The organism is Coleofasciculus sp. G3-WIS-01 (genome assembly GCF_040223135.1).
Lineage (GTDB): Bacteria > Cyanobacteriota > Cyanobacteriia > Cyanobacteriales > Coleofasciculaceae > Coleofasciculus.
In genome coordinates this window covers 1-57,671 of record NZ_JAVJZI010000184.1, presented here as the reverse complement: position 1 = coordinate 57,671, position 57,671 = coordinate 1, and the positions used below count along the sequence as shown (strand labels likewise).

Genomic DNA, 57,671 nt, shown 5'->3' with positions numbered 1-57,671 from the left:
GACATTCCACCCCCAGTCGAAACCCCAAATATGGGTTTATTACATCCCGATTATGACGGGTATTTTACCTCGCCACGGCAGTATCTGGAGTGGTATCGGCAGAATCAAAATAACTCTTCCTCTTCATCTCCCTTTGAATCCCCCTCCCGTCCCCCTTTGAAAGGGGGAAGCCAGCAGATGCTTCGCTTTTTTGGCACAGAAGGGGGAGCCTCAAAGCCTCTCTCCTTGCAGGAGAGAGGTTTGGAGAGAGGTTTCCCCGATCCCGTGAAAAGTAAGGGGGAAACTAGCGGAGGCTTCGCTTCGATTTCTCCTGGGAACTGGGGGGGATCTCTTCCCGTTGTCGGTATTCTCCTCTACCGCAAGCATGTTGTCTCTAAACAACCGTATATTCCTCAATTGATTCGCCAGTTTGAGAATGCTGGATTAATCCCCGTTCCTATCTTTATTAATGGTGTGGAAGGACATGTGGCGGTGCGAGACTGGCTGACATCAGTGGATGAAACTGCCCGACGAAAATTGGGTACAATTGACACACCTTCTTTATCCAAAGAAGCTGTAGAAGTTGACGCCATTGTTTCTACAATTGGCTTTCCATTAGTCGGAGGACCGGCCGGTTCTATGGAAGCAGGGCGTCAAGTGGAGGTGGCAAAACGCATCCTCACGGCGAAAAATGTTCCCTATATTGTCGCCGCACCTTTACTGATTCAGGATATTCACTCTTGGACGCGACAAGGAATTGGCGGCTTGCAATCGGTGGTATTATATGCATTACCGGAATTAGATGGGGCAATTGACACGGTTCCCTTGGGGGGATTGGTGGGAGAGGATATTTATCTGATTCCCGAACGAGTCAAACGCCTGACTGGGCGTCTGAAGCGTTGGATTGAACTGAGAAAGACACCCGCCTCAGAACGGAAAATTGCCATCATTCTCTATGGTTTCCCGCCCGGATATGGGGCGACAGGAACAGCAGCTTTACTCAATGTACCGCGATCGCTCCTGAAAGTCCTCCACGCCCTAAAGCAGCAAGGCTATACTGTTGGCGAGTTACCTGACGATGGCGAAGAACTTATCCGTCGGGTTAAAGAAGCCGATGAAGCGATTAGTCATGATGATTTAACGCCAAACTCCGTCAACGTTAAAACCCTAGAAAAATGGCTCGGCTACCTCTTCACCACTCGCATCGAAAAGCAGTGGAAATCCCTCACCGGAACCGGAATTAAAACCTACGGGGATGACTTCCAAATTGGCGGAATTCAATTAGGAAATATTTGGATAGGCGTACAACCCCCCTTAGGTATTTCAGGTGACCCGATGCGGTTAATGTTTGAACGAGATATGACCCCTCATCCTCAATATGCCGCCTTCTATAAATGGCTACAACATGAGTTTAAACCTCATGCAGTGGTTCACTTTGGCATGCATGGCACCGTGGAATGGTTACCGGGTTCTCCTTTAGGCAATACGGGTTATTCCTGGTCAGATATTTTGCTGGGTGATATCCCCAATCTCTATATATATGCTGCCAATAATCCCTCAGAATCTATTTTAGCAAAACGGCGCGGATATGGCGTACTGATTTCCCATAATGTACCCCCTTATGGTCGAGCGGGATTATATAAAGAATTACTCGCGTTGCGAGATTTAATTGCTGAGTATCGGGAAGACCCGGAAAAGAATTATGCCCTGAAACCTGACATTTGTCAGAAAATTGTGGACAGTGGCTTAGACGCCGATTGTCCCTTTGATGAAGCTAAAAAATTAGGCATTCCTTTCACACCAGATAATGTGCGCTTGTTCAGTGCTGATGCATTTAATCATTATCTGGTCAAGTTGTATGAATACTTACAAGTCGTAGAACAACGCCTATTTTCATCCGGATTACATACTTTGGGAGAACCCCCGAACTCAGAAGCGTTGGCTAGCTATTTAAACGCTTATTTTGGCGATAATGGTGCAGCGGATTTAAATAAGGAGGTAATAGATAAAATAGGAGATGCTCAAACCACTCAATCATCGGCGACATCTCTGGTTAAGGATAAAAATGGCAATTCAGAATCCATTGCCACTGAAATAGAATCTATTGCCCATTTATTACGGCAAAACACGGATGAACTGACCAACCTATTACGGGGATTAAATGGAGAATACATTCCCCCAGCACCGGGTGGCGACTTATTACGAGATGGTGTAGGCGTATTACCTACAGGACGAAATATTCATGCCTTAGACCCCTATCGGATGCCCTCACCAGGGGCATATCAGCGAGGACGAGAAATTGCCCAAAAAATTATCGCCCAACATATTCAAGAACAGGGAGACTATCCGGAAACTGTGGCGGTTATGTTATGGGGATTAGATGCGATTAAAACCAAAGGTGAATCCTTAGGAATCCTACTCGAATTAGTGGGCGCTGAACCGATTAAAGAAGGAACGGGACGAATTGTCCGCTATGAGTTAAAACCCTTAGCAGACGTGGGACATCCCAGAATTGATGTATTGGCAAATCTATCAGGTATTTTCCGGGATAGTTTTGTGAATATTATTGAATTACTGGATGATTTATTTAAGCGGGCGGCGGCGGCTGAGGAACCGGAAGACCAGAATTTTATCCGTAAACATGCTTTAGCCTTACAAGCACAAGGAATCCAGAATAATTCCGCCCGATTATTTTCTAACCCGGCTGGTGATTTTGGTTCCTTAGTCAATGACCAAGTGACGGATGGAAACTGGGAATCGGGAGAGGAATTAGGCAAAACTTGGGAAAGTCGCAATTCATTTAGTTATGGGCGTCAAGATAAAGGACAAGCGCGTCCAGAAGTTCTGACTCAGCTATTAAAAACAACGAGCCAGGTAGTTCAGGAAATTGACTCCGTGGAATACGGTTTAACCGATATTCAGGAATATTATGCCAATACTGGGGGATTGAAAAAAGCGGCTGAGAAAAAACGGGGGAAGAAAGTGAGTGCCAGTTTTGTGGAAAGCTTTTCTAAAGATACAACCCCGCGCAAATTAGATGACTTACTGCGGTTAGAATATCGCACTAAGTTACTGAATCCTAAATGGGCAGAAGCGATGGCGAGTCAGGGTTCAGGTGGTGCTTATGAAATCTCCCAACGGATGACAGCGTTAATTGGTTGGGGTGGAACCGCAGATTTTACAGATGATTGGGTGTATGATCAAGCAGCAGATACCTATGCCTTAGATGCAGAAATGGCAGAGAGGTTAAGACAGGCAAATCCTGAGGCATTTCGGAATATTGTCGCCCGGATGTTGGAGGCAAATGGACGAGGATTTTGGCAAGCGAGTGAGGAAAAGTTACAGAAGTTGCAGGCGTTGTATGAGTTGACGGATGAGGAATTAGAGGGGGTGACGGTTTAATTGTGTCCACCTACTTTAAAGTACAATATTTACGGACAATTAAAGATTTACTGAGTGCCAGTAAATTTGCCTCGATAGGTATAAAATACAACAAAAATAATAGAAAGATGTCGATTATAACTCGCTTCCTCCGCTTACCCCGCTTCCGAATAGTCGTATTCGTTTTACTGACTTTAGCTTTAACCTTGGGGTTAGCCATAAAATTACCAGTTAAGGTACAAGCCCAGTCCGAATCTCCGCCACTTAGTAGCCTGATTCCTGAGCAATGGGAAGTTGTACCTGCGACTGATTCAAACAATGATGTTCGTCTCGATTATCGACAAGGCGTAGGACCGTGTGGTGGTTGCGTTTTCCCTCGCGGAACTCCTGCGACAACCTTAGTTCCGCTATCTGGAATCGGTAAAACAGTTGCCGAGTATCCAACTTTATTTGGGTATATACCCCAGGCAAACGCTTGGGGAATAGAACTTAGGTTGAAGGATGCCAGTAATCAAGAAGTTTACTCGACTAAGTATGCCTTTACTCATTACACAGAAGAAAATTCCGATGGTGATGAAGTCCAAATAGCAGTAGGCACTCCTGGTATCATCAGCTTAACGCTTCCTGGCGGGGCTACCCGTCCTCCACTACTTCCTCCCTTAGAAATTGGTCAACAATATCGCTGGACTTTACGAATATTATGTCAGCGGGATGATCCCTCAGGTGATATTTATATAGATGGAGCTATTGAACGAGTCCAACTTAATTCAATAGATAAACGTTTTCTAGCACAGGCGACTCCGGAAGAACGTTTGGCTTTCTACACTAAAGAACGAATTTGGTACGAGACTGTAGATACTTTAATCGAACTACGGCGTGAACGTCCCGATGATCAAGATGTAGCCGATGCCTGGAACAAATTGCTTAAATCAGTCGAGTTGGAAGCGTATACCTTTCTATCTGCACTTAGCTAAACTCAAGAACGCATAAAACTAACAAATAGTCGATTAAGCAAAATGGATTAACATTGTAGGGGCGCACCGACGTGCGCCCTTTATTAGGGCTTGCTGCATCAGTCTAAAAACCTGAGTCGGGGCGGGTTTAGTTACATCTGGGTGCAACCGAAAAGATAGTGGTGAAACCCGCCCCTACACTATTCACACTCATGTTGCACCAAAATATAGCAATCGCCATAGCGGTTAGGACGCATCTTATGGTAGAGACGTTGCATGCAACGTCTCTACAACAGTTCGTTTGTCCTAATCGATGTGTCTACTGCTATACCATGAAAAGTCAGTTCTGCGTCTCCCCATCTTCCCAATCTTCCCCTCACCACAACACTAATTCAGCAATCTCTATTTAATCCTTGCCACAACACGCACAGTTTCAACAGGTAACGACAACACTTCAGCGATTTGTTCTACACTCAAACCCATTGCCAATAGCTTCGGGATAGCCTCTCGTTGCGCCTGTTCTGCTTGTTCGGCTCGTTGTCGCTCTTGTTCAGCCCGTTGTCCCTCTTGTTCGGCTCGTTGTCGCTCTTGTTCAGCTCGTTGTCGCTCCAACTTTCGATACTCAATACTTTCTAAATAAGTAACAAATCGCTCACCATCGGGTCGATATAACTGTAACTCTCCGTCTACGACTTCAAATCGAATTCCCAGACGGGGACTTACCCAGCCTAACATCTGGGGAATGGGTTGTAAGAGTTCGACTTCCCTGTCCCGTCGCCATCCTTTGAGGATACCTTTGTCCGGATTGAAGAGATAATATTCCTCTACGCCATAGCGTTCGTAAAATCGCCGCTTGGCTCCTTCTAATTCTTGCCGGGTATTGCTTTTAGAGACAATCTCGAAGACAACTTGGGGAGGAATATTTTCTTCTTCCCATTGCTTATAGGAACGTCTATCTCCCTTGGGGCGTCCCATAACCACCATCACATCCGGAGCTTGTCTAATCCAAGGTTCCCCTTCCACCGGATACCAGAACAAATCTCCAGCAACAAAAACTTTAGGATTGTCAATAAACAGCGCATCAATGCCACCTTGAATCGTGACAATTAGGCGAAATTGGATGGTATTATCTGCCAAGGGTTGACCGTCACTTTCGGGATAGATGATGGGAACCGAGGTGGAGAGGGACATAGAAACAGTAGGTACGCGCATCTGTTGTCACTGTAGCATGGCTGGTCATTTCCTCAAGTAATTTCTTTTTGCCGTCTCTCTGCCTTGGAGCATTGGAGCCTTCTATTATAGAATCTAAGCGTTCAGCCCTTAGGACAAACAAAATGACGATAATTAGCCCAAAGGTTGAGGTATGTTAGAAATTCTAGGCGAAGCGGCGAGACGAATGTCAGATGATTTCCGTCAAGCACATCCGGAAATCCCCTGGAGTGATATTATCGGACAACGGAATGTCATTGCTCATCAATATGATAATATTGAGTTAGAACAGCTTTGGTCTGTAGTGACTTCCGATATTGCAACGCTGATTACTCAATTGGAACCGTTGATCTCATCTTTAACACCAGAGATAAAATAGTCATAAAATAGTCATTATTTCCTAGGAAAATACTGCTCAATTATATCGGAGGACTATCACTTGCCCGATACTTATGATAGACGTTGCCAGCTTGGTGCTTCTCGGCGTCGGTTTGAAGATGCTCAAGTGTTACATAACCAAGGGCGTTGGACAGGTTCTATTTACTTGGGAGGCTATGCCATTGAATGCTCTCTCAAATCTCTTATTTGTGACTGCGAGGGAAAAACTAACTTTAAAGAGACTCGTGTATTTAAACAGGGACTATCTGGTTCAGAATTACATAGTCTGAGTAAGTTGTTGGAAAAAGTACCTCCATTACAACGTGCGATAGAATTAGATCGTACTAATCATTATCGAGATGCCTGGAATACAGTTTCATCCATCTGGCGTAACGATTCATTACGCTATTCTGAGAAAATGGGAGATGAGAAGGAGAGTCAACGCTTTATCCAAGCTGTAACCTTATTACATCGGTTTATATTAGATCAACAAAGGGAAACATCATGACCCATTCAACTCAATTTTATCAACAGATTGAAGAGCATCTTATTAAAAATTTAAAGCTTGAAGATCCCGATGCCCAGGTAAAAATAAAGCCAACTTCACTAGGATGGCTGAAAATTAGAGTTATGACTCATTTGTTTGCCAACCATCCCTTAGAATGGCGCGAACAAAAAATTGATTCTTTTTTAGAGGCTATTAATACTGATTTGGGTCAATACCCCATTGCTGGCTATGAGTTGTTAACTCCCCAAGAAGCAACAGAAAAACCTTCAGATACTATCCAATTACCACTGTGGTCAGACATTTTAATGGCTCCAGAATCTGACCAACCGATTCAGATCGATGAAGATAGTCCTAAGCGTCCTTTGATTGTTACTTTTTACTCATTCAAGGGAGGTGTAGGACGTTCTACTGCTCTCGGCTTAGTCGCCAGTATATTGGCAAGGCGTAATCGTCGAGTTGTTATGGTCGATTTTGACCTAGAAGCCCCAGGAATTTCGATTATGTTTCGCTCAGATACAGAAACGTTCAATGGAGAAATATACGGGGTACTGGATTACTTGCACCAACGCTATTTGACTCCTGATCAGAATATTCCTCCCATTGAGAGTTGTGTCTATCCCATCAACTTACCCACTCGTGGTGAACTGTTTTTAGTACCAGTGGGAGAGTATAATGAAAATTATATTCATCGGTTAGCTGATCTAGATCGGCACACTTTTGAAAAATTCTATCAAGGTGAAAGGAATCCAGTTAATCAGCTTATGGAAGATATCAAAACTCAGTTAAACCCAGATGTCATTTTGATTGATGCACGTCCTGGATTTAATGATACCAGTGCGATCGCACTTTTTGATCTCGCTGATACGGGTATCCTGTGCTTTTCACCCACAGACCAGAGTTTTGAAGGATTACGCTGGGTTGTGAAAGGGGTGCGGAAACACCGTGACTATAAAGGAAAACCTGATCTTCGCTTTCTGCTTACGCCTATGCCTCTAGTTGCACCAGAACAGCGTCAAACTTGGATCACTAGGGTTGAAGATTGGATTGAGGAAAACTGGGGTTTACCGAGTGAAATGACTGTGGGAGAACTTTACTATGAAATTCCCTATAATCCGAGCATTACAATTTCATCCAGTTTAATTGATATTTCTAGAAATTTACTGAATAATTATTTGCCAATTGCTGATGCTATTGATGCAAGTCTACCTGATGTAAAGCCTGAACTAGAAAAAGATGAAACTTCAGAAAAACGTGAAGATATTTTAAATGAATTAAGCTTTGATGCAGCAACCGCCCAAGAAATAGAGGCAGATAATATACCAAATATATTTCACCGCACTGAAGATTTTCCAAAATTTTTGAGCAACAAAAACTGGTTAATTCAGGGGGCTAAGGGGACTGGAAAAAGTTTGCTGTTTCGTCTGTTTGTCGAACAAGCCCAAAAAGCGAAAGAATTAGCCCATTCTGAGGTTAATTTAAGCAATGTTAAGTTTTTAGCCGCCCATGGTCAACCGAGATTACCTGGACCCATCCTAGAAAGTAATGATTTGGCGAGTTATGAGCAACAAGTGGGTGAGCATAGTTGGTCAATTTTTTGGCTAAACTATGCTCTGTTGCAACTGTGTTATTCTATACCAGAAATACGTTCACTCCCTGAATTAGATCAACAGTTAGTTGAATTAGTAGATCAAGACAACCCTCCCCATTCTCCAATCGTTGAGTGGTTAGTCCATCGAACTCAATCTCCACAAGCTGGGTCGCAAGCGGCTGATGAATTACGAGCGATTGACCGCTGGTTGCAAAAGAATAAAGAGGTCGTATGGCTGCTTTATGATGAGTTAGATGCTGGTTTTGGTTCGACTAAAAAAGACTATGTTCGTCGCAAACAAGCACTTGAAGCGTTACTGGCTTGGTGGCTGGAGAGTGGGACAAGTCTCAGATGTATTGTCCCTAAAATATTTTTACGGGAAGATATTTGGAATCAACTTAACTTTACCAACAAAGGGCATTACACTGGGCGATCACTCCAACTCCGTTGGGATGAGGCTGACCTCTGGAGACTTGTGCTACGCCAAGCCTTAACCAGTTCGGCTACTCTCAGCGAATTTTTGGAGCAAAAATTGGGGGTAACAGTGGAACGACTAAATGCCATTGAGCTAGAACAACTTCGGACTAGCTTGTATCCTCTATGGGGTGAGCGGATGGGTCGGACGAAAAAAGCGTATACTTATAATTGGGTGCGGACTCGTATTGCTGACGGTCAAAAGAACTGTTTTCCTAGAAGTTTAGTATTGTTGTTACAAGAAGCAGTCAAACGGGAAAAAGATTTCTCTACAGAGTATAGTAAAGAGATAGTCTTGCGCCCCAAAGCTTTGATTGATTCTTTTCCCTATGTTTCAGAACAACGTGTTGATGAAGTCCGCAACGAGTATCCTGAACTTCAAGTCTATCTGGATAGATTACGAACTGAACGTTCTCCGATTGATGAAGAGAGACTAGGGGAAATTTGGAAACTGGAGGATAACGAATTAACGGAAACTATCAGGGATATGATAGAAGCTGGTATTCTCACAGAACGTTCTCGTCCCAATGATCCGCCGCCTCGTGTCTATGCGGTTGCTGAACTGTACCTGTATGGATTGAATATGGTTCGCAAAGGACAGCGTTAATATTGCTTAATTTGGCTAATCCCACACTTATGCGAAATAATGCAGGTGCAAACTCTAATCATCCACAAGATTGTGATGACTGCATTTTTATTCGTAACCGACTTAGACAACACCCTAATCGGCGATGACGCTGCCCTCAAGGAACTTAATCAGCACTTAGAGCAGCATCGCCAGGAACACGGGACTAAAATCGTGTATAGTACGGGGCGATCGCCTGCCCTCTACCGGAAACTGACGAGAGAAAAGTCCCTATTGTCACCGGATGCGCTGATTACCTCAGTTGGCACCGAAATTTGCTTCGATCCTCAGGAAGAAATCGTTGATCAAGAATGGGCGGATGTGCTGTCACAGGGGTGGAATCGGGACGCAGTTGTGGCTATAGCTGCCCACTATTCTGACTTAGTTCCTCAACCTGACACCGAACAGCGTCCGTTTAAAGCCAGTTATGTGCTAAGTGAAGAAATTTCCTCAGAACTTTTGCCCCGTCTTGAATCCTCTTTAAAAGAAAAAGGGTTAGATGTCAAGGTAATCTATAGTGGAGGTCAAGACTTAGACATTCTGCCTCAAAAGGGGGATAAAGGTTTAGCCTTACAATTCCTGCGGCAAAAATGGGACATGGACGCCACAAAAACAGTCGTCTGTGGTGATTCGGGCAATGATATCGCTCTATTTAGTGCTGGGGAAGAACGGGGTATTATTGTGGGAAATGCTAGACCCGAACTGCGTCAATGGTATGAGGAGAACAAAAAAGATTACCATTATTTCGCTCAGGCACATTATGCAGATGGTATATTAGAAGGTCTGTATCATTTTGGATTTCTGGCTTAGGAATTGGGGATAGGAGAAGAGGTAACAGGGAAGATCGCCAACAGTGTAGAGACGCGCCATGGTGTAGAGACGCGCCATGGCGACAGTGTAGAGACGCGCCATGGCGCGTCTCTACTGATGTAACGGTCAGTCTAAATTTGGATACTTATAATTAATGATTAGTTATCTCAAAGGAACAGTCGCGACGATTCAGAAAGGGAATGGGAATCGAGTTACTCTGATTTTAGAGGTTAACCAAATTGGGTATGAGGTGCAAATTACTCGACAGCTATCTCAAGAAGTTCAGATCGGATCGGAACAAGTGGTACAAGTCTTTACTCACCTGCAAATCCGGGAAGACCAACAAATCCTCTATGGCTTCGCATCCGCCGCAGAACGGGATTTATTTCGCCAGTTGGTGAGTGTGAGTGGTATTGGCGCACAATTAGCGATCGCGCTTATCGATACCCTGGGACTGCAAAATCTGGTTCAAGCCATTGTCACTGGGAATACTCGCGCCTTAGCCAAAACTCCTGGAGTGGGTAGCAAAACCGCTGAACGCATCGCCTTGGAACTGAAAACCAAGTTATCCGAATGGCGAAAATTCGCAGGTGTAGAAACGCCGACGAGTGCAACGGGACCCTCCCCCTCAATTTTAGAAGATGTGGAAATGACCCTATTAGCCCTAGGGTATGAAACCGCAGAAATTACGCAGGCGCTGAATGCGATCAGTCAGGATGCGCTGCTGGCGAAAAATCCCAACGCCGAGGAATGGATTCGACGCGCGATCGCATGGTTAAGTCAGTAGCTGCAGGAGTTATCCTTTCCGGTCAAATACCCTGTGCCGAATAGCTTATTTGACATCCTCACCACGCCCTAGGGGTTTGGTAACCAAACCCCTACTCAAGGATTCCAATTGCTGTTCGAGTTCGGTGATGCGATCGCGTAAAACCTGAAGCGCTGCTGCTTGTGTATCGGGAAGTTGCCCATGTTCTAACGGATCAATGCGTTTGCCCGACTGACGTACAATTCGCCCTGGTACTCCCACCACGGTGCAATCGGTGGGGACATCTCGCAACACGACGGAACCCGCCCCAATGCGAACATTATCGCCAATGTGGATATTCCCTAATACCTTTGCACCTGCACTCACCACCACATTCTTCCCTAATGTGGGATGGCGTTTGCCAGTTTCTTTACCTGTTCCCCCAAGCGTTGCGCCTTGGTAAATTAAACAGTAATCACCAACAATCGCGGTTTCACCAATTACCACGCCCATACCATGATCAATGAATACGCCCTTACCCATCACCGCCCCTGGATGAATTTCGATTCCGGTGAACAATCGCGCCAGTTGAGACATGAAGCGGGGAAGGAATGGCACTCCCTGACGATGCAGCCAATGGGCGAGGCGATGGCTAATCAGCGCCTGTAAGCCGGGATAGCAAACCAATACCTCTAACCGATTACGGGCGGCTGGATCACGTTCAAAGATAATCTGAAAGTCGGTTAAGAGGGTTTGCCAGCCTTGCTTGATCACCTGAAACGGCGTTCTGACTCTAGAGAGTGGGTGGGATACGGGAGATGATGGCGTCGATTTAACCGGGGTGGCAAGCTGCGATCGCGTCATTGGGCAATTTGTGGTGGACTGTAGCATTGCGTTCCCCCCTGGAACGGAGTTTATCTATACTTTTTTTGCTTATACCAGATGCATGATGGCTAACTTGAAAATCAGCCACGGGTTAGATTTATCCTCTAATTAATCATGTACTCAAGGCTCTAGGTTCTGATTTTATCGGCGTTTCAAAGTCCTGTAGGGATAAGGGTACTCGTATTTTTTGTCCAGGATACGAGTATTTTTGGGTCGAGGTTCTAGTATTTGTGGACTCAAAACATTACCATTAGTGATGATAGGTGATGAGAAAACAGGGAAATTATAAAAAAAATCGATAGAAATGCAGACTTATCCAAAAAATGCTAATTTAGATACAGAAGTTCGATTTAAGGTCAAACTGGAGATTAATCCGATAAGGGTTTTGAGTACAGCTTTGTACTCAAAAAAATAACCGAATAAAATTGGCTCAATCCGTCACTGCAATTGGCTTTGAGCTTGAGTACAAAAATCCTCGCGCCCCACCCCTTAAATACTTGCACCCCATCCCCAAAAAACTAGAACCCCTACCCCCAAAGAAATTTGAAATGCCCCTATCTTAAGACTTTAGGGTAATGAGTTCATACTTAATTAATCTAATAAATCTTAATCCGAATCGAACAAAGCATCATTTTTAAACAGAACTGCTATAAAAACCAATGTCGCCGGAATTAATGAAAGTATGAAGGATGACCGATCAAGTCCTTTATACTTAACTGTTTAATTATTGGCGTTGGGTTTAAAGGGTGCATTTATTTGCTAATTCCTTAGACAACCACCTGAAAACCACAAGGCGATTGGCGGACACCGGAGGAGGAAGGAATTCATGAAAATCAACAATCTGAAGATGAAATCAGAATACGACCTTAAACGACATCAGGAACTACAAACTGGCAAGGAGCAGTTTAAAGAATTCCTGCAAGCCACTCGAACGAGCCATACCTCCTCTATCGCCAATCGGACTAAAATCCGCGTCGCTGTTGCTAGTAAAGGGGGTGGCTTGGTTAATCAACACTTCGGTCATGCCAAAGAATTCGAGATTTACGAAGTCGATTGCGAACAAGCGCGTTGTATTGATCGTCGTCTGGTGACTCCCTATTGCCAAGGCGGTTATGGCGAAGCCGAGGTACTCGACAACATCATTCAAACGCTTTCTGATTGCCAAGCCGTATTGGTTTCCAAGATTGGTAACTGTCCCAAAGAACAATTGCAGGCAAAGGGAATTGAATGTGTTGAGGCGTATGACGTGATTGAAAACGTGGTGTTGGACTTCTATGAGCAATATCAAATGGTGTAGGGGTGGGTTTTATCGATAATGTTTGACAAAAACTTTGTCGGGGCGGGTTTACTCATATCTGGGTGCAACCTTGAATGATAGTAGTCAAACCCGCCCCTACATTAAATCCGCCATGATCAATCAAGCGAGACTGATGTTTTATAGGTAGACCTATGAGTGTAATTTATTTAGATAACAATGCCACCACCCGTGTAGATGAGGCTGTGCTGGAGGAGATGCTACCTTATCTGAGCGAATATTATGGAAATCCCTCCAGCATGCACACGTTTGGGGGACAATTATCCCGCAGTTTAGAGCAAGCACGAGAGAAAGTTGCGGCATTATTGGGCGCTCAACCAACAGAAATTATTTTTACCAGTTGCGGTACTGAAGGGGACAATGCTGCGATTCGCGCTGCTTTGATCACTCAACCGGAAAAGAAGCACATTGTTACCACGGCGGTGGAACATCCAGCGGTTTATAGTCTTTGTAAACGACTGGAAAAAGAAGGCTATCGGGTGACTTATTTACCTGTTAATGGCAAAGGGTTGATTGACCTCAAGCAACTTAAAGCCTCTCTCACCGACGACACAGCTTTGGTTTCGGTGATGTGCGCCAATAATGAAACGGGGACGATTTTCCCGATTGAACGGATTGGGCAAATTGTTAAAGAACGGGGCATTTTGTTCCACGTTGATGCGGTGCAGGCGGTGGGTAAAGTTCCCTTGAATATGAGCGAGAGCACTGTTGATTTTTTGGTTCTATCGGGTCATAAACTTCATGCGCCTAAAGGAATTGGTGTACTTTATGTTCGCAAAGGTGTGCGCTTCCGTCCTCTGTTAATTGGGGGGCACCAAGAACGGGGACGCCGAGGGGGTACGCCCAATGTTCCAGGAATTATTGGGCTGGGGAAAGCGGCGGAATTGGCAATCCAGCATGTCAGTGAAGAAGTAACCCAGGTGAAGGAATTACGCGATCGCTTGGAACAAGGATTACTGAGTCGGATTTCCGATTGTCAGCTTAATGGTCATCCGTCGATGCGGCTACCGAATACGACGAATATCGGTTTTAAGTACATTGAAGGCGAAGCGATTTTACTTTCCCTGGATCGCTTCGGTATCTGCGCCTCATCGGGTTCTGCTTGCACATCTGGATCATTAGAACCGTCTCATGTACTGCGGGCGATGGGACTACCTTATACCCTTCTCCATGGTTCGATTCGGTTTAGTTTGTCCCGATATACCACCTCGGCGGAAATTGATCGGGTGTTGGAAGTGATGCCACCAATTGTAGAACGTTTGCGAACGATTTCCCCCTTCAAGAATGAAGCGGACGAAGAACAAGGTTGGCTGCAGACAGCCAGGGAACAAAAGGGTAGAGGCGTTATGACGGTGCAATGAACAGAGGAGCAGGGGGAGCAGGGGAAGCAGGGGGAGCAGGGGAAGCAGGGGAAGATGTGGGAATTGTAGGGGCGGGTTTTACTACTAACGTTGGGTTATCACCTTGATATGACTAAACCCGCCCCAAAGGATTACAAGCATTCTGCGACATAAGACAACTGACGGGAGAATAAGCGATGTGGGACTACACTGACAAGGTAATGGATTTGTTTCATAATCCTCACAATATGGGCGCGATCGCGACTGAAGATTGTGGTACGACAGAAACGATCGCGGTTGGTGAGATTGGCAGTATTGTTTGTGGCGATGCGTTGCGCTTGTATCTGAGGATTGATACTACAACCGATACCATCCTAGAAGCCCGTTTTCAAACCTTTGGCTGTGCGAGTGCGATCGCGTCTTCCTCGGCGCTGACTGATCTGATTAAGGGGATGACGGTTGATGACGCTTTGCGACTGACGAATCGCCAGATTGCTAGCTATTTGGGTGGCTTACCTCAGGAGAAGATGCACTGTTCGGTGATGGGTCAAGAAGCCCTGGAAGCGGCGATTTCTAATTATAAAGGGGTTCCGGTTAGACCGGAGGAAGAGGACGAAAGTCCCCTGGTTTGTAGTTGCTTCGGTGTCAGTTCCGCCAAGATTAAGCGACTGATTCGGGAAAATTACCTCACCACCGCCGAAGAAGTTACCAACTACATTAAAGCCGGTGGGGGGTGTGGGTCTTGTTTAGCAGATATCGATGATCTGGTGATCGATGTTACTCAAGAACAGCAGAAATTAAATACAGCGGTATCGTTGTCATCTCCGATTCCTCAACCCTCCGTTGTCGCTGCTACTCCATCCGCTCCATCTACTTCCCCTAGAAATGCGGGCGAGGGAGGATCTAAAACTCCTAGCACACTCACGAACTTGCAAAAAATTACCTTGATTCAGCAGGTACTTGAGGCGGAAGTGCGTCCAACATTAGCCTATGACGGCGGCGATGTGGAGTTGTATGACGTAGAGGGCGATCTCGTCAAGGTGGTTCTCAAAGGATCGTGCGATGGCTGTCCCAGTGTGATGATTACACTCAAGATGGCGATCGAAAAGCGGCTTCAGGAACGAGTGTCTCCTACTCTTATTGTTGAAGCCGTTGTTTAAATTTAATGTGTAACTTTTGACTTCAGTTTCTGATTGAACAGGTTTTAACTTAACTCCGTGATAACCCTTGGTAAATTGCCAAGGTTTTTTTTGACCTATAACAGGTCAGATTGACTATACAAATATAGCAGTAGACACATCGATTAGGACAAAGGAACTGTTGTAGAGACGTTGCCTGCAACGTCTGGAACCAAATGATGTGTCCTCACCGCTATGGCGGTTGCTATAAGTAACATTTACCTTGATAAGCCTGAATTAAAAACAGTGTTAATGGTCACTATTTAATAATAAATAAAGATTTAAATCAATTGTCTATAAGCAATTAATTTATCGTTCACATAGAAAGATATAGACTTTGTTACAAACGGAAAAATACCGAATAAAAACTAAACCAATAAACTTCGGATTTTGTAGCAAAGCACACTTTTATAGCTTGAGTTGACTTCTATGATTAAATCATCAGGAAAACAAAAAAGGCTACCAGGATAAAAGTTCAATGTTTTCCTGATTAACTTGAAGCTTTCGGATATTTACATATAAAAATGTTGCCGAATTCACTTCAATTAAAAGTTAATTTTGTCGGTCGAAATAAAATCGATCCATCAAATAATTGATCCTAATGGAGGTCTGAAATGAGGAAGATTGCTATTTACGGTAAAGGTGGAATCGGTAAATCCACAACCACACAAAATACAGTGGCTGGACTTGTCGAACTGGGTCGCAAAATCATGATCGTTGGTTGTGACCCCAAAGCAGACTCTACTCGCTTGTTGCTCGGTGGTTTGCACCAAAAGAGTGTGTTAGATACCTTGCGCGAAGAAGGCGACGACGTCGATCTCGACGAAATCCGTAAAGAAGGATATGGCAAAACCCTCTGCGTAGAATCCGGTGGTCCAGAACCGGGCGTAGGCTGTGCGGGTCGAGGCATCATCACCTCAATTAGTATGCTCGAACAACTCGGCGCTTATGACGAAAGTGAAGGTCTTGACTATGCCTTCTACGACGTATTAGGCGACGTAGTTTGCGGCGGTTTCGCCATGCCAATTCGGGAAGGTAAAGCCCAAGAAATTTACATCGTTACCTCTGGCGAAATGATGGCAATGTATGCCGCCAATAACATCTGCCGAGGCATTCAAAAATACGCTGAATCTGGCGGTGTTCGTTTAGGCGGTTTGATTTGCAACAGCCGTAAAGTTGATCTGGAAGCTGAACTTATCGAAGCATTGGCTGAATCCCTCGGCACTCAGATGATTTATTTCTTGCCCCGCGACAATATGGTTCAACGGGCAGAACTTAACCGCAAGACGGTGATTGAATATGACCCCGATTGCGAGCAAGCCGGTCATTATCGCAGCTTAGCTAAAGCGATTGACGAGAATACTAATCACGTCATCCCAACACCCATGAAGAATGACGAGTTGGAAAAACTACTTGTTAAGTTCGGCTTGTACGGTTAAAGATGCAGTGTGTGTTGTAGGTGGAAGGTTATAAAACATTCCATACCTTCCACCCCTGAAATACAATCGCAATTGTTTGGAGGTAACATCTCATGACGATAATGGTGAGAGCGATTATTCGACCGGAAAAGAGTGACGAAGTAATGCAAGCGCTCTTAGACGTCGGTTATCCAGCCGTTACTAAAGTTGATGTCTTTGGTCGAGGCAAACAACGGGGTCTAAAGATTGGCAACGTGCTTTACGATGAACTGCCTAAAGTTCTTTTGATGGTGGTGGTTCCCGATGCCGAAAAAGAGTTTGTGATTCGGGCAATTCTAGGCAGCGCTCGCACGGGAGCAGAAGGAGCAGCAGGAGACGGCAAGATATTTGTTAGTCCTGTGGAAGAAGTCTACACCATCAGCTCCGGCAAAGCCGATTCGAGTAAGAAAGAACCTGCGCTGGCTACGCGCTAAAAATGAGACCCATTTTGTATCCATTGTTCTTGTAGAAATCGTTAATAACGGTTTCTACAAGAGAACTCCCCGGTTTATGTTAGGAGGCACGAGACTAAATCTCGGTGTTGAAGGTTATGAAAGAAGTTCTTGCTGTCATCAGGATGAACAAAATTAACCAGACGAAAGAAGCATTAAGTAAAGCTGGTTTTCCTTCAGTGACAGCGGTGAAAGTGGTCGGTCGAGGCAGGCAGCCTGTGGACTTTCAGTTGGTAAAAGCAATTAACGAAAATCCCCAAGATAGCAGTGATTTGCTGCCCCTCCTGGCTAAAGGACACCGTTTAATTCCCAAACGGATGCTCAGTCTGGTTGTTCCCGATGACAACGTTCAGCAAGTGGTTGACGCCCTGATTGAAGCGAATCAAACCGGTAACCCAGGAGATGGAAAAATCTTTGTTTTGCCCGTTGACGATAGTGTCCGAGTTAGAACCCAAGAAACAGGTTTAGTCGCAATTGATGAAATGACGGGCTAAGGTTTCCCAGCCATGTAGAGACGTGCCATGGCACGTCTGGGAACTACGCCATGGCACGTCTGGGAACTACGCCATGGCACGTCTGGGAACTCCCGATGTAGGGGCGGGTTTTATCGATAACTTGATTGAATCCGCCCTTCCAAAAAAGCAATTAAGACAGGAGAAAACGATTATGACTCCCCATGATTCAGATACCTTAAAATTAGAAAAGGCGACGTATACAGTAGACCCGAAAGACGTTACCAAAGAGATGGTGGCGCCCTACCCAGCCAAAGTTGCCAGAAAACGGGCAAAGCATATCGTTATGCGGGACCCGTCCATCGAAGGACAGGAAATTCAGGCTAATGTGCGGACGGTTCCTGGCATTCTCAACACCAGACACTGTGCCTTTGCCGGATGTAAAGGGGTGGTTGTTGGTCCGTTTGGTGATGTGCTTCACATTGTTCACGGACCCGTGGGCTGTTCGTACTACACCTGGATGACACGGCGTAATCAGTATCGGACTCGTGAAGATGGCAAGAATTACATGAGCTACTGCGTCACCACTGACATGCAGGACTCTGATATTGTCTTCGGCGGTGTCAAAAAGCTGCGTCAGGCAGTTCAGGAAGGCTATGACATCTTCAAGCCCAATGCAATTACCATCACAGCCACCTGTCCAGTCGGGTTAATTGGTGACGATATTCAAACCGTTGCCAAAGAGATGACCGAAGAACTCGGCATTTCGGTTGTCGCCTTTAACTGCGAAGGATATAAAGGCGTTTCCCAGTCTGCGGGTCACCACATTGCTAACAATGGCTTCTTTAAAAATTGGGTTGGTGAAGGCGAAGCAGAAGACGAAGAAATTGAAGGCTTCACCGTCAACCTTTTGGGTGAGTACAACATCGGCGGCGATTCCTATGAAATTGAGCGGGTGCTTGAGAAGTGTGGGATTAAAGTGATTGCCACATTTAGTGGTGACGGCACTTACGATGCAGCAACAAAAGCCCATTTAGCTAAGTTTAACTTAGTCATGTGTCACCGCTCAATTAACTACATGGCGGAGATGATGGAGACCAAGTTTGGGGTTCCTTGGACGAAGGTCAGCTTCATCGGCGTTCAAGCTTTTGCCAAGTCCTTGCGTAAGGTTGCCCGATTCTTTAATGATGAGGCACTCACCCAGCGCATTGAAGAGGTGATTACCGAAGAGGTGGCTGCCGCAGAAGCGGAAATTGCACCGATTCGGGAACGGTTGCAAGGCAAGAGTGCGATTCTGTTTGTGGGCGGTTCTCGCGCTCACCACTACCAAGATTTGTTTGCTGACTTGGGCATCAAAACCATTGCCGCCGGCTATGAGTTCGCCCACCGGGATGACTACGAAGGTCGTCAAGTCCTACCGTTGAAAGTAGACGCCGACTCCCGCAACATCGAAGAGTTGCATGTCGAAAAAGACCCCGAACGCTACAAACTAACTGCTGACCCGGCATGGGTGGAGCAGCTTAAAGAAGAAGGGTTCCTCAATCGGTACGAGGGGATGATTTCGGAGATGGGTGAAGATACATTGATGATTGATGACATCTCCCATCATGAGCTAGAAACTCTCATCAAGCGCCTCAAGCCCGATATCGTCGGTTCCGGGATTAAGGACAAGTATGTAATTGAGAAGTTTGGCGTTCCTTGTAAGCAACTTCACAACTACGATTACGGCGGTCCGTTTGCCGGATTCCAAGGTGCAGTTAATTTCGCCAAAGATATCGACATGCGGATTAACAACCCCACTTGGAAGCTAGTTAAAGCTCCCTGGCAGAGCTAGCCATGTTCCAGACGCGCTTTTAGCGTCTGAGAGCAAGAAAGTTATCAGTGAATTCTTGCGAGCAGGGCGGGTTTAGTTACATCTGGGTTGAACAAGCAACGTTAATCGTGAAACCCGCCCCTACATACTCAACACTTACTCAATCCCCACAAAGGAGAACCAAAATTATGTTAGAAGCAACCCCTAAAGAAATCGTTGAACGCAAGGCGCTACGAATCAATCCTGCCAAGACTTGTCAGCCCATTGGTGCAATGTACGCCGCCTTAGGGATTCACAGCTGCTTGCCAAACTCCCACGGTTCCCAAGGCTGCTGTTCATTCCACAAATCTCACCTGACACGCCACTACAGAGAACCCATCATGGCAGCAACTAGCGCCTTTACCGAGGGTTCGTCTGTGTTCGGCGGTGGTGCGAACCTCAAGCAAGCCCTGAGCACTATTTTTACCGTGTACAATCCGGATATGGTGGCGGTTAGTACCACTTGCTTATCTGAAACCATTGGCGATGATTTACCCACATTTATCCGCCAAGCCCGTGAATCTGGGGCAGTTCCAGAAGGAAAATACGTCATTCACGCCAATACTCCCAGCTACGTCGGTTCTCATATCACGGGCTGGTCAAATATGACCAAGGCGATGGTGACCTATTTATCTGCGAAAACCGATACGCCGAATAACAAGCTCAACATTATTCCTGGCTATGTCGAACCCTCTGATGTGCGGGCGGTTAAGCAGTTGCTGACCCAAATGGGTATTGAAGCGATTGTCTTCCCCGATACCTCGGATGTGGTGGATACGCCGAAAACTGGCGATTTTCAGATGTACCCGAAAGGAGGTACGCAAATTCCCGATTTAATCGACACGGGAAATAGCACCGCCACATTAGCCTTGGGTAATTTTACCTCTGAAGCCGCCGCTACCGCACTGCAAAACAAGTGCCAAGTTCCGTCTCGTGTCCTGGACTTACCCATCGGTCTTCGCGCCACTGACCGCTTTGTCCAAGCGTTGATTGAATTCAGTGATATTACGCCACCTGAGTCGCTCAATGATGACCGGGGACGTTTGGTGGATGTGATGACGGATATGCAGCAGTACCTGTATCGTAAGCGGGTTGCGGTATATGGTGACCCTGACCAAGTTCTTTCAGCGACTGAGTTCCTCGTAGACTGCGGTATGTTACCTGTTTACGTGATTACCGGTAGTCCGGTTGGTAAGCGCTTTGAAGAACGGGTCAAAGATATCCTCAAGGATACAGTGCCTGATGCTGTTGTCGCTGCCAATGCCGACTTATTCTACCTGCATCAACTGATTAAGAATGAGCCCGTCGATTTGCTTTTGGGTAATGAATACGGCAAGTATATCGGTCGTGATGAAGATATTCCGATCGTGCGCTTCGGTTTCCCCATTTTAGATCGCGTCGGTCACAGTTATTTCCCCACAGCCTGCTACTGGGGCGGTATCTACCTGCTTTCTAATATTTGCAACACCTTACTCGAACGCCTAGACCGGGATGCTCCCGATGAGCTGTTTGAATTGGTTCGCTAGAGGTAGGGGCGGGTTTAACTCTTATCTTATGTTGTCACCCTGATGAGACTAAACCCGCCTAAACCCAAGGTTTGAGTTATTCCTTAAAAACTCAAAAATCATCCTTAATTTTTTATCCTTTTTAAGGGGGTTTATCATGCAGAAACCTGAACACCATATCTTCGTTTGTTCCAGCTTTAGAGCTAATGGCGACGCTAAAGGAGTTTGTCAGAAAAAGGATTCTACTACTTTAATCCAGTATCTCGAATCAGAAATCACCGATCGCGGTTTAGACGCTCTTGTTTCTCCAACTGGATGCATGAATCTGTGCAACAACGGACCCGTGATGATGGTTTACCCAGACAATTACTGGTACGGCAATGTTGACGAAGAAGCAATTGACGAAATCCTCGACGCCTTAGAAGAAGGCAAACCCGCAGAGGATTATCTGTTTGTTAGTTAAATCTCAACCACTCGCCTTAAACCGCCTTGGGTTCAAACCCAAGGCTAAAAGCGAAAGTCGTCTAAAGACGACTCGCTCAGAATTCTAGAACATTTCAAAGAAAGGATTAGTCAAGGGCGACACGAGTCAATTGAATGGATACAGTTGTTACTTGATGCCAACAGTCGCCCCTCCACAAAGACCCAAGGTGACATGTTCCCCAGAATTCCAGTCTTAAACCGCCTTGGGTTCAAACCCAAGGCTAAAAGCGAAAGTCGTCTAAAGACGACTCACTCAGAATTCTAGAACATTTCAAAGAAAGGATTAGTCAAGGGCGACACGAGTCAATTGAATGGATACAATTGTTACTTGATGCCAACAGTCGCCCCTCCACAAAGACCCAAGGTGACATGTTCCCCAGAATTCCAGTCGTCTAAAGACGACTTGAGCTATAAGCCAAGAACTTGAGTTCTTGGCGGGTGTCGGGGCTTACCTCGCCTTTTTCACTTCTTCTAAAAGTATTTTTGTACAACGTTTTTGAGCCTGACGATATGGAACCTGTTATTTTCCAAGAACGTGAAAAGCAAATTCACCGCAAGGGAAACCAACCATTTGACCTGGAATGTAATAAAGACAGCCTTGCTGGTGCAGTTAGCCAACGGGCTTGCGTCTTTTGTGGTTCTCGCGTCGTTTTATACCCCATCGCTGATGCGGTTCATTTAGTTCATGGACCTATCGGGTGCGCGGCGTATACGTGGGATATTCGCGGGGCGCTTTCATCGGGTCCTGAATTGCATCGGTTGAGTTTTTCCACTGACTTACAAGAACGCGATGTTATCTTTGGTGGTGAGAAAAAACTTTATCAGGCGTTAACGGAACTGATTGACCGACATCACCCCAATGCAGCGTTTGTTTATTCTACCTGTATAGTGGGCATTATTGGCGATGATTTAGAAGCGATTTGTAAGCGAGTTAGCCAAGAAAAAAATATCCCGGTAATTCCGGTGAAATCAGAAGGATTTAAGGGCAACAAACGGGCGGGATATAATGCTGCTTGTACTGCCATGTTTCGCTTAGTCGGTACAGGGGATACTACCGGAATTTCTCCCCGCAGTATTAATATTTTGGGCGATTTTAATTTAGCCGGAGAAATTTGGATTATCCGTGAATATTTTGAACGCATGGGTATCCAGGTTGTTGCCAACATCACAGGGGATGGTAGAGTGGGGGATATTGCGCGATCGCACGGCGCTGCACTCAACGTGGTTCAGTGTTCTGGGGCGACGATGGACTTAGCCAAGATGATGAAGGAGAAGTATGGGACTCCTTTTCTGCGAGTATCTTATTTTGGCGTAGAAGACATGGCGGAAGCCTTGTATAAAGTTGCCCGATTCTTTGAGGATGACCCAGAAATTCTCAAACGCGCTCAAGAATTAGTGCGGGAAGAATTAACGCTGTTGTATACTAAATTGCAAGAGTACCGCAAAGACTTGCAAGGTAAAAAAGCGGCGATTTATGTTGGCGGTGCGTTCAAAGCTTTTTCCTTAGTTAAAGCGTTCCGACTTTTAGGCATGGATGTGGTTATGGTTGGTTCGCAAACGGGAACCAGCGAAGACTACCGAGAACTCCACGAAGTCACAGATGAAGGCACAATTATTGTTGATGATTCTAACCCCTTAGAACTATCAGCATTTTTAAAAGAAAAAGATGTTGATATCTTTGTCGGTGGAGTAAAAGAACGACCCATTGCCTATAAATTAGGGCTAGGGTTTTGCGACCACAACCACGAACGTAAAGAAGCGTTAGAAGGGTTTGTGGGAATGGTTAATTTTGCCAAAGAAGTACATAGCACCGTCATGTCTCCGGTATGGAGATTCGTACCGCGCAAAAATCAAGCCTTGAACTCAAGTTCAGGCTAAAAGCTTAAACCCGTTAAAACGGGTTGAAAGATGTAAGTTAGTTGTCGGGTGTGTTAGCGAAGTGTAACGCACCATTATTCCAGGATTGAAATGATAAACCATTACCTAATTCGCTGCCACCGATTGACCCATGTCTAAGAAACTCAAAATTAAACAAAAAACAGAAGCTTACGTTTCCACAACTAACGCCTGTAAACTGTGTAAACCTCTCGGCGCTTGCATCGCCTTTCGAGGTATTGAGGGAACTGTGCCATTCCTGCATGGATCACAAGGCTGCGCCACCTACATGAGGCGTTATATCATTAGTCACTTTCGCGAACCTATTGATATCGCCTCATCTTCCTTAAGTGAAAAACACGCCGTCTATGGCGGAGGACCTAACCTGAAAAAAGGTATCCTCAATGTCATGGATAAATATGGCGCAAAAGTTGTGGGAATTGCTACCACTTGCTTGACTGAAACCATTGGTGATGATGTCACAGGATTTTTGAAAGAGTTTAAGGAAGAATTTGGCGACAGGGAATTGCCAACCTTGTTGAATGTTTCCACCCCCAGTTATAGTGGCACCCATATGGAAGGCTTCCATGCCACAGTAAGGGCAGTTATTGATCAATTAGCAATTGAATCCCCCCCAACCCCCCCTTTGAAAGGGGGGGAAGCCACGGTCAATCTTTTACCTGGATTAGTCTCTCCAGCCGATATCCGTTATTTAAAAGAAGTTCTCGATGATTTTAATCATCCGGGAATTATCCTACCGGATATCTCAGAAACCTTAGACGGACCGGCGCAAATGGACTATGAAAAGATTCCGGAAGGGGGAACGCCAATTGCAGCCATTCAAAGCATGGGACATTCTAGCGCCACGATTGAGTTCGGTCAAGTGTTGCAGCGTAGTGGTAATTCTGGGGGTCAACTGCTAGCTGAACGCTGCGGTGTTCCCCTGTACGCCTTGGGTATGCCGATTGGGTTGCGAGAGTGCGATCGCTTCTTTGACGCCCTAGAAGAGGTTTCTGGTTGCGCTACACCGAGAAAACATGAACTAGAACGAGGACGGTTAGTTGATGCCTATGTTGATTCCCATAAATATCTATTTGGTAAGCGGGTGGTTGTTTATGGGGAAGAGGATTTGTGTGTCGGGTTAACGGCATTTTTAGCCGAAATTGGCATGAAGATAGTCTTATGTTCTTCAGGGGGAAATAGTGGACATTTTGCCGAAGCCATTCACGCGGTTACTGCTGATATTGTTACCGAACCGCCAATCATCAAAGAAGGATTTGATTTCTATCAAATTGCCGAAGAAATTGAAAGCCTAAACCCCGATATGTTGATTGGCACCAGTAAAGGATATTCCATAGCCAAACAACATCAAATTCCCCTAATCCGGGTAGGCTTCCCAATTCACGATCGCTTTGGCGGACAGCGGATGCTACATCTGGGTTATCGCGGCACTCAGAATCTGTTGGATCGGATTGTGAATGCAATTATCGAGAAGAAGCAAACCGATTCACCTGTGGGGTATGGCTATCTCTAGTTTTGTCATTTGTCATTCGTTTACGAGTCACGATTTAACCATTTGTTACTGACTTAGTTTAGAGACTGTTTCTCTAAATTCAACTCATCACTTCAGGAGAGAAAACCATGACAGCTACGGTTAATTTGGAAAATCACCCTTGTTTTAATGTCAAGGTAAAAGGACAGTTCGGACGAGTTCATTTGCCTGTGGCACCTAAGTGCAATATCCAATGCAATTATTGCAATCGCAAATATGATTGCGTCAACGAAAGTAGACCCGGTGTAACCAGTACCATTCTTTCTCCCGCCCAAGCCGCTTTTTACATGGAAAAGGTATTAGAGAAAGAACCGAGAATTAGTGTTGCTGGAATTGCTGGTCCAGGTGATCCCTTTGCCAATCCAGAGGAAACCTTAGGCACAATGCGCCTACTGCGGGAAAAGTTTCCCGACTTAATTCTCTGCTTGGCGACCAATGGCTTGAATCTCAAATCCGAGTATATCGAAGAAATTGCCGAAATTGGCGTCAGTCACGTTACCGTTACCATCAACGCGATCGACCCTGATATTACTCGCAAAGTTTACCGTTGGGTGCGGGATGAAAAGTCAGTGTATCAGGGATTAAAAGGCGCTACGTTACTCTTAGAACGCCAATTAGCCGCCGTTAAAGGACTGAAAGCCGCAGGAATTACGGTGAAAATTAACTGCATTGTCATGCCGGGAATTAATGATCATCATGTGGTGGAAGTCGCCAAAGCCATGGCAGAATTGGGGGCAGATTTATTTAATGCAATGGCGATGTATCCCACCGCAGAAACGCCATTTGAGGGATTGACTGAACCCGATGCAATTATGATGGCGAAAATCCGCAAAGAATGCGAGGAATATTTACCGCAAATGCGCCATTGCACGCGCTGTCGGGCAGATGCCGTGGGACTTTTGGGTGCAGATCAGTCAGAAGAATTCCACGGTTGTTTAATTGCTTGTTCTAAGAAAGTTATTCCCATTGAAGAAAAAGAACGTCCCTATGTGGCTGTGGCAACCGTTGAAGGAATTCTGGTGAATCAGCACTTAGGTCAAGCGGAGCAGTTTCAGATTTGGCAGAAAACCGATCAAGGGTTTACCTTAGTGGAAGAACGCCTTGCCCCTGACCGTGGAAGTGGTTTTGAACGGTGGCAAAAAGTCGCTAATATGCTTAAAGATTGTCGAGCGATTTTAGCGAGTAGTATTGGTGATAACCCCAAAGAAATTTTGACCAAGTGCGGTTTGCTTCCCGTGGAAATGAGCGGTTTTATTGAGACGGGATTACAAGCGGTTTATGAGGGGAGTGATTTGTCAAAGCTGAAGGGTAAACGGCAAGTTGCCGCTGGTAAAGTTGGAGAATGTACCGGGAGTGGCTTGGGTTGTGGTTAAGGTTTAATTATTCTTTCACAAATTGTGGAATAGGTTGTAGTTGTAGGTTGGGTTGACGTAAGGAAACCCAACGAAATCAAGGGCTAAAGCCCTTACTACAAGCCGGTGGAATAGGTTGTAGGTTGGGTTGACGTAAGGAAACCCAACGAAATCAAGGGCTAAAGCCCTTACTACAAGCCGGTCAGGGCGGCTGCTAATTGGTGAGAACTGAGGATTTGGGACAACCTGATGTTCAATCACGCACCGTTCTACAACACTTGGACAAAGCTAGACAAAATTGGATCTTGCTAGACATCATCCGGGTTGCTTCCTGCTTCACTCGCTTCGGTGTCGGCACTCAACCAGTCCACAGGCTTAAAATCGGACGGAACTCGCCCTACTTAAAATCTGTAATTGTAGTAATTTGAGAAACTTTGCTGCTTTAATCCGTTATTTTCAGCGCATTAAGGTATTTGGGATTTCTCAACCGCCTTATTACAGGTGCGCTACTCTTGTAGAGACGCGCCATGGCGCGTCTCTACTTTGTTACGGGGTCTCAAGCCCTAAAATTTTTCGCTTGGTTTTCGCTCCTGCAGCTATTATAGCACTACACCGCTTAAACAAGATGCCTAATAATGTCCAGAGGTGTCCAAGGATTTGGTTACAGTTACTTCCCCTTTAATCCGTTGCCACCATGACATCTGTCGCTTTAACAACAGCATACGCTTCCTTACCCTCGGCAAGACCTAGCCGTTCCGCAGAAGACTTGGTGATAATTGCCGTCATTTCCACCCCAGGAGCAACTTCTATAGTCACCTCACTGTTAACGGCTCCAGGTATAACCTTTTTTACTGTCCCTTTAAAGGTATTGCGAGCGCTAACTTCCATAGTTCAATCCCTGATTCAGTCATTGGTTAACCAGCTAATAATACCAAAAATTACTGGATTTGCTGATTTCGCTGAATAATTTTCTAAAAACAGAAAATTGTATTATTTTACTCACTTTTACCCTCGCAAAAATGATATAGCAAAAACAGACGACCGAAGGCAAAAATGCGGCATAAGTAATGGTTTTTATCTCACAGCAGTTACTACAGCAGTTAATCCAAGAAGACGTTCCCTATTTTGATTTAACCACCCAGGTGCTAGGAATTGGCGATCGCACAGGGACAATCCGCTTTACCACTCGCGCCAAAACCGTTCTAGCCTGCACCGAAGAAGCCGCCAGTATCTTACGCCAAACTGGGGCAGACGTGAGAGCAATCTTGGCAACGGGTCAAATCTTAGACGCAGGAGTCCCCTTTCTCAGTGCTACCGGAAACGCCGCCGCCTTACATCTCGCCTGGAAACCTACCCAGAATTTACTCGAATATGCCTGTGGAGTCGCCACCAAAACCTACAATCTGGTGCAGATAGCACAAGCGGCGAATCAAGATGTGATGCTCTATACCACTCGCAAAGTTATCCCAGCAACCAAACCCATCGCCGTGAAAGCCATCTTAGCGGGTGGAGCATATCCCCATCGACTGGGAGTTTCGGAAACTGTTTTAATCTTCCAACAGCATCTCAACTTTCTGGGTGGGATTGACTCCTTAATTCAGCAACTACCAGTAATTAAGCGTCAGGTTAAGGAAAAAAAAGTCATTGTTGAAGTTAAAGATATGGCTACCGCCTTTAACCTAGCCGCTTCAAGTATCGATGGGATTCAATTTGACAAAGTAAATGTGGAGGCATTAGCGGAGGCAATTCCTCAGATTAAGTCCATGAATCCAACCCTAATTACTCTGGCTGCTGGCGGGATTAATGACGCTAATATTGCCAATTATGCGGCAACGGGCGTAGATGGGTTAGTCTTAACCGCTCCCTATTATGCCCAGCCTGCTGATATCCAGGTAGAAATTGAGCCGTTAGCATAAGAAGGCAGAAGGTTGTAAAGTTGATAATGTCTGCTTTTTTGTCTATTTTGAGCGGGTGGATATTTGAAGCCAAGCTGCATAATAACCAAATTTAACAGTAAAAACAAGTCAAAAGCAAAATGAAAAAACGACGTGTTTTTTCCTTAATGGCTGGGATGGTTGCAACTTTTTTAATCGTCGTGGGTTGTTCTCAAATGACACCTCCAAACCCTTCTGCAACGTCACCTGAATCCGTAGAACTCACGGTATCAGCGGCGGCTAGCCTCCAGGATGCCATGAAAGCGATCGCGCCATTGTATACTCAAGAACAAGCTAACGTTACCATTACCTATAACTTTGGCTCTTCCGGTTCTCTGCAACAGCAAATCGAACAGGGAGCGCCCGTAGATGTCTTTCTCTCCGCCGCGCCGAAACAGATGAACGCTTTGCAAGAGAAAGACTTACTGCTAACGGATACGCGCAAAGACTTGCTAAAAAATTCAATTGTTCTAGTTACACCAAAGGATAAAACCGATATTTCTGATTTCAAAGAATTGAGTACCGATAAAGTGAACAAAGTAGCAATTGGCGACCCGGAAACTGTACCCGGTGGACAATATGGCAAGCAAGTCCTCACTTCACTAAACTTATATGCACCCCTTCAAACAAAACTGGTTTTCGCCAAAGATGTGCGCCAAGTTCTCTCTTATGTAGAAACCGGAAATGTTGAGGCAGGTTTAGTCTATGCCACGGATGCTAAAGTATCAGATAATGTCAAAGTTATCGCCACAGCACCAGACGTCTCTCACGCACCAATTATTTATCCAGTTGCCGTCTTAAAAGAGAGTAAAAATCCAGATTCAGCGAAAGCCTTTGTGCAGTTTCTCTCAACTGAACCTGCTAAAACTGTGTTTAAGGACTATGGTTTCAGCTTGGCTGACAATTAACGGTTTCAAATATAGAATTTCCTGATCGAATCAGATACTATGCCTTGGACGCAAGCCTTGCGCCCCTACTATTGTAAATGTCCTTCCCCAACAGCCAACTCCCTCTGCGTACCTCTGCGCTTACCTCTGCGTACCTCTGCGTTAAAAAAATAATCCTGCCATTTCACCGTTTAATCGAGGCGAGTTTATAGGTTTGGTTTATAGACTAAAGCTCCCTACTACGAACCCAAGGTATAAAAAGATAGTTAAACTACAGAAAACGCTAGAAAAAGCTGAGATATTATCAATCGAACCATCCCACAACCTTCTCGCCATAATTCGATTACTGGACGAATAGAATGCCCTATTCAGATTTATCTCCGCTGTGGATTTCTCTAAAAACTGCATTTGTCGCCACAATCTTCGCTTTCTTACTGGGAATTGCCGCCGCCCGATGGATGTATAGCTATAGCGGTAAAGCGAAAGGATTAATTGATGGTTTGTTTACCCTTCCTTTGGTGCTACCGCCGACGGTTATCGGTTTTCTCCTGCTGCTACTACTAGGCAGAAATAGTCCCGTGGGACAAATGTTAAAGCAATTAGGAATTACGGTAATATTTTCCTGGTCAGCAACGGTTATCGCGGCTACAGTTGTGGCGTTTCCATTAATGTATAAAACTGTACTGAGTGCCTTTGAACAAATTGACAATAATTTGATTCACTGCGCTCGGACATTAGGGGCATCAGAATGGCGGATTTTTTGGCAGATTCTCTTACCTTTGGCATTACCTGGCGTGGTTTCGGGAACGATTTTAGCCTTTGCCAGGGCTTTAGGAGAATTTGGTGCCACATTAATGTTAGCGGGTAGTATTCCGGGTAAAACTCAAACTATGCCGATCGCGATCTTCTTTGCGGCGGAAGGGGGTAAAATGGGAGAGGCGTTGAACTGGGTGTTGCTGATGGTGGCGATCGCACTCTTGGTAATTGCTGCAATCAACTACTGGTCAGGAACACAGCACTCCGCCAAGTGGCACGCGATCGCACATTGGTTATCCATCGCTACAGATCGTGTGGCAAATGTAATCCCATTCTTTAATTATGCCACGAAAAACCCTCGGAGTTATCGCCATTCTCCCTTAGCAAAGGGCGTTAAGTATGGTAATAAAGGACTTTTTGTCAACCTGAAAAAGCACTTACCTGGGTTTACATTAGAAACTCAATTAGAAGCCAATGGACAACCTTTAGGACTCTTAGGCACATCCGGTTCTGGCAAAAGTATGACATTGCGCTGCATTGCCGGGTTAGACTCACCCAACCAGGGGCGGATTGTTCTCAATGGACGAGTTTTATTTGATTCGCAACGAGGAATTAATATTCCCAGTCGCCAACGCCGGATTGGTTTTGTGTTTCAAAACTATGCCCTATTTCCCCATTTAACCATTACCCAAAATATCGCCTTTGGTCTGCAAGATTTGCCCCAGGCTGAACGCAGACAGCGCGTTGCCAAATATATGGATATGATGCAGTTGCAAGGATTAGAAAACCGCTACCCTGAGCAAATTTCTGGCGGACAGCAGCAGCGAGTTGCTTTAGCTAGGGCTTTGGCAATTCATCCAGAAGCCTTACTCTTAGATGAACCTCTTTCCGCCCTGGATACTTATTTACGCAGCCGGATTGAAAAACTGCTGATTGAAACCCTGTCTACTTATGATGGTGTAACTTTATTTGTTACTCATAAGCTAGAAGAAGCCTATCGAATCTGCCATAATTTGCTCATTCTTTCTCAAGGAAAAGTTATTGCTAATGATGCCAAAGAGAATATTTTCGAGCGTCCTCCTAGCTTTGAAGTCGCACAGGTTACTGAATGTAAAAACTTTTCCACCGCCCGGAAAATTGAACCCCAAAAAATTGAGGCGCAAGATTGGGGCTGTACGCTTCAGGTGGTTGAACCAATTCCTGATTCATTAACATCTGTGGGAATTCGCGCCCACCACCTCACCTTCCCCAGCCATCCCGATGCAGAGAATACCTTTCCCTGTTGGCTGGTTATGACCAGTGAGACGCAACACCGGACAACGTTATATATAAAACTACATCATCCTCCTGATCATTCCCAACACTACCACCTGCAAGTTGAGGTCTACAAGGAAAAATGGGCAGATCTCAAAGACCGCCCCTTTCCCTGGTATGTTTGTTTAGATGCGCTGCGACTAATCTTGATGGAATAATAGCTAACTATTATGTCCGGAAACCTTGACAAAAACGGGGATCTGCATACTTGTCACCCTAGGTATTCTTCTGTATAAGAAAAGGTTAAAATAGAGTTAAAATTACAGAACGTCCCTCATGCTTAGGGACGGGAAACCAGATACTATTTGGCTAATGCTCAAGGTAGGAACCTTAATTCGGGTTATCCACCCTGAATATGCTGCGGGTATTCAGGGGATTATCCAAAGTCGTGAAGAGTCAGGACGTTGGGTAGTCTGTTTAGAAAAAAATTTAGTTAATCCGAAGGACGTTCCTTTGATTGTGTCTCTGGATGAATCCGACTTTGAAGTGATTCAGCCTGAGGAGTCGTGAGGTTAATTTTTGAGCAGCTTGTTTGCATGAGTGCGTCTCTAGTTCATTAATTGTAAAATTTTTAATTTTATAGTAATAAATTGCAACAGTTCTCAGGAAAAAATAATCCCAAAAAGATATCTTAAATACAAAAAACTACCGGATAGGCTGAGATACTACCAATGAGATGAGCTATCTTATGCCATTTCCTTGGAACATTGCACTGAATACAGCAGTTTGCTCTGCTATGCGGTACATTGTCGATCCCCCTAAATCCCCCTTAAAAAGGGGGACTTTGATCTACTGTACTTTATTACAGCGCAAAGCGCTGTATTTACCCAGGCAAACCTTTCTTTAGTCAGGGTAGGTGGCGTAAGCGGTAGGGTAGAGCAAGTGCAACTTTATCCAGAATTGGTATTACCCAGGTTTCTAATGGAGGTCAGCTAAGATGTCTCAAGACAATGTGATCAATTTACTCGAAGCAGGCGGAAAAGATAAAACCTTGCGAGCTAAGTACGACGCACTCAAAACCAAGGAAGAGTTTGTAGAAATGGCGGCTACTGATGGTTATGAGTTTACCGTGGTTGAACTGGAGGCTGTTTTGAACGAAGCTGGGGACTCGTGGGAGGAGTCAGGCTTTCCACCCCGACGCTTGATTTGGTGGTAGGTTATCATACCAAATCCGGGTTAGCTAACCCCGTTATCAACCAGTCCGCGCAGGCGGACGAAAGTTTGTATAGCAGCGATTTCAATCGCCTCCTCTTGCTTGAGCTATAAGCCCGGAGTTTAAACTTCGGGTGGGTTTTAGGGCTTAACTCGTAAACTTTCTTCCTGTCGCTTGAGTGCGGCTAAAAGTTCAGCATTTTGCAGAATAACGCCAACTTGATTATTGAAGATTTGCATATATTTCTGATCACTTTCATCAAAACTGATTTGGAAATACTCCGGGGCGGCTTGGGAGAACCCATTATTCTCAAATTCCCAAAACTCGCCCGGTTTACGCTTATTCACCAATTGCGTCACCCCCAGCAAATCCCCATCGGGGCTAAAAACAGGCATACAGAGTAAACTACAGGTGCGATACCCTGTCTTTTGATCGGTTTTCTTTGCCGTTTCTGAGTTAAGATGATCATACAAATCAAAGGGAATATTCAACGGTTCCCCCGTCATCGCAACTTGACCCGCATACCCTTGTCCAATTGGTACACGCAATTCTCGGAGTTCACCGTCGTCAAAACGAATTTTTGTCCACAATTCTCCCGCTAAACGGTTAACTAACCATAACGTGCTGCGATCAGCATTTAATAATTGTTTAGCTGCTGTCATCACCCGTTGTAAAATATCTTCCATCTCTAGAGAACCTTGAACACAACGGGCAGCTGCCATCAATGCGGCGGCGACTCGTTGTCCCCGTGCTGTTTTATGATAGGAACGGAAGCTTTCCAAAATCATTTGAATCAAGGGCGCATTTTCGGCAAATCGTTCTTCATCGGTTCGGGTAAATCCCTGTTTATCAATGCGTTCCGATAAAGCCGCCGTGGGATTAGCCACCCGGTTTAATTTGTTGAGTAACTGAACAACGGCGACTAACTCCCCGTGGTCATTTAAAAGGGGAATCGCCAGCATGGTATAAGTACGATAGCCGGTTCTTTTATCCTGTTCCTTTGCCATCTGCGATCGCGGATCATCATAGAAGTCAAAAGAAATGTTAATCGTTTGCTGTAACCGCGCCACTTCCCCGACAATTCCTTTATCTGCACTCATGCGAATTTCCAGGGAACCACTCCCTTCATCTTCAGCAACAATTGACCAAAATTCTTTCTTTTCTTCGTCGAGTAAGAAGATAGTCGTGCGATCGGCACATAAGGATTTCCCTGTCTTTAACGTAATCGAACGCAACGTACCATCCAGAATATCATCAAACCCCTGATTATCCATCACCGCATTCAGCATCGCCAGGGTTTGACTGACCACATTTTGCTGCTGACTCTCGGCTTTTTGCATAATCCGCTCAAATTTCTGGGCATTTTGCAGCGCTACCCCCGCCTGAGAGTTGAAAATCTGCATATATTTTTGACTATTGGTGTCAAAACTTGCCTGAAAACATTCCGGTGCTTGGGGCCAATCGGCGGGGTTATAATCGGGAAATTGCCCCGGTTTGCGTTTATTGACTAACTGGGTTACACCGAGTAACTCCCCATCGGGACTAAAGACAGGCATACAGAGTAAACTACAGGTGCGATAGCCTGTTTTTTGATCCGTTTCCTGGGCGGTGGTTGAATCAGGATGATCGTACAAATCAAAGGCAATATTCAATGGTTCCTGAGTTTGGGCAACTTTCCCGGCAAACCCTTGACCGACTTGGACTCGTAGTTCCCTCACCGAACCATCTTCAAAGGGAATCTTTGTCCACAACTCCTGCTTATCTGCATCTAATAACCAGAGGGTACTGCGATCGGCATTCATCAATTTCTTCGCCGCATCCATAACTCGTCCCAGGATTTCTTCGGAATTTAAACTGCTATGAGATAGGGAATGAGTGGCTTCGGTGAGGGCTTCAGCGGCTTGTAACCGTTGGGTTAATTTATAACAGTATTGGCATCGCTCTAAAATGCGTAAAATAGTTGGCGCATATTCATCTAACTGAGTTTGATCGGTGAGAGTAAACCCCTGTTGATCAATGCGTTCCGATAGAGGCGCTTGGGGATTGTTAAACCGTTTCAGTTTATTGATCAGTTGAATCACAGCAATCAAATTATGCTGTTGATTGGCGATGGGATAGACCAATTCATTGTAAATCGCATAGCCGTTCGTTTGATTGAGTTTATCGGGAATGGTGTCGGGGTTCTCTTGGCGAAAGTTAAAAGGAATCTCACTAAATTTTTTAAAGTTGGTCAGGCGGGCTTCTGTTTCTTTATTGGTGAGGATTTGAATATCAGGAAAGGTTTTTCCTTCATTCCGGGCAATAATCGACCAAATCTGATTTTGCTGATCATCAATAAAGATAATCGTCGTCCGATCCACGCTCAAGGCTTCTCCCATTTTTAGGGTAACTGAGCCTAAAATTTCATGAAGAATATCGGCAAAATCCTTCCCCTCCATAAAACTCAACATAGATAGTAGTTTTTGCTCTTGTTGGGTAACAATTTGCTCAAAGCTAGCCTGCAAATCCGCTAAAGCTTTGTTTACCCAACTGTCATTAAAAATGGCGGCATAAATGCGATTACAGACTCTCAGTTTTCCCTCCTGCTTAATCGCCACCCCAGATAAACACAATTCCCGTTGTTCAGAACTATCTGAGGCGTGAAGCTCCCCCTGTTGTAAAATTTGCTGATAAAGCCCCAAGAGTCCGCGATTCCGCTGTCCAATTCGGAACAGGCGATCGCGAATGGTTTTCAGATGGGGGGGTTCATCGGTGGCTTCCCAGTTTTCCAGGATGCGCTGCTGGACTATTTGCGCTACCCATTCCTCTTCGTTTCCGGGAGTCGGGGATGAGTCACTATTGATAATTAAATGACAGAGTTTTTGGGTAAGAAAGGGTTGTCCCCCTGTCCAATCTAAAATAGCCGCTAAAATCGTTTGGGCTTGGTTATATTGATCAGCTAATCCAGCGGCTAAGGGTTGAGCTTCAGCTAATTTAAACCCATGCAATTCAATCCCATGACCCAGGTTAAAGGGGGTACGTTTTTTATCTTGAATTAAATCTGAAGGAGTGGCGACACCAAACAGGGCAAATGTGAGGCGATCATATTCATTACAAGCCCGCAGCACCGCAAAAAAATCATCGGTGCGAAAGTTTAAACTGAGGATACTATCAATTTCATCAATAAAAATTACCACCCTTTGGGGGATAGACTCCAGCAGCACTTGTTCGATAAACTCACTCAAGCGTTGGATAGGGGGTAGATATTCGCGATCGCGCAACCACGCCCTTAAGTTAAACCCCCGTAGCGCCGGAAAACTCGTCACCAACCGTCTCATCATCCCCGCATACCACTGATCGGCTGTGATATCCTGGGAACCGATTTTAGTCAAATCAATCGCCACACAAGCAAATCCCTCCCCTTGCAGCTTATGCATCACCCGCACCCGCAAGCTAGTTTTACCCATCTGGCGAGAATTAAGAACATAACAAAACTCCCCCGCCTTTAACCCCTGATAGAGTTCCGTGTCAGCCTGTCGCACCACGTAGCTAGGGGCGTTGAGTGGGAGATGACCCCCAACTTTGTAGGGGGAGGTGATGGGTTGCGCTTTACTCATGGGGATTGCAAGAGGAGGTAGAATACACCAAATGACGGATTCGAGTTGCGGTTCTCAGATTAAGGGTACATCTCTACCACTGTGCCAAATTTTCTCAGATATGAGGTAGGTTGGGTTGACGCGCCGAAACCCAACGGTGATCAAGGGGGATCAGGAAAACCCTTTTAATGTTAAGTCGCAGGCACGATATAATAACGATACTATGCCTGCCAGAGATATCTATCACAACACAGTCAAAAATGCTCTAATTAAAGATGGCTGGACTATTACCCACGATCCATTGCGAATCCGTTTATCTCGTGGCAAAAACCTATTTGTTGACTTGGGTGCCCAACGGTTGCTAGCCGCAGAACGGGGAACTGAAAAAATAGCGATTGAGGTCAAAAGTTTTACCCGCCCTTCAGACATGAAGGATTTAGAAGAAGCCGTTGGTCAATTCGTTCTGTACGCTCGTTTGTTGAAACGTTATTACCCGGAGCATACCTTATATTTAGCGGTGAGTGAAGACACCCGCAAAAGTGTCTTTGAAGAAGAAGCAGGTCAGACTTTGATTGAAGATGACATTATTCGTTTAATGACCTTTGATCCCACAGAAGAGGTGATTATCCGATGGATTCCCTGAAATTTCACTATCGTGAAGTCGTTGAAAAAGTTCTCCAGGACTATGCTAAATTTCTGGATAGCGATGATCAGGTTCAAGTTGAACTGGTGTTTGATCGAGAACGCGATCGCTATCTGTTGGTCGAAGCAGGCTGGCAAAATGGTTATCGCATCTACGGAACGGTTTTGCACATTGATCTGATTGACAGTAAAATCTGGATTCAGCATGATGGCACAGAAGAGGGAATTGCAGTGGAGTTAGTGGCGGCTGGTGTTCCTAAAGAGCATATTATTTTAGGTTTTAGGTCGCTCGAACAACGAAAACATACCGAATTTGCGATTGGGTAAAAGCTAATTTAGGAGGCAATATTGAAAGCTAAGAAAGATCGCAACTCCTGTAAACTTCAATTAGTGAAGTAGGTTGGGTTGAGCGACAGCGAAACCCAACAGACTAGCCCACTGGTGTTTGGTTTCGTTCCACAACCCAACCAACAAAGATAAAGCTGTAACGGCTGTATTAACACACCCTGCTACCGTTAAAGTCCCCCTTTTTAAGGGGGATGCGAGGGGGATCAAACGTATCCCATAAGAGCGGAAAGTGCTGTAACTGGCGTTGGGGCGTTGGGTTTCGTTCCTCAACCCAACCTACAAAGATGGCTACAAAGGTGACATATTATCTTATATTGTAGTCAAAGTCTCTGATCCTGAACCATGCGATATCGTCGAGCTAGGACACCTGGAGTCACCTACTTTTTTACTGTCATCACCTATCAGCGTCAGAAAATTTTTCATCATGCAGAAGCGGTTGAACTCCTGCGTCAAGTCTTCCGCCATGTTAAACAAAATCATCCCTTTAACATTGATGCAATGGTTGTACTCCCTGATCATCTTCATTCCCTTTGGACATTACCACCAGATGATGCTAAATTTTCTACTCGTTGGCGATTGATTAAAAGTGAATTTACTCGTCTTTGCCCAGAATCCTATAAGCAGCAATGTTCGTTATCCCGGTTGAGTAAGGGAGAACAAGCTGTCTGGCAACGTCGATTTTGGGAGCATCAAATCCGAGATGAAACGGATTTTATTCATCATATTGAATATATTCATTACAACCCTGTTCATCACCGTTTAGTAAAAGCACCAAAAGATTGGGCGTATTCAAGTTTCCACCATTATGTTAGAGATGGTATTTATGAGGCGGATTGGGGTGCAGAGGAGGCGATAACATTTGGCGTTGATGTTGGACGAGAGTAGATGTTGAGTTTATAGGCGTTTTCCCAACCTACGGTAATTATAATTAGGAGGCGGTTTATCTCTCCAACTCATTCGGTTCACCTGGATAAAAGCTATCCTCTAAAATTTCCGCAAAACTGTAGGGACATGTCTGGGGAAAGGTTCGCTTTGGCAAGTCAGTTTCTCCCATTGCCAGATCTCTGCCATTTTCGTAAGCTAAAACAAGCGCATCCTCAAGGTAAGGCTTTAAGCTGGGGTTGTCTTTGAGCAACTCTAACGTATCACGGCGCTGTACGCGAATCGTCGCCAGCCAACTCCGACTCCGGCGTTGCGGTTGGTACTCCCATTTCAACAAATGTCCAATCAGCACCGTCAACCGATTTCGCAATTCCTGGCGCTGCTGTTTTCCCAAGGATTCAATCTCCTCAATCAGATTGCCCAAATCAAGCTGACTCCACTGCTGTTGGCGGAGTAACGATGCTTGTTCCTGCGTCCAAGCATAAAAATCGGTTTCGTAGAGGTTGGGTGTAGGTATTGCTGTCTGTTGGTTCGTTTCTGGCACTTGCATCACGATTTTCCCACCTCAATGTCTCTATAATAGTAGAACTGTTTTATTTAGGCGCGATCGCGAGGCTCCCCAGGTGGAATCGCTACAAGTCATCATAACCCGCCATGCCTACATCCGAACTTGTACAAGAGTTGCGATCGCGTCTCCTAGACGAGTAAAGTGGTTGGGATTTAATGTCAGGAGAATATCTACCTTGGCTTTCAGCGCAGCTTGGGCAATTAGAGCATCGAAAATGCCACCGCCAGGGAGATTGATAGTAGCCATGCGAGAAATCGCAGCAAGATAATCCTCGGAGAATAGGGGAATGATATTCAAATGTTGTGAAATATCTGTAGTAATGCTTTGGGCTTGCGCGGGAGTAAGACGCGGCTGAATAGGAAGACGTGTAAGGACAGAATAGGTTTCTGCTAGAGTGTGAGTCGAAATAAAACCCTCAACTTGCCTAGATTCTGCTGCTTTTAGGTGAGGGAAGCAGATCCCATGTCGTGGATGGCTGACAACGAGTGCAGCCACTAAAACCGAAGTGTCAAACAAGACTTTTACCAAATCATCTGCTCCCGAATACGTTCTTCTCGCACTTCGTCAATGAAGGCGTTGATGTCAAAATTGTCAATTGGTTCGGTTTCGATAACTAAGATACCTTCTTTGCGATAGACTTTTGGATGTTGAGAGGTTGATGAGTGAACGGCTGGTGAGACTGGGGCAGTTATTTCAGTATTTTGCTGATTGAGGGCAGTGACTTTCTCCGCGACAGCCTGCAAAATGAATTGTTCCAACGAGATTCCTTGCCGACTTGCCCACTTTTGGGCGTCTTGCTGGAGTTGCACAGGAAGATTCATAGAAATAAGTACAGAATGATACCGTGTATCCCAATTGTAAGCGATTTATAGCGTTGGACTTAAAATACTTTTTGTAGGCGATCGCGAAAATACTGGCGATATAATTCAAAGCGGGGTACAGTTGCATTTCCTCGTAACTGTACTAACCCCATACTGTGTAATTTAAACGCCAGCACTGACTCTAACTCAACGGGTTCCTTCGCCACTAGCACCTGAGCAAATGCTGTTGCTAATTCTGGGTGCTGTTGCAAATTCCATAAATGTCGGCGTAGGTGATCCCCATAAATTCCCGCCTCTGTCGGCGCCATCTCCACCAATTCCTCTAAAGTTAACTCGCCTCTGGCAATATAATAAAAAGCCACTCGGACTAAATAAGGATGTCCACCTACCATTGTCATTAATTGCTCAACCTGATCAGTTTGCCAATTGAGTCCATGACGTTGAGCTAAATCCGTGACTTGTTCTCGACTAAATTCCGATAATTCAATTGGTAAACCAACATTAAACGGGGATTGATTGATATCCAATGGAATATAAACTTCTGTTGAATGAACCACTACTAAACGCAATTTTGCCCACAAATCACTGTCGCCATCCCCATACCCAGCTTCTTCATACCAAGCGCGTAAGAGGGCAAAAAAGTCATCGGTTATTTTTGGATGTTGAAACACCCGATCCACTTCATCCAATCCCAAGACTAACGGTGAATCGGTTTCGGATAACAAAAAATCCTCAAAATAAGCGGTGCAGTTATCTTTACTGCCAAATGTATCCGTCCAATATGCCTCAACTTGATGGGGTAAACGCAGCTTGCGGGTAATTTTGGCACATAACCACTGTAAGAGTTGATTGAGATTGGTAAACACGCTTTTATCCGCATGTTGAAAGCTTAAGGGAACGGTGCGACAGCCTTGTTCTCTAGCTTGATACAAAATTCTCGCCATTAACGATGTTTTTCCCATTTGTCGCGGCGCTTTGATGCGAATCAAGGTTCCTGGTTTGAGTATTTCTTGATAACATTGGGCTTCATCGGGAACTCGTTCGACATAGAAGGCGGAAGCTAACCGCACTTGACCTTTGGGTAATTCGGGTTCAGCCACGGGTAAAGGGGGTAAGGGGTTGATCGGAGTTTGATAGGTTCTGATGTCCTCCGCTACATCGCTCGCTTCCCCGGCTTGAGTTTCCCAATCCTCACTCCCCGATAACCGTTGCAACACCGCCTGAACTATAGTTGGTGTATCAGCGGGAGCGTTCCATTCCTGATAGCCAATTCCTTGAAGGTAACTGCGTAAATCGTGGTTGAGGGGGGTATGGGGAGGACAATTCACCCGAATCGGTAAGACAACGGGTTTGGGGTTTTGACTCTCATCCCGTAACTCCTGAACCCGTCGTAACTCTTCAATCACCATTTCACTCAATGCGGCTTGGGGAGACAAGAGCAGGATAAAATAATCACATTGCGCCAGTTGGCGATCAATCTGAGCTAATTCAGCCTGGGCGACACCAGAGGAATGGCTGGAACCCTCTCCCACCCCTGTTCTAAAGACTGGATATCCCGCTTGTGCGATCGCCTCCTCTAACTGAATCGCTAAACTCCCGTCAGGCTCTTGGTTGTGGTAACTGAGAAACACTTGCGGCTGCTGCGTCTTGGCTCGCGCGATCGCACCGTGAATCTTTTTTTTGCTCACTTTTTCCCCTAATACCTGGGAAAGCTTTTGCCATAACTTATAGCCCACATATTTTTCCACATAGTCCGGATTTTGCGGATAAATCTCCTTATAGGAGCGTCCTTCCCATGAGCCAACAAATACCTGACGTTCTAGGTCATTCAGGTGCTTTCCCGTCTTCAGATAGGTCAAGCGATCAATGAAATTCAAGGCGTCTTTATAATCCATACCCTCTTTTTTCTGACTGTAGCAATTGAGGAATCATACCTGATAATTCATGAGTTTTTTCACCGATTAATCAAGTTATATTTGATAGTCCTGAGGTTTCATGAGGTTTTTCGTTAATTACAAAATAAAATATATCTAAGTTTTTACTTCCACCAAACAATGATTTCATTTTTGTGAGCTTTTATGGTTTACATTACCCAAATTATCAACGAAACTAATAAATAGGTGTTCCCCACCGATTGATCTGTGAATCTACCAGGGTGAAGCCGCCAATCCGGGCGGTAATACCCAACTCGGATATAAATTTAGATTGTGTTACAGGGGAAGAACAATGTTTAATTTAACAGGGGTGCTAGTTCACGATTGTGTTGAACGTCTACAAGCCGGCTACCGCCAAACTTACGGCAACTGTCAACCTGATTATGCTGAAGTCATTGCTAGGGTGGCTCAAGTGGCTCTAGAACGGATTGCCCAGAGTGATGCTCTATACCACAATGTTGAACATACTATTTTAGTCGCCCTAGTCGGACAAGAAACCCTCCGAGGGAAACATATCCTGGAAGGGAGCGTTTCCCGTCAAGACTGGCTCACCTTAATCGTGTCTTGGTTATGCCATGACATTGGCTATATTAAGGGGATTTGCAAAGATGACCAACCCGATCAAGGATTGTACGTGATTGGTCTAGATGATATGATGATCTCCTTACCCCGGGGCGCAACCGATGCGAGTTTGACCTCGTATCATGTTGACCGAGGAAAGCGGTTTGTGGACGAGTATTTTAGCGCTCATTCATTCATTGATTGTCCTACCGTCAAACGCAATATTGAGTTAACCCGTTTCCCAGTACCTGCTGATGAAGCTTATCAGGATACGATTAATTATCCGGGTTTGACTCGTGCGGCTGATTTGATTGGTCAACTCAGTGATCCGCGTTACTTACAAAAGATTCCAGCATTGTTTGGCGAGTTTGAAGAAAGTGGCGCGAATAAAATTTTAGGCTATCACAATCCAGGTCAACTACGACAAAACTACCCTAATTTTTTCTGGACAGTTGTGTTGCCCTATATTCAACCTGCTTTGCGTTACTTAGAGGTAACTGTAACGGGTCAACAGATTATTGCCAATCTTTATGCCCATGTATTGCAAGTTGAACAGGAAAATAGAGTGAACCAAAGGGAGATTGTGATGTTTGCCTCTTAATATTCACCCCTACCAACCTCCTCTTAGTCAGGGGAGGTGTTGTAGGCGGTGGGGTAGATAAAGCGCAACTTCAGACAGCATTGGTATTAGAATTCAGATGACAGCGTTGCTGGTAAATTTGCGCCACCTGATCCCCTTGATTTTGACGCAAGCAGGCTTCAAACAGTTGTAGCGCCTCTGCATAAGCCTGTTGACTATACAGGGACAACGCTAAGGCAAATCGGTCTTGGTTTGCTAACTTGCCCTCTCGCACTTCTGGTAAGTCAGCATCAAAGACTTCATAGACGGTGACTAATTCAGATTTACCTTTGACTTTGACGTGATCAATCATGCGGATAGCGTAGTCAGAGGGGTTTTGTAATTGCTTGAACGTGTGGTGAGAAATTAACAGGGATACACCATAATTTTTGGTTAAACCTTCCAGACGAGCCGCTAAATTAACGGCATCACTAATCACAGTTGTATCCATTCGGTTATATCCGCCCACTGTACCTAGCATTAAGGTTCCTGTATTAATGCCCATGCCAATTTTAATCGCCCGATAATTACAGTTAGCACGATGTTGATTATATTCAACTAATTGATTTAACATGGCAATTCCTGCTTTAACTGCATCATCAGCACTCCCACTAAAGAGTGCCATAATGGCATCACCAATATATTTATCAACGAATCCTTGATTCTTAATAATAATTGACTCCATTCTAGATAAATATGAATTAATAAACTTGAAATTTTCCTCGGGAGTCATGCCTTCTGAAAGAGCCGTGAAATCACGAATATCGGAAAATAAAATGGACATATCTTTTTCAACTTGGTCGCCTAATTTCACATCGACAATACTCTGTTTGTTTAATAACTGAAGAAATTGACCAGGGACAAAGCGAGAGAAAGCTTGATTGAGTTGATTCAGATGACAGGTAAACTTGAGTCGTTCGGCTTCCGCCCGTTTGCGTTCGGTGATATCATTCAGCACTACAATGGCGTAGGTAACATTCCCTTTGTCATCAAAGATGGGTGTTCCTAATACCTCAATTGGCACGATTTTGTCGGGCTGATGAATTTCTATACCATCATGGACAGAACTTTTCCCGTTAAGGGCTTGGATAATGGGTTCAAGATTGTGGGGATAGACTTTCTCTGCTTTGGGAGAGTAAACTGGATAAACCTCTGGGTAAAGATTTGCAGAAGTTTTTGGGATAATACCTTGACCAAAAAGTTTTTTGGCTGTCTGATTTGCATAGTAAGGTGTACCATTTTGATCAACGACAAAGACGCCGACTGGTATCGCTTCTAAGAATTGCGTTAGCCGACTTTCACTGTCTCGTAATTGATCTTGAGCCTGTAGCCGTTGATTAATTTCTCGATAAATATGAGAATAGACAAAAACAAGAATACCTAAATCAAAAGCCAGTCCAATGGAGAAAATCCAGATTGTCGTATGGACTGTTCCTTGAGTTCGCTGCGCTCGCGCCTGAAATAGCCGCTCTTCTTCAGCCTTCATCTTACTGAAGACTTCGCGGATCTGATCCATTATCAGTTTACCTTGGTTCGTGTTGACAATCTCTAAAGCCGCGTCCAATCCTTGCTTGTTTCTTACGTTAATTGTTTGCTGAAGTTCGGTAAACTTTTCATCAATTAAAGGAACAACGACGTCTAACTTTTTTTGATGGTAAGGGTTGTCTGCTGTTAAGGCTTGTAGCTGCTTGATATCATCTTCGACTTTATCAATGGCTTTTTTATAGGGTTCGAGATAGCGCGGTTTGCCAGTTAGGAGATAACCCCGTTGTCCCGTTTCTGCATCCGTAATTTCAGCTAAGACTTCTTCAAGTTTAGTTAATACTTTTTTGGCATGGAGTTCTTTGTGATTTGCCTCTCTCAAGCGAAATGCGCTATAATAACCACTCAAGCTAACGATAACGATAAGGCTAGAGGTTAGTCCAAATCCTACGACGATTTTTCGTTGTATCGATAATTTCATCATAAAGGGTAGAGTTTAACTGGAAAAACTCTGATTCGTGTTAAACTGTAAAATACTTATTCAGGTATAATTTATATTTGTCCGAAATTTTGAAGAATAATGATATTTTTTGACAAACTAAAATCGGTATTAATTATTTTTTTCAGAGAAAAATCATGTCCAAACCCTGATATTTATTCTCTGCACAGAGAAATAAGTTTCGCTTTCAGGGTCTATGAATATAACCAGCATTTTACCGATACAGTCTCTATTTTGGCAAATGCTGGTTAAAAAAAATTATCTTCAGGAGCTTACCGAATAAAGTTCACGGTGAGGAGTGCCATTGCTCAGGGAATGGGGAACTAGAAATTCAAGATTTACCAATCAACCTAGACTTGAGAGATAATCGCGCCTTTCAAAATTGCCCCACTGAGATTCGCACCATTTAGGTTTGCCTGATTTAAATTGGTATTTCTCAGGTTTGCCCCTTTCAAATTTGTATCACTGAGATTAGCACCTGTCAAATCAGCACCACTGAGATTTGCCTCGGTTAAATCCGCTCCTCTCAAGTTGGCGCCTCTGAGGTCAGCATTTCTTAAGAAAACAGCGATAAGGTTGGTATCAATTAAAATGGCTTGATTTAGGTTTGTCGTATGGCAAATCGCTTCACAGAGATTCGCCCGACTCAGGTTGGCTCGACTCAAGTTAGCTCGACTCAGGTTAGCTCGACTCAGGTTGAAGTTTTGCAAATTATACTCACTGAGGTTCGAGCCACTCAGATCAACTTTGCTAAAGTTAAGTTTGAGGACATTAGCTTTACTCGGATTTTGATTGAAGTTAATATTTTGCAGTCGCCACTGATTCCAATTTTCAACACCTTGTTTGAGGACAAGTATATCGTTCGTATTTGCCACTTTGTATGACTCCTCCAATTTAAACTTGGTCTAAGTATCGTTTTGATATCAGAATTTTCTGAATGATTCAGGGGGTAACACTAAAGTTGGTTGGAGTCATAAAATTTGCTGTGATTGCTGTTGAATTAAGTGACTAACATTGAGTTTATGCTAGAAATGGGTGATTAAACAAATAGGGGTTTCATCGATCAATGTAACAAAAGTTTAAGAACTTGTTCAGATTATCGGATAAGAAATGCTTGGTGAAAACATAGAGGATTATCTATGGCATAACGATAAATTGGGGGATTGGTGATTAGGGATTGGTGATTGGAAACCCGCCCCGACTGTAGAGACGCGCCATGGCGCGTCTCTACAGTCGGTGCGGAGTCAGTTTCAACATCAGGCGTGTTAAATAGTGGGTGCTACTGCGGTTTGGGTTCCCTGAGTTTCAATCGAGTGCGATCGCGCTATTGCAGAAATTCCCATTTGTTGCCAAGCCTCAGCCATGGCGGTGGCTACGGTTGCGGCTTGCATCGGATCGACAAGCGCCAACAGAGTAGGACCTGCGCCACTAATCGTCATTCCATAGGCGCCAGCTTTTAAGGCGGCGCTTTTTACGGCTTCATACCCCGGAATCAAGCCTTGTCGATAGGGTTGATGTAACTTATCCTGGAGGGCAGTTTGTAACCAATCACGGCGTCCCGTTGTCAAGGCGCGTACCAATAACCCAAAATGGGCAATATTAAAAATAGCATCCGCCCGACTCACTTGGGTGGGGATTACCTGTCGCGCCTCTTGGGTGGAGAGTTCAAAATTAGGAATAGCGACAACGGGGACAATTTGATCATGCCAGGGAATATCACAAATCTCCCATTCCTTGAGAACCGCATCCCCCCGCGCCGCCAGACGACAGCCACCCAACAAGGCGGGGACGACATTATCCGGATGTCCTTCCAGCGCGATCGCTAATTGCATCACTTCAGTTTGACTCAGGGGTTCCCCTGCTAACTGGTTTGCGCCAACTAATCCGCCGACAATCGCCGTGGCGGAACTTCCTAACCCTCTGGCGAGGGGGACATCTAAATCAATCTTGAGTTGGACTGGGGGAGGTGTATGACCAATATGGTCGTACAATTTCAGAAACCCTTGGTAAGCCAGATTCGTTTCATCAGTTTTCACCTGTTTTGCTTCAACACCAGACACCCGAATTCTCACCGCCCGTTCCGTTTCCCAGGGGGTATCCGAACTCAGGCGAGTAAATGTAAATCGATTGTACAGGGTCAAGGCGGCGCCAATGCAATCAAATCCGGGACCTAAGTTGGCGGTTGTCGCGGGAACGGTAACGGTTACGGGAGAATGGATAGACATTCGGGAGGAATTTAAGATGCCAAGGGGCAATCTTAGCAGATTCTCATTTGTTGGGGCAATTCATGAATTACCCCGACTAACGGCGATTAATCACCACAAAGCCTCTTGTCTTTTCTGAGGTAGAATCTATTGTTCCCATGGCTTGCCAGAGTTCTTCAGCCCTGACCCAAATGGGCGGATACTTGTAGCGAGACACATCCAAAATCAGAAAGCGATCACTTTGTGAATTATAAGCCGCGATCGGCGAAATATGTCCACCGCGTTCCTGACCTATGGTTTTTCTTAAGTAGTTGACTAAGACGAAATTATTGGGGTCTTGTAAATTTTCTACCACCATCTGGCGGAATTCCGCCAGAGTCACCTCACTGGCGCATACCTTAAAGCAAACGAACTGTGGTAGAGACTCCTCCGGCGGAGGAGTCTCTACTAAATTCTGATGTGTCCTAACCGTTTTGGCGGTTGCTATAATTACTGGGATGCCAGGAAACTTAACCAAATCTCAGACTAAAGCCCTGATTACAAAGCATTAAGCGTATCACACGACTACAGTTGCGAAATTCTCCGTTGTGAGAGTGGTTGTATCGAACCCAGTCAGTGTTGCCAAAGTTTGACCGCCAAACCGAATCTCGTTTCCTTGGAAGAACAAATCTCCAAATCCTAAACCGCCAGATAAACCAATCACATCACCCTGACCTAAACTAAAGTCGGTAATCATATCCTTACCTTCCCCGGCGACAATAACAAAGGTATCACTACCAATCCCACCGGTTAGCTGGTCATCCCCCGCACCACCATAGAGGAGGTCATCTCCAGAATTACCCCAGAGTTGGTCGTTATTTTGACCGCCCAGGAGGGTGTCATCATCAGCACCGCCATACAGCTTATCGTCACCTTGACCCCCTTCTAACAGGTCATCATCAGCACCACCCCAGAGTTGGTCATTACTTTGACCGCCGAGGAGAGTGTCATCATCAGCACCGCCATACAGCTTATCGTCACCTTGACCCCCATCGAGGTAGTCCTCACCTCCGCTACCTTTGAGGATATCCTGACCTTGACCCCCACTTAGGAGGTCATTATTCGCACCACCATAAAGTTGATCATCACCGTTACCACCGTCGAGGGTATCGTTACCGGCGCCACCTTTGAGGGTATCTTGACTATTGAGTCCGGTTAGGATATCGTCGCCTGCGCCACCGACAAGCATGTCATTATTTGAAGTTCCGGTGAGAGTAACAGCAGGAACACCATTACCACTGATGGTACTGTTTGTCTCCGTCATAGTATTTCCGTCGCTGATTTCAATTCCCTGAGAATTGTTATCACTAAACGTGCTATTGGTTACGGTTAGGATATTGTCGTCAGAAATGTCAATACCATCATCTCCGTTCTGACTAAACGTACTATCGGTTATTGTTAGCTTGTTTTCGTCATCTGCATCAATGCCATCCGCGTCGTTACCTATAATTGTACTGTTCGTTACGGTTAGATTATTTTTGTCATCTACACCTATACCATCATCGCCGTTATCGGTAATCGTGCTGTTGGTTACGGTGATTGTATTTTTGTCTTCTACGTCAATACCATCATCACCGTTATCTGTAATTATGGTGTTTTCTACTATCAGCGTGTTTTTGTCGGTCAGGGCAATGCCTTCAGCATCGTTATCTATAATCGTGCTGTTTTTTACGGTCAGGGTATTATTGTCTTCTAAGTCAATGCCATCAGCGTCGTTATCGGTAAAAGTGCTGTGATATATGGTAACAGTGTTATTGTTTTCTAGGTCAACGCCTTCATCCCCGTTACCTGTAAAAGTGCTGTGATATATGGTAACAGTGTTATTGTTTTCTAGGTCAACGCCATCATCGCCATTGCTGGTAAATGTACTGTTTTTTAGGGTCAGTGTGCTATGGTTTTCGAGGTCAATCCCATCATCCCCGTTATCACGGATCGTCGTATGCGTTACTATTACAGTATTGTTGTCACTTAAGGGATCACTACCATCCTCGTCACCCGCATCAATCCCATCATCGCTGTTCCCATAAATCACGCTGTTGGTTATAGTTAGACTATTATCTCCTTCGAGATTAATTCCATCTAATCCGTTGGTTAATGTGAGTCCATTAAATTCTGCGGCTACCCCAGGACTAATTGAGAATAGGTCGAAGGTTGAGTCGCCACTAATGGTTAATTGGTTTGCACCTAGACCAACAATTGTCAGGTCATCGGTAATGGTGAGTTTTTCGGTGAGGTGAATAGTTTTTGCACCGCCACCTAAAGCAAACTGAATGGTATCGTCTCCTGCTGAGGCGTTGGCGGCGTTAATGGCTTCGCGTAAACTGGTTTGACCATTGTTAAGATTACCATCATCGATGTCACCGAGTTGATTGACGATATAAGTTGCCATAGGTGTTTATCCTTGGTTAAAACGTTGAATAGTATTTTAGGTGTTGGTTTTACTGTATTTATCGGTTTACAAATTAAATATAACCGTATTTTTTTGATGCTTCATAAAGTTGATGTGAATTTTCTATAAAGGTTTCGTGAAATCAAACGGCTCACTTAAAGAGCCCGGACTTCTTCAAGAAGTCGGGGCTCGGGTCAAAACGTCATATCATGTCCGGCATCTGACGTATTTCAGTTTTTCCTCGGTCATACCACCTAAACAAAAATCTGGCTGATGTTGGTTTCAAGTGTGCTAGCTTGCTGCCAACTGACTTCTGCCAATAGGATTTTGCTTTCCTCTTCACCTTGGAATATCTGGGCAACGTTACCAATCCCTTGGACAAATTTATCCTGGAAACTTAGGCTTTCAATATCATTCACATCGAACAGGGTTTTACCAAGCTGGAAGTTCCTAATGATATCGTATCCAGTGTCGTTGGCATCAAGGACAACGGTTTCACCACCGCCGAGCCAGATTTCGTCGATACCATTACCCCCGTTAATCAAATCATCGCCACCGTTACTGTAAATCAAATCATTACCATCGCCACCGAGAATCTCGTCGGCTTGGGCGCCGCCGTAAATGGTGTCAGCACCACCGCCACCGAGGAGGTAGTCTTGACCACCGTTACCGTAGAGAACGTCATTACCTGCGCCACCATCTAGATAATCTGCATCAGAGCTACCATATAGCTTATCATTGCCTGCGCCACCGAGGATTTCATCGCCGCCGCCGTTACCGAAAAGAACATCGTCACCAGCACCACCATCGAGATAATCACTCAGAGAACCACCTGCGATGGTGTCGTTACCTGCATTACCTTCGAGATAATCATGACCACCGTTACCGTAGATTTGGTCATTTCCCCCTAATCCGGCGATGACATCGTTTCCTTGAGTTCCGTTGAGTTGTTCGCTCGCGTTTGTGCCAAGTTGAGTATAGTCAAAGTCTAAGTCGAGGTTAAGTTTGACGGAACCTTGGCTAGCACCAAAACCATCAACAGCTATATTGTAGGTTTGTCCCGCTTCAACTGTGAAGCTTACTTGGCTTTGTAAGCCCCAGAAGTCATCATTATAAACAACTGTATTTAAGCTATCAACTGCCGAGCCTGTGTGAATACCTAGTGCCGTGTCAAAGTTACTACCAACTGTGTTAATCGTGACCACACCGTCAGCAGGAGCTCTCCAATTCCACCAAACAGAAGTATCTGGAACACTACCGTGGTAGGGTTCACCACTTTCCCCTGTAGCTCCAATGTTAGTTCCTGTCGTACTCAAATCAGAACCAACTAAACGAATGCTGTCAGCAAATTTGTCATTGATAGGACTAGACATTTATTTTTCCTCTGTGAATTAATTACGATTTTTTGGGCAATGTTGTTCTGGACAATTTTCAGCTTTCCGGCATTGCTGAAGCCTTGCTGTGCTGGTATCCGATGGTTCAGCGCCGCCTCGTGCCTGGGAGTTTTTGCTTCGTTGTAGTCTCCGAAAAATTACAGAAACGACTGTATTTTTTTGTTAGTATTGCTACTTTTTTCTCTCCACAATTTAACTATAACCGTATTTTTTCGATGATCAATAAAGTTAAGATGAACTTTACATAAATGTTTTGTGAAGTTAAAATTATCATAAAAACCTAAAAACTCCCCCATCAGGGAGAGCTAAAATATCTACCTAAAATTCGGCATTAAACCCTATATAGATAGAACATTCTCTTCTATAATTTGCTGACAATTAACGCGAAGGGTTCACACCTGTGGTTAACCCTGTATAGTCAGCTAATGTTTAATATTTTGTTACAATATTGACAATTTTATGGGGGATGAGTTGGCATGATTATATAGAATGCTTGGTTTAAAACCTTAGGCTTCTCTACCCATCAGTTTTATCAGTCAATGGCGTTCAATGGGGAAAAAATCCGGATAGTTTGCCAACTCTTCAAGGTTGTCAGGCAATCTTTACAGAAGTTTCATTTAATCAATCTTTTGGAGAGTTGACAATTAAAATTAGTTATGATAAAAGGCTGAGACAAGTGCCATGTTGAGAAAGGACGCACGCCAAGACTGCTCGGATAAGCCTTGAGCAGAAGGGCAGGTAGGTTGGGCCCTTGGTAACGAAACCCAACGTTTTACTGGGTTTGTTGGGTAACGCTGGCGCTCTACCCAACCTACAATTTTTCTTAACCGAGCAGTGTGGGGACGCAGGTCACTGACAAAGGGCGCACGCTCCGTGCGCCCCTACGGGGATTTCGGGTTACTTTTTATCTATTGAGCTTGATTTGGGCGTCCCATTCCTCTTTGACCCCGACGATTTTCCCGCATTTGACGCATTTGTTCCCGTTGTTCCTCGGTTAGGACATTCTGCATCAACTCCCGTGCGGATTGGTGAATTTCCCGCATCTGGTTTCGTTGTGCTTCAGTTAGATTTAGCGCCCGCATTCCTTCCCGGTGTCGCTGGCGTTGTCCCTGGAACTGTTGGAACTGTTGTCGTTGTTCGGGGGTGAGAATCTGTTCCATTTGCGAGTGTTTGTTATCCCGGATTTGCTCTAACTGCGCTTGTTGTTCGGCTGTTAGGTTGAGTTCCTCCGCGAATTTGGGTTGGGAAAATGCTGCCATGGGTGCAGCAGCGAGGGTAATTGCGGCGATGGTGGCGAATAGAGGAAAGATTTTGATGTTCATGATGTTAGGGTTGTAAACGCTTGGGTGTTCAATGTCTTTATCCTAGAAACTGTAGGGGTTAAACGACTTGAGGCAAACGTCCTGATTTGAGGTAGGACTTTAGTCCTAGAAGGGCGGAGGTGATAGTTTTTTATCAAAAATTATTCCTAATGACATCACCTGAATGGGCGAAGCATTTGGGTAGAACATTTTGGACAAGTATCATAAGATGGCTGCCCAAATGCTTCGCCCCTACAAATAACCAATCACCAATAACCAATCACCAATGAACCATGAACCATGACCAAACATCCAATTCCCTTCCTTTTATATCTAGAATGGATTCTGCTGGGAATCATTGCTATTGTTGAATTCCTGCGGTTTCCCTTTCCCCACCTCCCGCGCTTCCCTTTCCTAAATCTGCTGGGTTTAGCCGTCTTTGGTTTGATGGGGTTGAGATTACCGACCCAGAAATCGGTTAAGGTGATTTACACCGGAGTGGAAATTGGCGTAATTCTCCTCGTTTCCCTGGTGGGTAAACTTCGCATGTTACCCTTGATGTTAATTATTTTAGTTATCCGAAACTGTTTTATTTTTGAACGACAAAGCCGCTTAATTATTACCGGATTCGCTTTTGTCTTATTCCTAATGCGGGAAGTTGACCGATTTCAGTCTCGCAGTCTTCGCCCTCGCCCTCCCTTTCGCCCCCCACATTTTGCGGTGCCAGAACGTTGGCTATTTATCCTCTTAAGTTCTATAGTAGTGTTTGGATTAGTCTTAGTCTTCTTACAGTTGTTAGTCGATGCTTTATTAGCCGAACGGCGCAGTCGGGAAGAATTGGCACAGGCAAATGCTCAACTGCGGCGCTATGCGGTGCGGATTGAAGATATTGCCACCTTACAGGAACGGAATCGTATTGCTAGGGAAATCCATGATTCCTTGGGACATTCCCTGATTACGTTTAACCTGCACTTAGAAGCCGCCTTACGACTCTTAGAGTCGAATCCCGCAGAAGCCAAAGACTTTTTAATCGAAGTCAAACAAGTCGCCGCTACTGCGCTTCAAGACGTGCGTCAATCCGTGGCAACCCTGCGGTCTAACCCGTTACAAGGGCAATCTCTAGAGGATGCGATCGCGTCTTTAATCCAAGAGTTCCACAAGTCTACAGGTATCTTACCCGATTGTCAAATCAATGTGTCCCATCCGGTGACGCCCGATGTGAAAATGGCGAGTTATCGGATTATCCAAGAATCCCTGACGAATATCTATAAACACGCCAAAGCCACGGAGGTGAGTATCCGGATTTGGACAGATTCCCGGTTCCATCTGATGATTCAGGATAATGGCAGAGGATTTGATGTGACGCACAATACCACAGGATTTGGTCTGCAAGGGATGCGCGAACGTACCCAAGAATTAGGGGGTCATCTTACCATTAACACATCGCCAGGACAAGGGTGTCAAGTTATAGTTGAGTGGTGATTCGTCATTTGTCATTCGTCATTCGTCATTCGTCATTCGTCATTGGGGATTAATGGTTGGGGATTGGGCTCTCGCATTCGCGTTGAAATGTTGGTATAAAACCGATAGATTTGGGCGCGAATGCGAGAGCCCCTACGAATGCATCTCCCCTATCTCCCAGACGTGCCATGGCACGTCTCTACACTGCTTCCTCATTTCCTGAAATGATTAAAATCTTACTGGTTGATGACCAAAATTTAGTCCGACGCGGATTAAAAGCCTTATTACAATTTGAAGATGATTTAGAGGTTATCGCCGAAGCGGATAATGGAGAAACGGCGATCGCACAACTGGAAACCCTACAACCTGATATTATTCTCATGGATGTGCGTATGCCCGTTATGGATGGTGTCGCTGCTACTCGGCAAATCTGTCAACGGTTTCCCCACATCAAGATATTAGTCTTAACCACATTTGACGATGATGAGTACGTTACCCAAGCTTTGCATTATGGCGCCTCTGGCTATTTACTCAAAGATACACCCCCTGACGAATTAGCCCAAGGGATTCGGGCGGTGCATAAGGGGTATACTCAATTAGGACCAGGAATTGGTCAAAAGATTCGGACACAAATCCCTGCTTCTGTCTCAAATTCCTCAACCGCCTGGGATGAACTCACCCCCAGAGAACAGGAAATCTTACGCTTAATCGCCACGGGTGCGAATAACCGAGAAATTGCCCAAACTCTGTATATTTCTCAGAAGACGGTGAAGAACCATATTACCCATATTTTAAGCCGATTGAACCTACGCGATCGCACCCAAGCTGCTATATGGGCAAACTCCCACTCAATCCACCGCTAAGAGTTCCACCGATTCGGCAAAAATCACAGGTTGATTTTCGTATTCGGCTTTAATAGTTTCTTTAAAATCTAAATCCCAGGTTAAATTGTAATCTTTCTCTATCTCTGTACTGACAAACTTACGCACCACCCCGGTGACTCTCACCCAATTTTGCTTTTTAATCGGGACATCGGGATTCGCGTTCACCACTAAAACGTCATTCCCCCCCAACAGTCCTTCCTGTTCTAGCTTAAATGTATCTGAACCGAGAACCTTCTTCACTTCCCCATCCACACTGACAATCTCACCGACAACCTCACTCGTATCCTCCGTCACATCGCCTAAGGTAGAACCATGACCAATCGTTGTCCCCTCTGGCTGCAAAGCCGCCTCATCTTCAGAGAAAATACTACAAGCGGGCAAAATTACCATCACCAAACCCAAACCTATCATCCGAAGTCCCATGGAGAACCCTCCTAATTGCGGTTATGCTTTAGACTAAATAAAATAGATGTGCGATCGCGTCTGGCTAGAGTCTCACTCCCACATCCTTCCCTAGAGATAAATTTCCCCAACTACTCATTGCCTTAACTCCAATGACACACTCCTTTGGGTTCGTAGTTGCGCTGTCTTCGCCATAAACCCTCGAATCGATTACTACAAACGCTGAACTCACTAACATTGCCTTAACTTCATTTATCATTAACCATCCTCGAAAACTATGTCTCACTTCACCACCATCAATATTCAGATAAAAAACGGTGAGATTCTGCATCAAACTTTGCAGGAGTTGGGGTATCAAGTCGAATGCAATACCTCAGTACGCGGCTATCACGGAAATACCACAGAAGCCGAATATGTGATTCGCCAATCTAATGGCTACGATTTAGGCTTTCGCCAGCATGGAGAGGCGTATGAACTCGTAGCCGATTTTTGGGGGGCGAGCATTAACCAAACAGAATTTGTCAATTCCGTCAATCAAAAGTACGCCCATAAAATGTTACTGCATTCTGTGCAAGAACAAGGATTTTCTGTCGAAGAAGAAGACGTGTTAGAAGATGGTACAGTACGGGTAGTTGTGGGACGCTGGCAATAAAAAAGTCCCCCATTTCCTATTCTTATGGTCAAAGCGGGTTGAGTCATTTGGTTGATGTCCGGTAATGTATTAACAAAAACCGCCCTCAGTAACGGCTGTTACATTACACGCCTAAATTGAAGTTTGTAGTAGGGAATCTTTGCTTGAGATTTCGTTAGGTTTCCTACGTCAACCCAACCTACAGGTTTTTATCTTTAATGCCCATGTCATATAGTGACTTTACGTTAGCCAAAGTCAAAAAAAACTTTGACTTAATTACTGTAGAAAAAATGAATACTTTCAGTCATGTTACTGAGTTTGAACCCAGCCCATTACTGACAGAAACTTTGCGTTATAATATTCCCTTAGCTTTAGCCAGCAATAGTGAAAAAGCTCGGTCTGAGATGATTATTGCTCCAATTTTAATCGACATTAGAAGACAGTTACAAGAGCAGATCAACTTATTTTCGGGAATTGAATTTGATATTGATAAAGAGTGCGGCTTGAATGGAGTTTGCGATTTTCTGATCAGCCAGTCTCCGGAACAGTTATTTGTCAATGCGCCAGTGATTACGCTGGTAGAAGCAAAGAAGGAAAATCTTATCGGTGGATTGGGGCAGTGTGTAGCGGAAATGGTAGCAGCTCAGATATTCAATGACCGCGAGGGAAATGGGATATCAGAAATTTATGGTGCAGTCACGTCAGGAACCAATTGGAAGTTTTTGCGCCTTAAAGGAAACGTTATCGAAATTGATTTGGATGAGTATTATCTGAATGATATTAAGAAAATTTTAGGGATTTTGGCAAATGCTGTTCGAGAACGTTAATGATTATATTGTATTATCTCCGGCTGAGTAATTGCGTCTATCCTAATCATAGTTACGTCTCTAGATTGATTAAAGGGCATACTTATTACTTATGAATAAATCCTGATCGCGTTCCCTTAACCCCAACCCTTTGATAAACTGCTTGAATTTCAGGTGCGGCTAGCGATCGATTAAACAGTTGTACATCACTCATCCTACCCTGAAAGAATCCCGGTGCACCTGGATGATCCGAACGTCGTCCCAATCGCAGAGGCTTAAAATTATTCAGCGAACCCTGTCGTCCCTTTGGGTTAAATCGATTCCTCAACTCAATCCCATCCACATACCATCGTCCCCCATCGATCCCATCTCGGTCTACAGTTACGACCAGATAATGCCAGCGATCATCGGCAATTAAGCACTGACTATCATAATTTGTCCAAGCTGACTCAATGCCATCAGCTAATTGTAAACCCAACCGACCTTGATGCAGATATAAACAATATCCTTGCACTGATCCAGAAGTTTCCACACGCTTATCTAAAATCACCTCAAGTCCGCGACTACGAGTCTTAACTCCCACACCAATGGAGAAATCTCCAACGCCAAAATTCAAAGCTGCTCCATGGGGAATTTCCACATAATCATCCCCATCAAATTGCAACGCACTCCCCAACCCTTGAGGCAGAACAAATTCGACAAACCGATAGGAATCTGGATTCACCTCATCCGGATGTCCTGCACCTCCTAATCCCGCCATACGACCTGGAACAATCGTCACCGGCGTCGCGCCCTTAATCGTACCATTATTTCCCCCCACAGTATCCGCCGCGATGTCCCCTTCTGTTTCATTTAACCGCCACCACGCAACCCGATTCGCAGGGACATAATGTTGAATGGCTTGTTTAACCCACGGTTGTGTGTTATCCCACAGGAGTAAATAGGCGGCTTGTCGCACCCGTGGCGATTCATCTTGCAAAAAGGCTTGAAGGACTAAATTTAACCCTGCATCCCCATAGGCGGTAGCTTCGGTAATGGCTGTCAAACGTTGATCCACTACAGGAGAGGTTAAACGCATCCTTACCCCAGCGATACCACCCAATACCACGCCCTGAGTCGGGGGTGGATTTTGACCGCCGAGAACCATATCATCATTTCTTGGTCGGTGAGAATCTTTTACCATCGCCCCTATCCCCTTTTTATTTATGATGCCATTCTTCTCAGGGAGAGATCGCGCCCTAATTTTATGGAGTAACCATGGGGAGATCAAGGGGGGTGGGGTTACCCTGAATTCCGGTAACCCCATGGGTGAGGGGGAGGCATACATCTTAGCGCGAATTCGGGTTCAGTGGCAATGCGTGATAAATAAGGGTGTAGAGGCTTGGCAAACCCGTCAAAGTCTTGTGTAATCAGAGGAATCGGATGAGCAAAGCTTGTGTGCGATCGCACCAACCGGACTACTCCACACCCCTATTGGTAACGTCTCCATCAAAAGCCTAACCGAAAACTTTAGGTTTTCGGTTAAATCCTCTCAACAGGGCGGGTTTAGTCGCATTTGGGCGAAAAAGAAAGGATAATTGTAAACGCCCAACTCTAAACCATCAATAAAATGCCAAATCAACCAATACCCTGGTTCCGTCGTCGAGATATTGTCATCGCCTATACATTCTTGCGAATCGTTTTAGGCGTAAACTTCTTTAACGTAGTCGCGGAAGTCCTCACCTTCAGCGATAGCAAGGTGAGGATGGACAGCGGGAAATCGGAGGTACGGAGATTTCCAAATTGTCCTGACCGCCAAACTTTTGTAGTACAATGAGAATAGCTCACCTAGGTCTAC

Annotated in this window: 50 protein-coding genes and 1 pseudogene (1 of these 51 running past the window's edge); 33 read left to right on the top strand and 18 right to left on the bottom strand. The window is 44.9% G+C overall.

The features are described from left to right. A protein-coding gene (gene bchH, locus RIM23_RS18855) for a magnesium chelatase subunit H (protein WP_446368672.1) crosses the window boundary here: on the top strand, positions 1 to 3,381 show its 3' portion. 570 nt of this gene lie to the left of the window's left edge; only the last 3,381 of its 3,951 coding nucleotides appear in the window; the start codon falls outside the window, past its left edge; its stop codon occupies positions 3,379 to 3,381. 107 nt (positions 3,382 to 3,488) lie between these two features. Further along, a complete protein-coding gene (locus tag RIM23_RS18850; RefSeq protein ID WP_446368671.1) occupies positions 3,489 to 4,334 on the top strand; it encodes a DUF928 domain-containing protein in 846 nt (281 codons plus the stop codon). Positions 4,335 to 4,715: 381 nt separating this feature from the next. On the opposite strand, the gene RIM23_RS18845 is transcribed toward RIM23_RS18850, so the two are convergent. Continuing rightward, complete coding sequence (locus RIM23_RS18845) at positions 4,716 to 5,525, bottom strand: Uma2 family endonuclease (protein WP_446368670.1); 810 nt, start codon at positions 5,523 to 5,525, stop codon at positions 4,716 to 4,718. 151 nt (positions 5,526 to 5,676) lie between these two features. Between RIM23_RS18845 and RIM23_RS18840 the strand changes: the two genes are divergently transcribed. The 4 genes from RIM23_RS18840 (at position 5,677) to RIM23_RS18825 (ending at position 9,905) form a co-directional block, all read left to right on the top strand. Next, positions 5,677 to 5,901: a HepT-like ribonuclease domain-containing protein gene (locus RIM23_RS18840; RefSeq protein ID WP_446368669.1), complete on the top strand. Its 225-nt coding sequence runs from the start codon at positions 5,677 to 5,679 to the stop codon at positions 5,899 to 5,901. Between the two features lie 60 nt (positions 5,902 to 5,961). Further along, positions 5,962 to 6,408 carry a hypothetical protein gene (locus RIM23_RS18835; protein ID WP_446368668.1) on the top strand — a complete coding sequence of 149 codons (447 nt, stop codon included), beginning with the start codon at positions 5,962 to 5,964 and terminating at the stop codon, positions 6,406 to 6,408. Continuing rightward, positions 6,405 to 9,077 (top strand): P-loop ATPase, Sll1717 family, encoded by a 2,673-nt coding sequence (locus tag RIM23_RS18830; RefSeq protein WP_446368667.1) that lies wholly within the window; start codon positions 6,405 to 6,407, stop codon positions 9,075 to 9,077. The genes RIM23_RS18835 and RIM23_RS18830 overlap by 4 nt, the downstream gene beginning before the upstream one ends. A gap of 75 nt (positions 9,078 to 9,152) precedes the next feature. Further along, on the top strand, positions 9,153 to 9,905 hold the full coding sequence (locus tag RIM23_RS18825; RefSeq protein WP_446368666.1) for a sucrose-phosphate phosphatase: 753 nt from the start codon (positions 9,153 to 9,155) through the stop codon (positions 9,903 to 9,905). Here RIM23_RS18825 and RIM23_RS18820 read toward each other — a convergent pair. Continuing rightward, on the bottom strand, positions 9,870 to 10,007 hold the full coding sequence (locus tag RIM23_RS18820; protein WP_446368665.1) for a hypothetical protein: 138 nt from the start codon (positions 10,005 to 10,007) through the stop codon (positions 9,870 to 9,872). The genes RIM23_RS18825 and RIM23_RS18820 overlap by 36 nt on opposite strands. 52 nt (positions 10,008 to 10,059) lie before the next feature. Here RIM23_RS18820 and ruvA point away from each other — a divergent pair, with 52 nt between their 5' ends. Continuing rightward, positions 10,060 to 10,692 carry a Holliday junction branch migration protein RuvA gene (ruvA, locus tag RIM23_RS18815; RefSeq protein WP_446368664.1) on the top strand — a complete coding sequence of 211 codons (633 nt, stop codon included), beginning with the start codon at positions 10,060 to 10,062 and terminating at the stop codon, positions 10,690 to 10,692. Positions 10,693 to 10,737: 45 nt separating this feature from the next. On the opposite strand, the gene cysE is transcribed toward ruvA, so the two are convergent. Further along, positions 10,738 to 11,541 carry a serine O-acetyltransferase gene (gene cysE, locus RIM23_RS18810; protein WP_446368663.1) on the bottom strand — a complete coding sequence of 268 codons (804 nt, stop codon included), beginning with the start codon at positions 11,539 to 11,541 and terminating at the stop codon, positions 10,738 to 10,740. 820 nt (positions 11,542 to 12,361) lie between these two features. Between cysE and RIM23_RS18805 the strand changes: the two genes are divergently transcribed. From RIM23_RS18805 to nifB, 12 genes are all read left to right on the top strand, one after another. Further along, positions 12,362 to 12,832 carry a NifB/NifX family molybdenum-iron cluster-binding protein gene (locus tag RIM23_RS18805; protein ID WP_446368662.1) on the top strand — a complete coding sequence of 157 codons (471 nt, stop codon included), beginning with the start codon at positions 12,362 to 12,364 and terminating at the stop codon, positions 12,830 to 12,832. A gap of 152 nt (positions 12,833 to 12,984) precedes the next feature. After that, entirely contained in the window at positions 12,985 to 14,211 is a 1,227-nt protein-coding gene (nifS, locus tag RIM23_RS18800) for a cysteine desulfurase NifS (RefSeq protein ID WP_446368661.1), read from the top strand. Positions 14,212 to 14,387: 176 nt separating this feature from the next. Next, on the top strand, positions 14,388 to 15,350 hold the full coding sequence (nifU, locus tag RIM23_RS18795; RefSeq protein WP_446368660.1) for a Fe-S cluster assembly protein NifU: 963 nt from the start codon (positions 14,388 to 14,390) through the stop codon (positions 15,348 to 15,350). 632 nt (positions 15,351 to 15,982) lie between these two features. Continuing rightward, a complete protein-coding gene (nifH, locus tag RIM23_RS18790) occupies positions 15,983 to 16,807 on the top strand; it encodes a nitrogenase iron protein (protein WP_446356375.1) in 825 nt (274 codons plus the stop codon). A 92-nt stretch (positions 16,808 to 16,899) separates the two neighbouring features. Continuing rightward, positions 16,900 to 17,259 (top strand): P-II family nitrogen regulator, encoded by a 360-nt coding sequence (locus tag RIM23_RS18785; RefSeq protein WP_446356373.1) that lies wholly within the window; start codon positions 16,900 to 16,902, stop codon positions 17,257 to 17,259. Positions 17,260 to 17,375: 116 nt separating this feature from the next. Beyond that, a complete protein-coding gene (locus RIM23_RS18780) occupies positions 17,376 to 17,771 on the top strand; it encodes a P-II family nitrogen regulator (protein WP_446368659.1) in 396 nt (131 codons plus the stop codon). 172 nt (positions 17,772 to 17,943) lie between these two features. After that, complete coding sequence (nifD, locus tag RIM23_RS18775; protein WP_446368722.1) at positions 17,944 to 19,563, top strand: nitrogenase molybdenum-iron protein alpha chain; 1,620 nt, start codon at positions 17,944 to 17,946, stop codon at positions 19,561 to 19,563. Between the two features lie 167 nt (positions 19,564 to 19,730). Then, positions 19,731 to 21,107 carry a nitrogenase molybdenum-iron protein subunit beta gene (gene nifK / locus RIM23_RS18770; RefSeq protein ID WP_446368658.1) on the top strand — a complete coding sequence of 459 codons (1,377 nt, stop codon included), beginning with the start codon at positions 19,731 to 19,733 and terminating at the stop codon, positions 21,105 to 21,107. Between the two features lie 136 nt (positions 21,108 to 21,243). Further along, positions 21,244 to 21,549, top strand: coding sequence for a (2Fe-2S) ferredoxin domain-containing protein (locus tag RIM23_RS18765; protein ID WP_446356365.1), 306 nt, complete (start codon positions 21,244 to 21,246; stop codon positions 21,547 to 21,549). 530 nt (positions 21,550 to 22,079) lie between these two features. Continuing rightward, positions 22,080 to 23,447 (top strand): nitrogenase iron-molybdenum cofactor biosynthesis protein NifE, encoded by a 1,368-nt coding sequence (gene nifE, locus RIM23_RS18760; RefSeq protein WP_446368657.1) that lies wholly within the window; start codon positions 22,080 to 22,082, stop codon positions 23,445 to 23,447. A gap of 130 nt (positions 23,448 to 23,577) precedes the next feature. Continuing rightward, on the top strand, positions 23,578 to 24,978 hold the full coding sequence (locus tag RIM23_RS18755; RefSeq protein WP_446368656.1) for a nitrogenase component 1: 1,401 nt from the start codon (positions 23,578 to 23,580) through the stop codon (positions 24,976 to 24,978). Positions 24,979 to 25,085: 107 nt separating this feature from the next. Continuing rightward, positions 25,086 to 26,369, top strand: coding sequence for a nitrogenase cofactor biosynthesis protein NifB (nifB, locus tag RIM23_RS18750; protein ID WP_446368655.1), 1,284 nt, complete (start codon positions 25,086 to 25,088; stop codon positions 26,367 to 26,369). Between the two features lie 657 nt (positions 26,370 to 27,026). On the opposite strand, the gene RIM23_RS18745 is transcribed toward nifB, so the two are convergent. Next, a complete protein-coding gene (locus tag RIM23_RS18745) occupies positions 27,027 to 27,236 on the bottom strand; it encodes a TOBE domain-containing protein (RefSeq protein ID WP_446340005.1) in 210 nt (69 codons plus the stop codon). Between the two features lie 179 nt (positions 27,237 to 27,415). On the opposite strand from RIM23_RS18745, the gene modD reads away from it, so the two are divergent. From modD to RIM23_RS18720, 5 genes are all read left to right on the top strand, one after another. After that, a complete protein-coding gene (gene modD / locus RIM23_RS18740; protein WP_446368654.1) occupies positions 27,416 to 28,264 on the top strand; it encodes a ModD protein in 849 nt (282 codons plus the stop codon). A 119-nt stretch (positions 28,265 to 28,383) separates the two neighbouring features. Beyond that, positions 28,384 to 29,190 (top strand): molybdate ABC transporter substrate-binding protein, encoded by an 807-nt coding sequence (gene modA / locus RIM23_RS18735; protein WP_446368653.1) that lies wholly within the window; start codon positions 28,384 to 28,386, stop codon positions 29,188 to 29,190. 338 nt (positions 29,191 to 29,528) lie between these two features. Then, positions 29,529 to 31,397, top strand: coding sequence for a molybdate ABC transporter permease subunit (gene modB / locus RIM23_RS18730; RefSeq protein ID WP_446368652.1), 1,869 nt, complete (start codon positions 29,529 to 29,531; stop codon positions 31,395 to 31,397). A 118-nt stretch (positions 31,398 to 31,515) separates the two neighbouring features. Beyond that, positions 31,516 to 31,749, top strand: coding sequence for a hypothetical protein (locus RIM23_RS18725; RefSeq protein WP_446356354.1), 234 nt, complete (start codon positions 31,516 to 31,518; stop codon positions 31,747 to 31,749). 427 nt (positions 31,750 to 32,176) lie between these two features. Continuing rightward, on the top strand, positions 32,177 to 32,395 hold the full coding sequence (locus RIM23_RS18720) for a Nif11-like leader peptide family natural product precursor (RefSeq protein ID WP_446339995.1): 219 nt from the start codon (positions 32,177 to 32,179) through the stop codon (positions 32,393 to 32,395). Positions 32,396 to 32,532: 137 nt separating this feature from the next. On the opposite strand, the gene RIM23_RS18715 is transcribed toward RIM23_RS18720, so the two are convergent. Continuing rightward, positions 32,533 to 35,988: a GAF domain-containing protein gene (locus tag RIM23_RS18715; protein ID WP_446368651.1), complete on the bottom strand. Its 3,456-nt coding sequence runs from the start codon at positions 35,986 to 35,988 to the stop codon at positions 32,533 to 32,535. A 202-nt stretch (positions 35,989 to 36,190) separates the two neighbouring features. On the opposite strand from RIM23_RS18715, the gene RIM23_RS18710 reads away from it, so the two are divergent. The 3 genes from RIM23_RS18710 to RIM23_RS18700 all read left to right on the top strand — a co-directional run bounded on the left by RIM23_RS18710 (position 36,191) and on the right by RIM23_RS18700 (position 37,842). After that, positions 36,191 to 36,610: a XisH family protein gene (locus RIM23_RS18710; RefSeq protein WP_446368650.1), complete on the top strand. Its 420-nt coding sequence runs from the start codon at positions 36,191 to 36,193 to the stop codon at positions 36,608 to 36,610. After that, on the top strand, positions 36,598 to 36,936 hold the full coding sequence (locus RIM23_RS18705; RefSeq protein WP_446368649.1) for an element excision factor XisI family protein: 339 nt from the start codon (positions 36,598 to 36,600) through the stop codon (positions 36,934 to 36,936). The genes RIM23_RS18710 and RIM23_RS18705 overlap by 13 nt, the downstream gene beginning before the upstream one ends. A gap of 363 nt (positions 36,937 to 37,299) precedes the next feature. Continuing rightward, entirely contained in the window at positions 37,300 to 37,842 is a 543-nt protein-coding gene (locus tag RIM23_RS18700) for an REP-associated tyrosine transposase (protein WP_446368648.1), read from the top strand. Positions 37,843 to 37,897: 55 nt separating this feature from the next. Here RIM23_RS18700 and RIM23_RS18695 read toward each other — a convergent pair whose 3' ends face one another. From RIM23_RS18695 to RIM23_RS18680, 4 genes are all read right to left on the bottom strand, one after another. Beyond that, positions 37,898 to 38,389, bottom strand: a complete 492-nt coding sequence (locus RIM23_RS18695) for a DUF29 domain-containing protein (protein WP_446368721.1) — start codon at positions 38,387 to 38,389, stop codon at positions 37,898 to 37,900. 108 nt (positions 38,390 to 38,497) lie between these two features. Continuing rightward, the gene (locus RIM23_RS18690) at positions 38,498 to 38,935 is read right to left on the bottom strand and encodes a type II toxin-antitoxin system VapC family toxin (RefSeq protein ID WP_446368647.1); all 438 of its coding nucleotides are present in this window, start codon (positions 38,933 to 38,935) and stop codon (positions 38,498 to 38,500) included. Continuing rightward, entirely contained in the window at positions 38,929 to 39,228 is a 300-nt protein-coding gene (locus RIM23_RS18685) for a hypothetical protein (RefSeq protein ID WP_446368646.1), read from the bottom strand. Before RIM23_RS18685 ends, RIM23_RS18690 begins: the two co-directional genes overlap by 7 nt. 59 nt (positions 39,229 to 39,287) lie before the next feature. Next, a complete protein-coding gene (locus tag RIM23_RS18680; protein WP_446368645.1) occupies positions 39,288 to 41,123 on the bottom strand; it encodes an AAA-like domain-containing protein in 1,836 nt (611 codons plus the stop codon). A 331-nt stretch (positions 41,124 to 41,454) separates the two neighbouring features. On the opposite strand from RIM23_RS18680, the gene RIM23_RS18675 reads away from it, so the two are divergent. Continuing rightward, a complete protein-coding gene (locus RIM23_RS18675; protein ID WP_446368644.1) occupies positions 41,455 to 42,324 on the top strand; it encodes an Npun_R2479 family HD domain-containing metalloprotein in 870 nt (289 codons plus the stop codon). A 70-nt stretch (positions 42,325 to 42,394) separates the two neighbouring features. On the opposite strand, the gene RIM23_RS18670 is transcribed toward RIM23_RS18675, so the two are convergent. From RIM23_RS18670 to RIM23_RS18640, 7 genes and pseudogenes are all read right to left on the bottom strand, one after another. Beyond that, the gene (locus RIM23_RS18670; protein WP_446368643.1) at positions 42,395 to 44,308 is read right to left on the bottom strand and encodes a CHASE3 domain-containing protein; all 1,914 of its coding nucleotides are present in this window, start codon (positions 44,306 to 44,308) and stop codon (positions 42,395 to 42,397) included. A 365-nt stretch (positions 44,309 to 44,673) separates the two neighbouring features. Beyond that, positions 44,674 to 45,198: a pentapeptide repeat-containing protein gene (locus RIM23_RS18665; RefSeq protein WP_446368642.1), complete on the bottom strand. Its 525-nt coding sequence runs from the start codon at positions 45,196 to 45,198 to the stop codon at positions 44,674 to 44,676. Positions 45,199 to 45,588: 390 nt separating this feature from the next. Continuing rightward, complete coding sequence (gene thrB / locus RIM23_RS18660; RefSeq protein ID WP_446368641.1) at positions 45,589 to 46,548, bottom strand: homoserine kinase; 960 nt, start codon at positions 46,546 to 46,548, stop codon at positions 45,589 to 45,591. Positions 46,549 to 46,624: 76 nt separating this feature from the next. After that, positions 46,625 to 46,915: pseudogene (locus tag RIM23_RS18655) on the bottom strand (phytochelatin synthase family protein); the annotation flags it as partial. Between the two features lie 168 nt (positions 46,916 to 47,083). After that, complete coding sequence (locus tag RIM23_RS18650; RefSeq protein WP_446368640.1) at positions 47,084 to 48,955, bottom strand: right-handed parallel beta-helix repeat-containing protein; 1,872 nt, start codon at positions 48,953 to 48,955, stop codon at positions 47,084 to 47,086. 254 nt (positions 48,956 to 49,209) lie between these two features. Continuing rightward, positions 49,210 to 50,328, bottom strand: coding sequence for a calcium-binding protein (locus RIM23_RS18645; RefSeq protein ID WP_446368639.1), 1,119 nt, complete (start codon positions 50,326 to 50,328; stop codon positions 49,210 to 49,212). Positions 50,329 to 51,257: 929 nt separating this feature from the next. Further along, positions 51,258 to 51,671 (bottom strand): Spy/CpxP family protein refolding chaperone, encoded by a 414-nt coding sequence (locus RIM23_RS18640; RefSeq protein ID WP_446368638.1) that lies wholly within the window; start codon positions 51,669 to 51,671, stop codon positions 51,258 to 51,260. Between the two features lie 279 nt (positions 51,672 to 51,950). Here RIM23_RS18640 and RIM23_RS18635 point away from each other — a divergent pair, with 279 nt between their 5' ends. Both RIM23_RS18635 and RIM23_RS18630 read left to right on the top strand, forming a co-directional pair. Continuing rightward, a complete protein-coding gene (locus RIM23_RS18635; protein WP_446368637.1) occupies positions 51,951 to 53,132 on the top strand; it encodes a sensor histidine kinase in 1,182 nt (393 codons plus the stop codon). Positions 53,133 to 53,335: 203 nt separating this feature from the next. Further along, complete coding sequence (locus tag RIM23_RS18630; protein WP_446368720.1) at positions 53,336 to 53,974, top strand: response regulator; 639 nt, start codon at positions 53,336 to 53,338, stop codon at positions 53,972 to 53,974. Here the strand turns inward: RIM23_RS18630 and RIM23_RS18625 are convergent. After that, positions 53,960 to 54,418, bottom strand: a complete 459-nt coding sequence (locus RIM23_RS18625) for a hypothetical protein (protein WP_446368636.1) — start codon at positions 54,416 to 54,418, stop codon at positions 53,960 to 53,962. The genes RIM23_RS18630 and RIM23_RS18625 overlap by 15 nt on opposite strands. A gap of 256 nt (positions 54,419 to 54,674) precedes the next feature. Here RIM23_RS18625 and RIM23_RS18620 point away from each other — a divergent pair, with 256 nt between their 5' ends. Beyond that, positions 54,675 to 55,049 (top strand): DUF1257 domain-containing protein, encoded by a 375-nt coding sequence (locus RIM23_RS18620; protein WP_446368635.1) that lies wholly within the window; start codon positions 54,675 to 54,677, stop codon positions 55,047 to 55,049. Positions 55,050 to 55,252: 203 nt separating this feature from the next. Then, positions 55,253 to 55,855 (top strand): hypothetical protein, encoded by a 603-nt coding sequence (locus RIM23_RS18615; protein WP_446368634.1) that lies wholly within the window; start codon positions 55,253 to 55,255, stop codon positions 55,853 to 55,855. An 85-nt stretch (positions 55,856 to 55,940) separates the two neighbouring features. Here the strand turns inward: RIM23_RS18615 and RIM23_RS18610 are convergent, their stop codons facing one another. Continuing rightward, a complete protein-coding gene (locus RIM23_RS18610) occupies positions 55,941 to 57,017 on the bottom strand; it encodes a LamG domain-containing protein (protein ID WP_446368633.1) in 1,077 nt (358 codons plus the stop codon). Between the two features lie 22 nt (positions 57,018 to 57,039). On the opposite strand from RIM23_RS18610, the gene RIM23_RS18605 reads away from it, so the two are divergent. After that, positions 57,040 to 57,243: a hypothetical protein gene (locus RIM23_RS18605; RefSeq protein WP_446368632.1), complete on the top strand. Its 204-nt coding sequence runs from the start codon at positions 57,040 to 57,042 to the stop codon at positions 57,241 to 57,243. Positions 57,244 to 57,671: the final 428 nt, after the last annotated feature.

Coding starts and splice junctions, on each gene's coding strand:
- RIM23_RS18850 (WP_446368671.1), top strand. CDS start 3,489: ATGTCGATTATAACTCGCTTCCTCCGCTTACCCCGCTTCCGAATAGTC.
- RIM23_RS18845 (WP_446368670.1), bottom strand. CDS start 5,525: ATGCGCGTACCTACTGTTTCTATGTCCCTCTCCACCTCGGTTCCCATC.
- RIM23_RS18840 (WP_446368669.1), top strand. CDS start 5,677: ATGTTAGAAATTCTAGGCGAAGCGGCGAGACGAATGTCAGATGATTTC.
- RIM23_RS18830 (WP_446368667.1), top strand. CDS start 6,405: ATGACCCATTCAACTCAATTTTATCAACAGATTGAAGAGCATCTTATT.
- RIM23_RS18825 (WP_446368666.1), top strand. CDS start 9,153: ATGACTGCATTTTTATTCGTAACCGACTTAGACAACACCCTAATCGGC.
- RIM23_RS18820 (WP_446368665.1), bottom strand. CDS start 10,007: ATGGCGCGTCTCTACACTGTCGCCATGGCGCGTCTCTACACCATGGCG.
- ruvA (WP_446368664.1), top strand. CDS start 10,060: ATGATTAGTTATCTCAAAGGAACAGTCGCGACGATTCAGAAAGGGAAT.
- cysE (WP_446368663.1), bottom strand. CDS start 11,541: ATGCTACAGTCCACCACAAATTGCCCAATGACGCGATCGCAGCTTGCC.
- RIM23_RS18805 (WP_446368662.1), top strand. CDS start 12,362: ATGAAAATCAACAATCTGAAGATGAAATCAGAATACGACCTTAAACGA.
- nifS (WP_446368661.1), top strand. CDS start 12,985: ATGAGTGTAATTTATTTAGATAACAATGCCACCACCCGTGTAGATGAG.
- nifU (WP_446368660.1), top strand. CDS start 14,388: ATGTGGGACTACACTGACAAGGTAATGGATTTGTTTCATAATCCTCAC.
- nifH (WP_446356375.1), top strand. CDS start 15,983: ATGAGGAAGATTGCTATTTACGGTAAAGGTGGAATCGGTAAATCCACA.
- RIM23_RS18785 (WP_446356373.1), top strand. CDS start 16,900: ATGACGATAATGGTGAGAGCGATTATTCGACCGGAAAAGAGTGACGAA.
- RIM23_RS18780 (WP_446368659.1), top strand. CDS start 17,376: ATGAAAGAAGTTCTTGCTGTCATCAGGATGAACAAAATTAACCAGACG.
- nifD (WP_446368722.1), top strand. CDS start 17,944: ATGACTCCCCATGATTCAGATACCTTAAAATTAGAAAAGGCGACGTAT.
- nifK (WP_446368658.1), top strand. CDS start 19,731: ATGTTAGAAGCAACCCCTAAAGAAATCGTTGAACGCAAGGCGCTACGA.
- RIM23_RS18765 (WP_446356365.1), top strand. CDS start 21,244: ATGCAGAAACCTGAACACCATATCTTCGTTTGTTCCAGCTTTAGAGCT.
- nifE (WP_446368657.1), top strand. CDS start 22,080: ATGGAACCTGTTATTTTCCAAGAACGTGAAAAGCAAATTCACCGCAAG.
- RIM23_RS18755 (WP_446368656.1), top strand. CDS start 23,578: ATGTCTAAGAAACTCAAAATTAAACAAAAAACAGAAGCTTACGTTTCC.
- nifB (WP_446368655.1), top strand. CDS start 25,086: ATGACAGCTACGGTTAATTTGGAAAATCACCCTTGTTTTAATGTCAAG.
- RIM23_RS18745 (WP_446340005.1), bottom strand. CDS start 27,236: ATGGAAGTTAGCGCTCGCAATACCTTTAAAGGGACAGTAAAAAAGGTT.
- modD (WP_446368654.1), top strand. CDS start 27,416: ATGGTTTTTATCTCACAGCAGTTACTACAGCAGTTAATCCAAGAAGAC.
- modA (WP_446368653.1), top strand. CDS start 28,384: ATGAAAAAACGACGTGTTTTTTCCTTAATGGCTGGGATGGTTGCAACT.
- modB (WP_446368652.1), top strand. CDS start 29,529: ATGCCCTATTCAGATTTATCTCCGCTGTGGATTTCTCTAAAAACTGCA.
- RIM23_RS18725 (WP_446356354.1), top strand. CDS start 31,516: ATGCTTAGGGACGGGAAACCAGATACTATTTGGCTAATGCTCAAGGTA.
- RIM23_RS18720 (WP_446339995.1), top strand. CDS start 32,177: ATGTCTCAAGACAATGTGATCAATTTACTCGAAGCAGGCGGAAAAGAT.
- RIM23_RS18715 (WP_446368651.1), bottom strand. CDS start 35,988: ATGAGTAAAGCGCAACCCATCACCTCCCCCTACAAAGTTGGGGGTCAT.
- RIM23_RS18710 (WP_446368650.1), top strand. CDS start 36,191: ATGCCTGCCAGAGATATCTATCACAACACAGTCAAAAATGCTCTAATT.
- RIM23_RS18705 (WP_446368649.1), top strand. CDS start 36,598: ATGGATTCCCTGAAATTTCACTATCGTGAAGTCGTTGAAAAAGTTCTC.
- RIM23_RS18700 (WP_446368648.1), top strand. CDS start 37,300: ATGCGATATCGTCGAGCTAGGACACCTGGAGTCACCTACTTTTTTACT.
- RIM23_RS18695 (WP_446368721.1), bottom strand. CDS start 38,389: ATGCAAGTGCCAGAAACGAACCAACAGACAGCAATACCTACACCCAAC.
- RIM23_RS18685 (WP_446368646.1), bottom strand. CDS start 39,228: ATGAATCTTCCTGTGCAACTCCAGCAAGACGCCCAAAAGTGGGCAAGT.
- RIM23_RS18680 (WP_446368645.1), bottom strand. CDS start 41,123: ATGGATTATAAAGACGCCTTGAATTTCATTGATCGCTTGACCTATCTG.
- RIM23_RS18675 (WP_446368644.1), top strand. CDS start 41,455: ATGTTTAATTTAACAGGGGTGCTAGTTCACGATTGTGTTGAACGTCTA.
- RIM23_RS18670 (WP_446368643.1), bottom strand. CDS start 44,308: ATGATGAAATTATCGATACAACGAAAAATCGTCGTAGGATTTGGACTA.
- thrB (WP_446368641.1), bottom strand. CDS start 46,548: ATGTCTATCCATTCTCCCGTAACCGTTACCGTTCCCGCGACAACCGCC.
- RIM23_RS18650 (WP_446368640.1), bottom strand. CDS start 48,955: ATGGCAACTTATATCGTCAATCAACTCGGTGACATCGATGATGGTAAT.
- RIM23_RS18645 (WP_446368639.1), bottom strand. CDS start 50,328: ATGTCTAGTCCTATCAATGACAAATTTGCTGACAGCATTCGTTTAGTT.
- RIM23_RS18640 (WP_446368638.1), bottom strand. CDS start 51,671: ATGAACATCAAAATCTTTCCTCTATTCGCCACCATCGCCGCAATTACC.
- RIM23_RS18635 (WP_446368637.1), top strand. CDS start 51,951: ATGACCAAACATCCAATTCCCTTCCTTTTATATCTAGAATGGATTCTG.
- RIM23_RS18630 (WP_446368720.1), top strand. CDS start 53,336: ATGATTAAAATCTTACTGGTTGATGACCAAAATTTAGTCCGACGCGGA.
- RIM23_RS18625 (WP_446368636.1), bottom strand. CDS start 54,418: ATGGGACTTCGGATGATAGGTTTGGGTTTGGTGATGGTAATTTTGCCC.
- RIM23_RS18620 (WP_446368635.1), top strand. CDS start 54,675: ATGTCTCACTTCACCACCATCAATATTCAGATAAAAAACGGTGAGATT.
- RIM23_RS18615 (WP_446368634.1), top strand. CDS start 55,253: ATGTCATATAGTGACTTTACGTTAGCCAAAGTCAAAAAAAACTTTGAC.
- RIM23_RS18610 (WP_446368633.1), bottom strand. CDS start 57,017: ATGGTAAAAGATTCTCACCGACCAAGAAATGATGATATGGTTCTCGGC.
- RIM23_RS18605 (WP_446368632.1), top strand. CDS start 57,040: ATGATGCCATTCTTCTCAGGGAGAGATCGCGCCCTAATTTTATGGAGT.